This window comes from [Mycoplasma] gypis (assembly GCF_016924775.1).
GTDB classification, from domain to species: domain Bacteria; phylum Bacillota_I; class Bacilli_A; order Mycoplasmatales; family Metamycoplasmataceae; genus Metamycoplasma; species Metamycoplasma gypis.
In genome coordinates this window covers 57,672-115,342 of the sequence record NZ_JAFFTD010000003.1, presented here as the reverse complement: position 1 = coordinate 115,342, position 57,671 = coordinate 57,672, and the positions used below count along the sequence as shown (strand labels likewise).

Sequence of the window (57,671 nt, the reverse complement as noted above, 5' to 3'; positions counted from 1 at the left end):
ACTTCCTGTTATAGGACATGGAAAACAATCAGTTCATTTTTGTTTTTCTTTTACTTCAGGAATTGGTTGATAACGAATTAAAAATTCTCGTTGTCCTGATACGTTTTTTCTAAAACAAAGTACAGCAACGGAATCAACCCCTTTTCTTTGTGCATATACAAAACCTTTTGACGTTTCATATAAACTAATTCATTTATTATAGTAAAGTAATTTCTTTTCTTTTTTCATATTATTCTTCTTTATTCATTAATTTATATTTTATTATTTTTAGAAAAAAGTTATAAAAAAAGCAACGTCCTATCTTCCCATACGGTATTGTCGGCGATGAAGGGCTTAACTGCTGAGTTCGGAATGGGTTCAGGTGGACACCTTCTCTGTGGTTGCTACATTGAATATTGTACTATATATTTTTTAAAAGTCAAATAATTTTTTTAATTTATTTACAAATTATTTTTTATAGATATATTTACAAAAAAATTATTAAAAAAATATTGATTTTTTTTGGATTTTTATTATAATAATAAAGCTATTTAGTAAATGGGGGGGTAGCGAAGCGGCCAAACGCGGGTGGCTGTAACCCACTTCCTAACGGTTCGGGGGTTCGAATCCCTCCCCCCCCACCATTTATATTGCCCTTTAGCCAAGCGGTAAGGCAGCGGTTTTTGGTACCGCCATGCGTTAGTTCGAATCTAACAAGGGCAGCCATATCAAGAAATTGACTAAAAAAACACTGAGTAATCAGTGTTTTTTATTATATTTATTGCAAATAGGAATTTTGTTTTATATATTCTCAAAGTTCTTTATAAATTTGTTGTAAAAAGCTAAAATCGATATTGTTAAAAAAATCAATGGGTTTTTGTGATAAAAAATAAATACTAGTTAAATAAGAATCTGGTTTTTTCTTTGTGGAATGGTTAGCACAATAAAAACCACCTTTTCAAAATTCAAAATCAACAATATTGTTTTTTGTACCACATTCTACACATCCATCATATTTAGGGTTTATCCCTAAAGAATCCAGAAGCTTAGCTAACAGAAACACAAAATAAATATAGTCATTACCGTATCCAAAATTAGCAATTAACTTCATATAAGTATTAACAAAATTATAGGAATTATCTGGCAATTGTTCAAATATTTGGATTAGATTGTTTATCACATTAATATCTGTTTTTGGATTAAATTCTTGAATAATTTCAGCACGTTTTAGTTTTGAAATTTTGTTTGCTAAACGTGCTTCAAAAATTTCGCATTCTACAGTATTTAAAATTTGTAATCTAGAGCGGTTTTTGCTGGTTAGTTTTCGTGTTCCTTTAGCTATAAAAGTCACCTTTTTAGTAAGAGTTTGAATAGTTACAATTTCATCGTATTCTTCATATTCAATTTTTTTAACAACAACTCCTTGATAGATTGTTTCCATATTTAATTAAATAGAAAAAACTCCAAAATGGAGTTTTTATTATAATAACCCTTCTGCTGAAAGAACCTTTTTAACAACTGTGTCACTATTAGAGATTTTAAGTCCTAACTTTTGTAAGTATTTGGCAGCTGTTTTATATAATTCTTGATAATCTAAGAAGATAATGTTTTTAGCTAATAATTCTTTTTGTTCATTACTGTTTCATGGAGTGTTTTCTAATGAAAATACTTTTTTAGTTTTTCCGTTTTCAGTAACATCTTTAGCTAAAGGTACTATTTTGGTTAAGTATGCGCCTTTTAATGTTTTTGAAGTTTCATCAAAAATGTTTACGTATGTTGGTAAAAGTGAAGAATCAATTGGTTTTGCAACCGAAGCCTGTTTAGATATTACTTCAGTAACAAAATCATAACTTAGTCTAGATTTTAAATTTGGTATTGATATTGTTACAAATAGACGACTTAAATTATCGTTTTTAACTGGTGATAATTTTAATTTATACTCAACTGTGTATTGTTTTGAATTAAATTCAACATTTTGGTCATATGTGTCTTGTGTTCCAACTTTTAATGAAGCACCTTGAATTTCAAAATCGCTTACTTCATATGCTGTCTTAGATTTAGAAGCTTCTTTTAAAGCTACAACAGGTGTGTTTTGAATCTTATTTAATAAAATTTTACTGAATTCAAAATCATCTTGTGAATACACTTTTCCTGTTTTTGGATCTACAAAACCACTAACAACTTGTGTAGCATTTTTTAAAGCATCTACTGAATAATTCATGTCATTTTGTTTTACTGAGTTATATTTTACAACTCCACGATAACCTAGTAATTTTGTTACATCAATTGAATCGTTAGAATCTAAAATTAATTTAGAATCTTGAGATGTTTGTATATCTTCTGCGCGTTTGTTAGCTAGTGAATTAAATGTGTCAACACTGTCTACAAAAGCGTGTGATTGTAATAATTGAACATCCTCTTTGCGTTCATAATTTCAGCTTTGAGCTAAATTATTGTCTAATAAATATTTAATTAAATATAAATCATTAGATGAAGAATCTAACATTTCATACATTTGTTTTTGTTGACTTTTTAAAGAATCTTTTGACATTTTTTCAAAGTCTTTGTCTTTGTTGTTGTCTTTTGAAAGAACTTGTAATTCTGAACGGTTTTTTAATAAATAGTTAAGAACAACAACCATTTTTTCAATTTCTAAACGAATATTTTCAGACAAGAAAGCTGAATTTTTGAATAAAAATTGCATATCTGAATCTGAAGGAATCTCTCATTCATTTGGATTAAATCCTGTAACGTCAACTTCTTTTTTAACTAAATCAGCCTTTAAATTAACAAAAAACATTCCATCTTTTTGTAATTTATTTTGAGCATAAATTTTAAATAATGAAGAAAAATCTTTATAAAAAGCTGACGATTCGTTTGCGAATAAGGCATCAACAAATGATCCTGAGTTTGCTCTTACATCATTTTTATATAAGGTTTCAATTAAAGCATTAGCATATGTTGTCAGAATAATGTTTTTTGAACTTTCAGAATTTAAAACATCGTTTTGAGTTCCTCTTTTATTTGAATCCACATCATTTTTACATGATACAAAAGCCAGTGGAGTAGCAGCAGCTAATGTGATCGCTAAACCGCTAAAAAATAATTTTTGTTTTTTAGTCATTATTTATCTCCTTTGGGACTTAATTGGTTTTTAATTTCATGAAAGATAAAGCGCACATATTCTTCTGTGTCATGTCCTTTAACATATCATTTATTTTCGCTTGCATTATATACATAATCAGAATTTAATTCTTTTGAAATTAATGGCGCAACATATTCTTTAATTTGTGCTTGTTTACCAACAAGGAATTGGCTATTTGATTCATTTAATATATTTTTTGAATAATCTTTTGCTCTATTAATATCTTGGTCTGTGTATTTTTGAGTTGTTGTACTTAAATATGGTTTGTAGTCCAATGTTTTTAAATATTCAACAAATCCTGCATCTGAAAGCATTTTTGACATTTTAAAATCGTCAGTAAACATTGTGTTAAACATGTCTTTAACTTTGAATAAAGGTTGTAGACTTGAGTCTTGAACATTATTAGCATAACGATTTAAATCGGACATAATCAATTTAAATGCGTTTTCTCTTGAGTTAATGAATTTAGTACTTAAAATATGTAATCCTGTTGTGTTCAAGAAAGCTTTATTGTCACCAAATTGATATACTGTTGCAGCTTGATAACTGTCATTAACTTTTAATAAATCTCTTAAAATATTTCCCATTAATTCATCATAGTTTGTTAAATCATCAATATAAGTTGCAATTTTTTTATTATTTTCAATTGCTTTTTTAACTTCTTCTTGACTTCAAGCTTTTTTATCTTGAGTAAGAATTTGTGCATATGAAGGTGAATTTTTGAAAATAACTTCGATGATTTTTTGTTTTAATTGTGCATAAAAATCATTAACTACTTGCGGTTTGAATAATGAGTCATTATTAATAATTGAAATATAAGGAGTTCAATATTCTGCTTTTTTATCTTTTAAAATATTCTGAATTGATTGAAAACCATTTGAACCATATGTGCTTGCATTTTCATTACCTAATACACTTAAAAGCAAGCTATCATTTAAAGCTTGTAATTTTTGTGAACTTGATAGTGTTTCTCCTGAAGCAAATGGTTTAATACCACTAAAGTCATTTAATCTATTGATTGGTAAATCGATTTCTGAAGCACTTTCAGTTTTAAAGTCTGTAAACGCTAGTAATTTCTTTAGATCATTTTTTGCAAATTTAAAAGGTAGGTCAGCTGAGGTTTGATTTTGAGTCATTGGTAAAGTTATTTCTGATGAAATAACAGGTTTAGTTGCCAATCATTGATCAACATAAACTGTTGCATCCTTTTGATCATTAACGAATGATTTAGTTGTAAAAGCATACACTTTAGCTGTGTCTTGTGTGTTTGAAACTAATGATTGTTGTGGAATTACAACGTTAGCATTGTCCCCTGAAGCTTTTAAAAAATGTAAATCATTTGCAGCACTACCAAAATGAATTACATCACCTTTGTTTGCGACTTTAACTTCAACATTTTTAGCTTGTTTAGAATCTCAGTATGTATATTTAACATCTTTGTTTGCAACAATTCCATTAATTAACTCAGAAACAGTAAAATCACTATTGATTTCAATTTGATATCTTCTAAAAGCATCTTTTTTAATTTCTTGTGCAACTAAATAGTTAATTGCGTCTTCTTTAGTGTTTGATTTACCATATTGTTCTTTAGCCAATTCTTCTTTAAATGGTGTTTGTCATTTTTCATAACCAAATTGTTTTTGGAAACGATTTTCTAAATTATTTAACTCATCTGTTTTTGATTTTTTAATGTCATCTAAAGATCTTAGTTTAAAGTGTTTTGCTTGTGCATCGGTTTTATTAGCATTATAAACAGCTTCGTATCATGCTGAAGCTTTATATTCTTGTTCATATAGATAGAATGCCATTTGATCACTTATATTTGTGTATATGTGTTTTGATGAATTTAATTTTTCGTTGTTTTTTAGCAGATCTTCATATGTTACATTTATTTCTTTTCCGTCAGGAAGAGCAATAGTAAAAACTTTATCAGTGTTTCTTAATGTTGGAAAATCTTCACGAGTTTTTTTAGCCGCTACTGATAAAGGAATTGCAATACCTGCAGTCAGCACACCAACAATAGCAAGTCCTAAAACAACTTTTGGTCATTTTTTCTTAACAACAATTTCTTCTTTTTGTTGTTGCTGTGGTTTTTTATTTTGAGCAGCTTTTGTTGTATTAAAACGTGCAATTTTTTTAGCTCAATTATTATTAGCCATCAATACTCCTTAAAATGTTTTATATGTAATATAAAATAATTAAATTATAACCGATATACAGTTATTTTCGCAGTACAAAATGGTTTTTTGGTTTGGGTTTGTGCATAAAAAATTAAGGTATAATTTTATTTATGAATAACATTTACGATAAAAAATGAACATTATTAAAAGAATTTATTGATATTTGCAAAGAAAACAATTTGTGATATTCAGCTGACGGATACACACTTCTTTCAGCTGCAACTAACTTTGATTTCACTCAAAATCTCGAGTATTTTGAAGTAATGATGAAATACGACTCATACGAAAAATTAAAATTTTTATTTCCCACTCGTGTTGTAGATAATACTACTATTTCGCTTTACAAAGATTTACAAATAAAATTTGTTTTTAACGAAACCAATATTTTTGAAGACACAAACTTCATAAAAATTAATTTAATAATGCCTACAACACTAAAAAAAGTTAAAAAAATTAATTCATTTTCAAACATATTTAGATACAAATTGCAATATTTTAAAACATTTAAAAACACAACTTTATTTTCAATTAAAGCTAAAAAGTTTTTTGCTAAAATGTTAAGCGTGTTTTTTAAAACAATTACTTATAAAGAAGTTGTAAATAAAACTTATGAAGGGCATTACGAAGGATTTTTTGTTGCTAAAAACCTTTCAAAGAAATTATCGAATCGTTGAATTTCTAACCTGTCTAATCACGTTGTTATTTTTAAATGAAATGATTTAGAAATAAACGCTTTAAATGAATATAGTGATTATTTAAAAATAAATTTTGGCAACGATTTAAATAAAGTTAAAATACCTAATTCTAAATATTTTTATCTAAATGTAATAGATATTGACAAAAAAGAAAAAGATGAAAAATAAATAATTTATATAAAAAAACAGAAAGGCTTGTTTCTTAAAACCTTTTCTGTTTTTTATTTTTCGTTTTTGAAGTTAATGTTTGAAAGTTTTTTATATAAAAACGCGATTCCTGGAGCCAATAAAAAAGCTATTAAAACCATTACTAAATTTAAGATAATGACTAAAATTGTTTTATCCCCATAATAAAATAATGGGTGTTTAAAGTTTAAAAAACTGTATATTACAAGATCGTAATTAATAAAGTTTTGCGAAGTTTCTTCCACACCTTCCATTGCTTTAAGGCCAATAAAATACATGCTTAAGGCGAAAAGATAATATGCTACAATTGGTAAAAATGTTAATCAAGCAGTCTTTTTATCAATAAAAATATCTTTTTTATTAAAAAACAATAAAAATATTGCAATAACAGGATTTACTAAATGTAATAATGTTGAATTAATTAATTTAGGAACGTTGCTATGTCTTTTAATTGAATCGGGGAAAATTAAAGCTCAGTAGACTAAAAAAGTTATAGTAATTAAAGTTGTAGCAACAAACGCTAACTTTTGAGCTGTTTTATTTTCTTTTTTAAAAAAGAAAATAAAATAAGCAATAACAGCCACAAGATTCGATATTCAAGTAAATGAGAATAAAAACCTTGTAAAAGATGAAATAACAACAGCGTGAGGCATTTTATTTTCGGCAACCAATTGTAATTGTCTATTGATGATAACATCAAATGTTCAAAGAGTAGCTACTATCAAAATTATTGCCATTAAAGTTATAAAAATACTATTTGTTATCTGTTTTCAATTATAAAAATATTTTTGTTTTATTTTTGTTCTCATGAAATTAGTATACTAAATAAACAAAAAAAAGAAAATTTATTTTTTGTTTATACTTTGATTGTTCAAAATAAATGTAACAAAAAATATAAAAACCCCTAAAAAGTTTAAACTTTTTAGGGGTTAAATTTTTTAAATAGCTTATTATCTTATTTTAAATTTAAAGAAATTAGTTCCTGAATTGTAAACTGCAGGTTTATCTGAAATATTTGATGTAACGTGTGTTTCTTGCGAATTATCATTATCAAATGAAATTAATTTTCCTTTACCATTTACTGGGTAATTAAAATATTTTTCACTTAAATCTTCATGTTTTATAAATGATGTAGAACTTCCATTAAATGTCGCTCCATCTGAGTATATTTTTGAAATATAACCACTAAACTCATTGTTGTTTGCGGCTTTATCAAAGTATGTTGACATATATTTTGCAAAATCTTCTGGACTTCAATTATATCTTGTTTGCCCATTTGGTATTTGGAAATTTGTAGAAGCTATTGAATCATCGTGCAAGTAAGCATTTTTTACATACGAATTTGATTCAAATCAAGTTGTGTATAAAAATAATTTATGTTCTGTGTCACTATAATCAAATTTAAATCTGTAAACATTAACTGTAACGCCAGGCATTGTTGTAGCAACATTCATTAATGATGTTTCTGGTATTAATGGGTAATAAGGTTTATCGTCGCCTGTTAAGTTATTATATTCAGATTCATTTGCTGCTCCATTTATTGCAGGAGCTGAAACTAAAGAACCTGGAACATATTCAAAGAACACTAACTCTCTTGTATTGTCATCAGCTGTAACTTTTAAAATTTGTTTTTTAAATAATTGGTATAAAGCTGAGTATCCACTATTTTCATAGTTTAGAACAGGCGAGTTAATAAATTCAAATTTGTATGAATCTGAATTTTCATTTGGGTTAATAGTAATGAATTTTTGATTTTTTAAAACTTGATCTTTAAAGGCGTTGAAAGCTTTTTGCTCGATTTGTGATTTATCTGTTTCACTTCATCCGGCTTCAACTGGATCTAAAACTTCTACTTTTGAATTAAATCCAACTTTTTCACCTTGATAAATTAATGAACTTGATCCATCTAAAACCTTAATTTCGTTTACGGTTTGGAATGGAATTATTAAGTCAACTAATTCACCTGACTCAGAAGTCTGCTCTGAAATTCCTGTTAATGATGAAAATTCTGTTAAATTTCCTGGTGTATATTCATATTTAATTCTGATTTTTGCGTATTTGACTGCTTCAGTGTCGTGAGCTGTATCAGGTTGTCATCATTGGTTTTGATTTTTAACAATTTTTACTCTGAAAAAGTTTGGATTATAAACTGATTTTACACCTTTTTTAACATCAAGTTTTGTAAAGGCAAAATCATTAAATAAATCCAAGAAAACATCTGAGTTTGTAATATCAATTTCATCACTATCAGAACTTTGCATTCCCGATATAACTTCACCTAATTTAGTTCTTGTTGTTGACGATTTAGGAACGACAATTTTGTAACGTTTATCAAATTGTGTTTTGTATGAATCATCAATATTTGTTGATAGTAATTGATTAAATAACATTATTTTATTTTCAACAGGTCATTTAATAAAAGTATCCAGTTGTGTTAATACTGAAGAAATGAATGTTGCCTGTTCTTCATTTACTGCTTCATATGTTTTTAAATTTGAGATTTGGTTTAATTCTGTTTTTACTTCTTGTAATTTAGCAGTGTAATTAGCTTTAATATCATTTGTAAATTCTGAACTTGTGTTTCATCTTATTTTTAAGAAAATTTCTGAAAATAGTTCTTCGAGATTTTTTCTTTTTTCGGTAACTTTATTCACTTCTTCTTTGAATTTAGAAATGAAATCATAGTATAAACTATATGTTTTCTCGATATTTGCATTGTAAGAAGCCAATAAGTTAGCATCATCTGTATCTTTAATCGAAGAACTGTATGTGTTTACCATTTGTTCAATCAATGTTTTTAATGAAGTGGTTCAAATGTTTTTGGATTCCACTAATTTAGCTGGATCAAATAAATTGTTTTGATCACTTGTAAGTGGATTAATTGTTTCGTACATTTTTTGGAATAAACCTTTTTGTGAATCTTCATTTTCAAATAATTGTTTAGCTCTTTCTTTGACAGCATTAATTAAAGAAGTGGTTTTTTCTTTGTTTGTATTTAACAAGTCTAATGCTGGGGATAAATAACCTTCATTTGCACTATCTTCAAGTCCAACTTGTAAATAGCTATCCAAGTCAAACGGTCTGTTTAAAAATCCATTTGACTCATTTAATTGTGTTGTTGTTAATTCAATATATTTACTATTAACTTCTTCAGTTTTTCTTGTTTTAATATCGGCAAATTCATCTTTAAATACACGAATTTTTTGATTAGATTGGTTTATGGTGTTTTGCATATGTTGATAAATACTAATAATTAAAGCTTTTCTTGCTTCCACAGATTGTTCGATTCTGTTAGTTAAAACAGCTACTTTATTTTCGTTTTCATCAATCGATTTATCAAAGACTTCAATTGCTTTTTCTTCAAAATCTTCAGGAATTAACTCAACTAATGAAGGAATATTAGATGTTCTTATTGCGTTTAATAATGAGCTTGCTTTTTCTTTTACATTACTTGCATCTTCTTGTTTTTGATTAACTAAATTTCTAATAGCATTGTCGATACTTTCATTAGCAGTAATTTTTGCATTTTCGTCGTTATCTTGTACAGTGTTAATTGAGTTTAATCCATTCAATACTTCTTGAAGTTTTTCATATTCTTCATTTGATTTTGAGGATTCTAAATATGCTTTTGAACCTTTTTGTTGGTATGAGAAATATTCAGAAGCTTTATCTATACTTTGTCTTAAATTTTTTGAGTTTGCAAAAACATATGGAATAGAATCGTTTGTATGTGTTTCAGGATTTAAATATGTGTTATACAAGTTGTCAAAGAATGCAGCTTTATCACTAGCTTGTTCTTGACCATCATTAACCATTCTGCTTACATTTTCCAACTTATCAAAGATTACTTGTTTTTCTGCTTGAGAAAGAGTTCCGTTTGAATCAACTTCATATTTTAATAGTGCATATTGATTTCAGAATTTTAATTCAAGCACTGAATCTTCTAGTTTGTCTTTTAAGTTGTCAATGTTTTGGGCATTACTTTCGGTTTGATAACTATTAATTGTCTCTTCAATTAACTTTAGAACTTTATTTTTTGCTTCAGTAATAACTTCATAACCAAAATCTCTTGTTGTTGATAATACTTCATCAGCAAGTTTTTTTTGTTCTGCCAAAGCTTTAAAGTTTGGAGTTATATTTTTAAGAATTTCAATTTGTTGATTTATTGCATTGGTATCGGTTTCTGACTTTAATTCTTGAAGTTCTTTAGAACTAATATTTTGACTGTTAATATCTTTTAAACGACGTGCAATATATTTATGCAATAAAGGATAGATTTGTTTAATTGAACCTTGTTCATCTGATTCTAAAACGTTATCTGAATATTCTTTGATATTTTGAGCATTTTCAATTCTTATTTCGTTAATACTCTTAATTTGATCAATATCATTACTTAATTTTTGAATTTGTGAATCTAAAATATTATTATTTTTATCTTTTTGATATCTTTGCGAAGGTATTGGTGCGTTATCTCACAATGTTGATAACATTAAATCAATATCTGTTTGATATCCTGCGTAAAATGGATCAGTTGATACCGATTCATATGCAAGTTTTCATTCACTGATAATATCTGAAGCCACTTTTTCCTTTTGAATTAACAGCAATGCTTTTTGTGCTCTTGCTTTCATCACTTTTAAAAGTTCTTTTTGAGCAGCTACGGTATCTAATGTATTTGTGTCTTCTGAAGTTTTAAAAATTGAATCTTCTTGAATGTTGTCAAGTCATTTATTTACTTGCGATTTTTTAATTTCTCCTGATGTTCCTTGATATGCAAAGAAATCAACATAGTTTTCTATTTTTTGACTTTCAGGGTTTGGAGTTCCATTTAATTGTTGTTTTGCTTGACTAATGATATCTTCAATTTCTTTTGCTGATTTCAGATAAGCAGTTAAATTAATAATATCATCTTTCATTTTTGCTAGTTTATTAACGTTTTCCAGTGTTGGAATGTAATTGTTTTGAGCCAGCGAAATCGATTCTTGTAATTGCTTTTTAAATTTAGAAACTGCATCAGAAGTTGTATCCCCGAGATCAGTTAAAGCGTCTTTACCTATTTTAACTGCTTGAACTAAGCTAGTAACTTCTTGTTTTTTATCTTTTAATTGTGTTACAAGCGAGTTAATTTTCTTTAAGTCTTCAATGTTTTGGGTTGTTGCATTTTGTTTTAAAAGTTTATCTAATGAACTGTCAATAATTCCCGCGGCTTCATCATCAACTCCTGGATCAGCTTCAATAAAGGCTTGTTTAAGACCGTTACGCAATCCAGTAGTAATATCTTCAATGTCAAAGTAATTGTCTGTTCTTCATTTATCAATTTCTTTAACTTTTTCATATTCTAATCTTAATTCTTTAGTTTTATCGTCTGCATCCATATAATCACTAGCTGAGTTTGGAATTAATCTTTCTAAAGCTTTAGAAAGAGTCTCATTTACTTCGCTCTTTGATTCTTTTTGTTTAGGATCAGTAATTTTGTTTCATTGTTGTAATTGCTCTGAAACAAGTAATTGAGTTGCGGCTAATTTTTCAAAGTCTTCAAGTTCTTTTTCGGCTTTAGTTAATTCTTGTTGGGTTGCAGCAACATTGTTGATTTTTTTGTTTAAATTATCAATGAATTCTTGAATTTTGTCTTTAGCTAAATGAACAGCCTCTTTTGCTGGTGATTCAAGGTTTGTTGAATCAAAATTATCATTATTTTTTAGTACTTCAAGTGCAGCTAATCTATTGTTTAATTTATCTTTTTGGTAAGAATTTAATAAGTTTTCCTTAAATTTATCCAAGTCTTCAATTGTTGTAGAATCTTTATTTTTAGCTTCATTAAATTCTTGTTTTGCTTTCTCATAAAGCGGGAATTGATCATTATTATGCCCTGGTAATTTATGTGTATCATCAATTTTGGTGTCGGTAACTTTAATAACATCATCTTCAATTTCTTGAACTTTTCCATTATAATCACTATCAATTTTTACTTTTTTCTGTTTTAAATTAGCAATTTTTTCTTGTAATTCTTTGTTTTTAGCTCGTAATTGATCAGCGTCTAGGAAATCAGAAGTAACTGCATCTTCGTACTCAGAATTTAAAGAATCAATTTCATCCGCAATATCTTGATAAATATCTTTACCTTTTTCACTACCTAAAATTCTATTTAAATCAACAAGCGAAGATTTTAAGTCTTTTTGCGCCTTTGCTTTTTGTAATGCTTTTTCTATTTTTTCATATTTTTCTTGCGAAGTTTGTGGATCATCATTTGCAGATATTAAATTTTCTGAAATTATTTTATTAAGTTCAGTAACAATCTGTGGATCATCATTTTTGTTGTTATTAGCAAATCCTAAAGCTTTATTTGTCACATCAGCAAGAGGAACAAATGCCTTAAATTTATCTGCTGTACTTTTTAATGTATTTAATCCATTTTCTTTTTCAGATTCTTTAGCTAATGAGTTAATTTCAGAAATTTTTTGGTTGAATTTTTGAGCTTCAGGTTCTCTTGAATTTGTTTGTTGAGATTGGATTTTTGAATTTTTATTGTTAATAATGTCACGTTGCAATGAAATATTTAGCTCAGAAGCTGTGTTTTCTAATGCTTTCTTTTCAGCTTGTAAATCTTTTAAATCAGGAATTTGGCTGCTGTTAATCATTTCAATAAGCTGAGTTGCTTTATGAATTTCATTTTTTGATTCTTCAGTTGCTTTTTCAACGTTTTTAGAAGCAAATTCATCAGTATTCACTACTTTACTTGTTTCTTGGTTTTCTTTAATATTTTTGTCTAATTCAAAAACTAAAGATACTGAATCAGATAATTTTTGAATATCTTGTCCAATTTTAAGCTTGTCGTCATCTGATAAATGTTTTAACTTAAGTTTATTTTTAAGTGCTTCGATTTTGGCGTTTAAAACATTATTTCCTTGTGAACCCTTAAAATCGTTATTATAAGTTTCATTTACTTTTTGTTGTAATTTATTTAATGAATCGTTTAAATCATTTAAGCCATTTGCATTATTTAAATTTTCATATGCATCTAAAAGTTCTTTATTTAATTTGTTAATGTCTTCTATAGATAAACTTTCGTCTTTAAAAGCGTTTACAACCTTGTCTTGTATCTTTTTAAGTAAGTCAATTTTATCTTTTAATAATTCTGCTTTTTCTGGATTTTGTGAAATGCTATCAATAAGTTCATCAGCATCTTTTGATATTGTATTTAAATCATTTAATCCTTTGGTTTTGCCCTTTAAATTATTAATTCGATTGCCAAGATTAATAAATTCAGGTTCTAAATTATTATTTGTATCTGCTTGTTTTTTTAGATTATCTAATTGCTCTTGATATTTCTTTAAAATGTCTAATTGACTTTTTTCGTTTTTCGATGGTTTTCAGTTAGGATCACTTGTTTTATTGTATGTTAAATTTAAAATCTTTTGGGACTCATCTAAAGACTTTTGAAGTTGCTCAATGTAGATGTTGTATTCTGATTTTAATAATAAAGATGAATATTTCTTTATTTGTTTTTCTAATTCAGGACTTGAGTATACTGAAAATTCCAAAATCATTGGTTCTGATTTTGCATTTAAATCATTTAATGCAACAATAATATTTTCGTTTTGTTTAGCATCTACAGTTGAAAGTTTTTCAATGTTTTCTTTTGATAATTTTACTAATAATTTCAATTCTGATTTAAGATCTTGACGATGCAATTCATTATAAGATTTCGTAATGATACTTAATTCACTTGGTTTTAGTGAAGTCTTTTTAAGTGTTTGGGCCAAGTTTTGTAATAAATTGTTTTCTGCACTTAAAATAGAGCTAAATAAATCAGGTGTTTTTGTTAATTTTTCAGAATTTGTTTGAAGTCTTATTTTTGTTGAATCAATTGAATCTTGTAAGTTATATAACTGTTGTTTAATTTGAATAAGATTTGATAATTCTTGTGTTATACCTTTAATAGATTTCTCAAGCGAGAAAGAATCTTGCGAATCATTTACTGCTTTAACAATTTGGTCATTAAAGTATTTAACCTCAGTGGTTAGCAATGTATTATTACCTTGACTTTGTTTCAAGAAATCATTAACTTGGTTAATTGTTTGAAGTGAATTATAGAGATTAGATAACTCTAAAACTAATTTAGCTTTTTGGTTAATAAAAGCATTTTTATCATTTGTACTGTCAATAAAATTAGGATAATCATTATTATTTTTAATTCTGTTTGCCAACAATTGTAATGGTTGTAATTTATCATCCATTGAAACAACAAAAGTTCTTAAGTTATTTTTTAACTCATTAAGATTTCTTTGAGTATCATTAACTGTTTCTAACGCTAATTCTGTTTCTTTTTGAAGTTTTTTAAAGTCATCCAATGTTTCAGCGATATTTTGTTTTGCTTTTAAATTATTTAAATATTTAGAAATAATATCTTTAATATTTTGTTGTAAATAATTATTGTTAAGACTAGAACTTAATTGATTCATTTTGTCTGACAGACTATTTTTTAATGTTTCAAATTGTTCTTTGTTTTCTAAATAATTGTTGTAATTATTTTTAATACTTTTCAACGCTAAATCAATTTCATTTTTTCTAAATTCTTTTGAAAAAACTTCTTTTTTAATTTGATCAAAAATTGTTTTTGCTTTATTTGAAACACCCTCGTTAAAAAATTCTTCAATTCCTATTTTCATATTATCAAGTGATAAAGGATTTTCAGGATTTAATAAAGGTGAAATAATACTTTTTCGTGAATCTAAAACGGTTTTTAAAGATTTGGTGAATGAGTTAACAAAAAAGTTTTTTTGTTCTTTACTTATATCATTAAAGTTTTTAATAAAAGAATCAATATCAGTATTATTTAAATTATCGAATTCTTTTAATAGTTCTGCTTCACTAATTCTGTTTCTTTGAGTATACAAAACAATTTTAGCTTCCATTAATTCATTATCGTTTAGTTTTTTGTCATCAGAAATTTTTGATATTAAGCTCTGTGTAAATTGATCAAAAAATTCGTTTTCAAATTTATTTGTAGATTCAAAAATATCATTTATATTTTTGTTTTCTTTTCAGTTGTTTTTAGCTTCTTTAAATAATTGGTTTAATTCTTCTGTTTTATTTTTGTCTGAATTTAAGAAGTTTGAATATGTTGAAAATTGTTGACTTGTTTTTTCAAAAGTTTTTCTAAAATCAGTTTTTGAACTGTCGAATTTTTCATTTATTAATGATAAAGCTACAATTCCTGATACTGTTGCGACGGTTAAAACGCCGACTAATGATAATAATTTTTTATTCATATTTTCTCCTTAAATTAGTGTAGTTTTAGTTTAATATCAAACTTCTTAATTTTTGTTGCAAAATCGACTGTTCCTGGATACATGCCACTGTCAGTTTGTCCACTAACAGCTCCATTGAATCATCTTTTCGAAGTTTCTGTTAAGAATCTAGTATCTCAAACATATCCTAAACGGTCTGCACGACCAGTTAGAGAACTTGCTAATTTTCTTGCAAATGCTTCTGGCAAGTTATTTTCAAGACCTCATTGTTGTGCTTGTTTATAAGAATTATTTAAAAATTCTTGAGTCAATGAAGTATTTACACTTATAGAAGTTCCTTCGACTGTTTTTGCTGATGGACTACTGTCGAAATCAGGATAAACAACTCTAAATTCACTTCCTTCTTGACCTTGATCACTTGTATTAACTCCATAACCCATTGTTATTTTGAAGTTTTCGTCTGAAGCTGTGTCAACCTCACCTTTAAATAATTGGTGAAGGTTAATGATTATAAATTTTGTATTATCTGTTGTTGAAACCATAGGAACCGCTAAGTCGATATAGTAAGAATATTTATATTTTGTTCCTTCAATTTCTAATTTTGTTTCCATTGGTGCTCAGTAAACAAACTTAGAACCATCAGATCTTGCATATTGTTTATAATTTGTACCATTAAATGTGTACACAAAATTATCGTTATATTCAAACTTAACTCTAAATGATGGTGATGAAGCATTATTATTTGGATTCTTTTGATCCGCATCATCTACACTAACTGTTGCATTATCTGAGAATGAACCTATTCCCCGTGTTTTTAATTCATAGAATGAATTTTTCATAAATGCAGCTAAATAGTTAGGCACTATTGTGTATTTATTTCAACCCGCCTCATTCATTGAGAAAAGTCCGCTTGTAGTCATATTATTTTGAATAGCTTGATCAGAAGCACCTTCAAAGTTAGCTTTTCTTACACGCATTCAATCATATGTTTTGAATGTAACAAGTATATTTTCAAAGTCATATTCAAAAGAAGGAACATCATTAAATTCTGTATCATGTTGCTGTGCTGTTGGTTCATATACAAATCTTAAATTTAAAGCAACTTTTTTAATTGATGTATCTGATTGTAAATAAACTTTTGCAAATTCTGCATTACCTGAAGATGGTTTTTCAGCATAAACGTAAACTTTAACATTATCTAAGTTGTAAGGTAATGGTAGACCTGAAGAAGTTTTTAAAATGTTAAACTCTTTAAATAAATCTAATAAACCATTTTGCCCATTTAGTACTTTATATTGATATGTTTTATCGTTTTTGGTGAATGTATTTTCGGATACTGGAATTTCGTTTAATTTTTGTAAAAATGTTTCAGTTAAAGAAGAATCTAAAGTAACAATATTGTCATAATTTTGATATTTTTGACCATTAACATTTTGTCTTAAGAAATTAAAGAAATATTGTAAGTTCGCTTTTTGCAACAGTCATGCTCTTAAGTTTTTAATTACTTTGAATGCTTTTGTTGATAGATCTAATTCAGCTGGAACGCTTTGAGTATTTAAATTAAGTTGTGTATTTATATCGTTTTGTATTGCCTTGGCTGTTGAAGTTTGAACGAAATACGCCTTATTTATTGCAGCAAAATAAGGATTAGAGTCTAAATTATCTGTATCAAATTTATTAAATGGTTCTTGATTATTAGCGACAAAGCCTAACATTTGTTCAAAATTTGTTCGTTTATCAATGTAATCATTAAATATATGTTTTAACGAACTATTTTCATCTAAGCTATCGCCAAATAAAATCTTATTTAAGATATTATCAATATTAACAAGTGTTTTTGCATAGTCACGGTATGAATTGAATGTATTTTTTCTTTGCTCTTCAATATCTTGGTGTGTTTCAACATTATAGTCAATATTAGATTCTTCATTATCGGTTAAATTATTCTCCAAGCTTTCCAATTGGGGATAGTCTCTTAAAAAGTTTTCAATATTACTTTGTAATGTTCCATTAAACTTATTGATTAACTTTAGTACATTTCTTATTTGATTTGCAGACGAATCATCTTGAGATGATGATAAGTCTTCAAATTGAGCTTTAAATCCAGTATATTGTTCTTTTCCTTGAATCATTTTCGCTGTTGAGTTTGATTTAAGTGTTTGATAAATATCACTAATTATGTCAATTTTTGATTTAAATATTGATAAAAATTCAACACGATAATTATCTAAGTATCTAAAATCACTAGGATCAATATTTGCTGCTTCCAGAGCTTGAGCAACTGTATTGTTTCAAGAATCTAATTCTTCATTAGTTGTGCCAGTAATTTTTTGATATAAAGCAATCATTTCAGGAGCTAAATTATCGCTATTTCCTGTTACTCCATCTTTTAATAAATCAATGTATTTTTTCAATTTATTTGCAACTGAAGTTAAGTGATTTTTTTGTCATGTAAATAATTTAATTATTTGCTGTTTATATAAATCTTTTGAAGTTGCTAGTTTTGAATTGTAATCATCTAGAACTTGCCCGCTACTTATATTAATGTTGTTTAACGGGGTTACAGCATCCGATTCAAAATTAGGCATTAATGGGCTAACATTATTAGTTCCAGAAACAAGATTAAATTGAGTTTTAATGAAATTTAATAATGAATTAGCTCTTGTATATTGTTCATTTAACTCTACAGTTTTTTCTTTCTTAATTAGAGCGATAATTCCTGTAAATGAATCACTAATTTTACTGATAATTTCTTCTTTGTTTGAATTTATTGATTGAATTGCAATATCTTTAGTTTGTAATTGGTTATCTCTTTGATATTGTGAAGGAATTGTTGAGTTGTCCACTATAGCTTTGTCGATATATTGATTTAATTTTTTGTAGTATTCCTTCATTTTTGCATTTTCACGCGATGAATCAGATGCTTGTCATGTTCTAGCTTCTTCAATTATATTGTGTAACTTCAATGAGTTTTCCATTGCTCTTGATACTGAAAAACTTCCAGAACCATCAATATACTTAACTCTTAATGCATTAAAGCCATCCGCACTATTAAGAGATGAATTTCTTTGAATTTCTTGAAATGCAGTAACAAGAATATCATTTAATGGTCTTTTTTCTGCCGCTTCCAATACATTATTAGATTCAATTTCTTTTGCTTTTAAGTAATAAGCCTTTACTAAATATAGTTTTGCAACTTGTGTTTCAATCTTTGTAACTTGTTGATTTAAAACTACTCTTGAATCATTTAAATTAGCATACATTTTTTCAGATTTATCAATTAAACCTGTTTCTTGTTCATTTAAACGAGCAATTTCCTTTTGCATCACTCTATTTGAATTTAAGTCACTTTCAGATTCTATTTTAGCAATTTCATCTTTTGCATGTTTTACTGAATCGGCAATATTTTTATAAATATTTAAATTTGAAAAAATAGTGTTTGCATCTTTTCTGTGATTGCTAATAATTTCTAAAATATTTTCGTATTCAGAAATTGTGTGGTTTTGTTGTCTTAAATCTGCAAAATTCAAATCATTAACTTCTTGTGATTGTTTGTTAAAGAATGTTTCTAATTTTGTTTTTAAAAGTTGGTATTTTTCGTCTGTTTGTGATGTTGCAGTATCTTTTAAAGATTCAGTTACTTTATCAACTAAACCTGTTGTTTCACCATTAATAAAGTCCATCACTTCTTTTCTGTTAACAAATACTTCGTTAATCTGTGATGTGGATGTTTCTAATGTTTCTTTAAGAGCTTTTAAATTAGACTCTTTTAGCTTATCGTTTGTAACTTCAAATTTAGGAATTGATTTTAAAATAGCATCAGCAAAGTTTTTAGCATCAATTTCATAATTTCACGAATGAGAACTGTATCCTTGTGTATTCAACATTGTTGTTTGTTCAGCTATTTTTGTTTTTTGAGCATCAAGTAATTTATCAATTTTGTCAAATTCAATGGTAATTCTTGTTGTTTCTTCTATTTTAATGTTAGGATCTTGTGATTGATTATATAACTGTGTAATATATTTTTTGAAACCTTCTTTTCTATCCGAAGGTTCACCAAAATTTCCTGTACCAGCAGGATAAGTTAGTAAATCTAATTTTTCAAGCAACATATCTTTTGAACCTTTGATATTTGATGCTCTTCTTAATTGTTCAATCAGTAAGTTAAGTGTATCTTTTTTATCTGAAATTTCAGAATCTTGAATAGTTAAATCACCATACATTTGTTGAGATTCAGTAATTTGTGTATTAATCAATTCTTTTATTCTTGCTTCAGCAGGTGATAGTTGTTCTGAATCTGTAGGTAAATTACTTACTGCTGTACTTGCATCTTTTACAGTTTTTGCAAGTTGGCGACTCTCTTCGTATTTTTTATTTAATTCATCTAATTTTTTATCAATCTCTTTAACTTCAGTTACTGAAGATGCTGCTTTATTTTCTTCTGAAAGATTGTTAAATAAAGAATCAATAGTTGATTTAAATTCAGGGTCTAAAGAATCTGAAACAGAATTATCAAATATTTCTTTTGACTGTGAAATTCTTTCTTTTTCACGATTTTTTGAATCTTCTAGGCTAAATGAGTCAATTATTTTTGAACCTAAATTTTGAATTTTTGTTTCAAGTTCTTTTGCTGTGTCACTGTCAGATGGATAATTGTCTTTAATAGCTTTTTCTAAAGCTTCCGGACTTACAAGAGCATCATTAGCTGGTTTAGCCTTTAACTCATTGATTCTATCTAAGGCTTCATTTTGTTTTGTTAATAAACTATTTAAATCCGCAAGTTTTTTAACTTTATCAGCAACATTTTGAACACCTTTAGAAGAAGAGTCACTTTCATTTTCAACTGATTTAGAAAGTGCAATAACAGCATCAGACATTTTTTGTTTTATTTCGTCTGCTAAAGGATCTTGTCTGTCAGCTAATTTTGAAATTTCTTTTTCTAGTTTTGCTTTTTTAAAGTTAAAAGTGTCTTTTTTGGCAGCTAAATCCATTTTTTGTAAAATTTCGTCTAACTGTTGCTGGGTTGTTGCATTATTAGATTTTATTTCATTGTATTTTTCTCATAAATCTTTCAGTTTTGGGAGAGCCGCTTCGTTGTTTTCATCAACAATGTTGTCTGATTTTGCATCATTAACAAGATTTTGATATTTTTCTTCAATAGATGATTTAGTTTTATCAAATTGTGTTTGAATTTCTTCTTTTGCTTCTTTTTGTTTTCTTGTTTCTTGTTCAGCTTTAGTTTTCATTACTTTAAGTGCTGAAAGCGAAGATTCTGGATTTTTAAGAATTTCTTTAAATTGTTCTAATTTTTCATCGGTTGCTGCAATGTTATCCGCAAAAATAGCTTTTTTACGATCTTCATCTGTATAAACTTTTGATAATTCATCCACTGATTTTTCTGAGTCAATTATTACTTGTGAACGTTCGATAGCAAGATTTAATTTAGAGATTTTACTTTGGATGTCAGAGGTTGCGTCAGCTTCATTAATTATAGAATTTTCAATAACTGTTTTTAAACTGTTGTATGCGATTGAATTTTCAGCAGGATCAATTGTTTTCAATTTAAGTAATGCTTCATTTAATTTTTTGGCTAGTTTTTGTTGTTTTTCAATTTTTTCAGTTAAAGAATCCACTTGTTCTTGTGTTAAATTTTGTTTTGGTGTGTTTACGATTTGAGTTCTTTGATTTAAAAGATTTTGAATTGCATCATTAACATTTTTATATGGAGAAATATTAGAATCTTCACCTTTGTAAAGACTCTTAGAAAGCTCATCAGCTTCAGTGTGCAATTTAGAAAGACTAATTGCGATATCTAAATCTTTTTTGCTTTGCTTTAATGTTTCAGTCAATTTATTATAGTCTTCAGGGCTTGTAATACCATCTTCATTTGCTTTTGCAATTAAATCTTTTGCTTTTTGTAAATTTTCACGTGAATTTTCAATTTCTTTAGTTGGTTTATTATTTTTTATCAATTCTGCTTTTTCAATAACTGACGCTAGTTTGTTAGCTTGATCTTCTAATAAAGCTGCTGATTCAGCGCTTTCACTTATTTTTTGAATTTTTTCTTCAATTTTTTTGCGTCTTTGATCAGTTGTTTCTGAATTTAGATATTCATCACGCAATTCCTTTAATTGAGATAAAATTTTTTGTTCTAATGGTGTATCAGCATTATTAACACGATATGGTCCAAAACTATCATTTGTTTTATCAACAGCTGGTTTATATACTCTATTTAGATTGTATTGAATTTTTGCTTCTTTTAAATCATTGATTGCCTTTTGTAATTTTTCTTTTGTTCCTTGAGGATCAGAAGTATTTGGATTTTTAAAATCAATATTTGCTTGCTCTACTAAAGCATTAATTAGTTTAACTTCTCTTGAAAGTGCTTGTTTAGTATCTTCATCTAAACCCGCAACCAAATCATTTGCTTCAGGAATTAAAGTATCTAAATCATGATAGTCTTCAACTCTATCTTTAATAGCATTAATAGTTGTATTAATTTCATTTAATTGTTCTTGTTTTTCAGCAAAAGATAAACTTGAATCTTCTTTTACTAATCGTGCTTTAGTTTCTAATTCTTCTAAGTTTTTTATTAATGATTCTTTGGTTTCGTTTCTTTGTTCCCCGAAAACATTTTTGACAGTTTTAATAACTTGACTTGCTAAATTTTCATTTGCGTTATTTGAATTTTCAATAACAATTTTTTCTTCTTGTTGCTTAAATTCTTTGATTTTAAATTGTAGCTGTTCTCTTGTTGCGCCAGAAAAAGCATCTACTAGAGGTTTGGAATTTTCAATTAATTTTGTAAAATTGTTTCTTGTTTCATCTAAAACAGTTTTGCTTAAAAAGTTATCTGAATTGTTAATTAAATTAGATAGTTCTTGTTTATTTATTAATCTTTCTTTTTCGCTTAATTCTTTAAATTTAGAAATAACACCTTCGACTGGCATGGCTGTTGCCAATGCTAAATCAATGTCAGATTTTAAAGATTCCAAATCTTTTTTAATTTGATTATTTAGTCCGTTAAATTCATGATTATCAATTGAATATTCAACTTGTTGTTTTAATTCTTTTAAAGCGCTCTTTAAATTATTAACAAGATTTGAATTAGACTCAACATTTAAATATAATGCTGAGTATTTTTGCAATGCATCTTCAATATCGTTGCTATTTTGAGCTTCTAGTAAAGAATTATTTAAAGTGTTTTGTCTATCATTGTCAAAAGTTTTTAGTGAATTATTTAGTGAAAAAATGTCATTAGTCTTTTTAACTAATGATTTTAAAAGAAATAAATCAATACTATCCTTTTGAATTCCACTTACTTTTGATAGCAAGTCCTCTTTTGTGTCATCCTCATTAATATTATATTTTTCAAGTAATTTACTGGTGAATTTAATAATTTCAGGATTTGAGTTTTCTTGTAAGTTTTGAATTTTTAAAATTTGTTCTTTATATTTATTTTTGAGTTGTTCTTTATTTAAAAAGTTATTTTCAATTTCTGAATATAAGTTATTAACATATTCATCAAGAGATTCTTCTATTCCTATTGATGAAAGTGTTTCTAAAGCCTTAAAATTAAAGATGTTTTGTTTTAGTTCATTAACTTGGTTTGTTAATTCTTTTTTATTATCATCGTCAATCGCTGAAGATTCAATTAAGTCAATAACATTATTTAATTTGTTTTGGTATTGAACCATTAATGATGAAATTTGTGCATAGTTTTTGTTTTGAACTTGAGAAGATGAATTAAAAGTGTTTTCAAAAATTAATGCTAATTCTTGCATTGTATCATTTGACAGTGTTTCAGAATTTAAGGTATTTCTTAATTTCTGATTTGTGTTTAATACTCTATTTTCTAAATCTTTTGATTTTAATAAACTTGCAAAACGAATATCGTTTTCAAGTATTGTAAAAATTCCAGATTCTAATTCATTGATTGAATCTTTTTGTTGATTTCTTAAATCATTTACTTGTTTTGTAAAAACTTCTTTTGCATCTTCTTGTTGACTGGTTTTGTAATCTTCGAAAACAGTATCTAATTTATTTTTAAAGTCTGTGTCTTTAATGAAAGTCTTCAATTCATTAAATGAGTTATTGATTTCGTCATCATCTTTATTGTGGTTTAATACATTATCAAGTGCTTCTGTAAATTGCATATCATTTTTTAAAGCAACCATTGATTTGATTGATGCGTTTTTATTTTTTAATAATTGGTTTGCATAATTAATCATATTATCATAATTAGCTTTTTGCTGTGGTGTTAGCGATTCACTTTGAGCTTTTGTTTGTAATCTATCACTTTGAGCTTTTAAAACTTCATAAATATTGTTTGATTTTACAAAGTTGTAAACAACTTCTTTTTGTTCATGAACTAGTGACAATGCAACAGCTAGACCAGCAATAGCACTAAAACCAGCTGTTAAAGAAACGGTTGTTAAAACTTTTTTGGTGTTTGATTTCATAAATCTCCTTAATTAGTTTTCTTTAAAAATTCCGAATAAACCGTGAACTCTTTGAGCTTTTGTTAAAAGAAGTCCATTAGAATCGGTTCCTTTATATCTAATGAAATCAGCTATATATGCTATTTCAATAGCTAAGAATACTAATAAAACAATGGCAATAAAAATTATTATTCCCATTCAAATTTTTTTTCTTTTTATTGATTTCAATTCCTCTCCGGATTTTTGTGTTTCAATTAAGTTTGTTTCATTTGTATCAGTAACTTCAGTTTGTTCAACTTCTAGTTTGTTATTTTTTTCAACATTGTCCATAGGACCTCCAATTTTTGTTTTTCCATATATAGAAAGTATTGTTATAATAATAACATTATTCGAGTTTTTTCAATTTTATTAATGAAAAAAGACCAAAATATATTTTTTATTCTACTTAAATTAAAAAAAGCGCATTCTTTTTGCGTTTTTTTTAATAAGTTATCAGATTTTTACTCTTTTTTCAGGTGCTATATACATTGCATCGTTTTCTGTAACATCAAACTCTGTATAAAAATCATCCATGTTTGCAATTTGAATATTTGCTCTCAATTTTGTTGGTGCGTGAACATCGTGCAATAGAAGGTTTTTTGATGTTTCTGGTAAGTAAATAGATTTTCAAATTGTTGCAAAATTAATCATGAAATCTTTTGCATTGAAATCTTTTTCTAATTTAGCTGCTTCATAAGCACAAGCAACTCCTCCATTATCAGCAATATTTTCACTAACAACTAGTTTACCGTTACATGGACCAACTTCAGTCATTACTCCATCAAATTGTTCAATCATTTTTTGTGCTTTTAATTCAAAGTTTTTGAAATCTTCTTCTGTTCATCAATTTTTCATGTTTCCTTTTTCATCGAATTTTGCACCATTATTATCAAAACCGTGTGATATTTCGTGAGCGATAACTGCTCCGATTCCACCATAGTTTTTAGAACTTGATTGGTCTAATGAGTAAAATGGTTTTTGTAAAATTGCAGCAGGAAAGACAATTTTATTTTCAACAGGAGAAAAGTAAGCATTTACTTCACTTGGAGACATTGATCATAATTTGTTATTAACTGGTTCACCAAATTTTGAAAGTGAATATTCAATTCTTAATTTGTCAAATTCTAAAATATTTTCTAAAACGTTTGAACCTTCTTCATAAGTTTTAGTAATCATTGAGTCATAATATGATTCAATTTCGTCTGGATACCCAACTGAAACAGTCATATAATCTAGTTTTTTAATAGCCATGTCAATTGTTGCTCTTGAAAGTCAATCGTTTTTGTTTAGTCTTTGTTTGTAAATTTCAATCATATTTTTAACTAAACGTTCAACATCAGCTTTTGCTTTTGGCCCAAAATATGTTTTTGCGTAATATAAACCGAAAATCATTTGGAAAGGACTTAATGAAGTTAGTAATGCAAATCTTTCTGGTGATTCAGGTTCTTTAATTCCACTAATTGCTCTACCTAGTTCTCCACCAATTTTTCTTGTTTCATCATCTAAATATCTTGAATATTTTCTTAAAGCTAAAATCAGCATCATTGCTTTATAAGAAGCAAAGTTTTCATCACTTATTAATGTATCAATTTTTTCAAAGAATTCAGGATAAGTTACAACTAAATTTTTCACTGGTTTTTCAACTAATTGGTGTGCTAAGTCTTGGAAATTCACTTGTTTTGAATATGAATTTAACTTTTCAACATCAGTAGGGTTATATAGATTTGTATATTCAGCTGAGTATTCAGGTGACATTGTTAGTGGTAATAATTTTTGATCTCAATCTAATGCTAAATCTACTAATTTGTTTGCTTGTTCTTCAGTTTTTCCGATTTTTGTCAATAATTTTACTGACATTGAACGGAAAACGTCATAAAGTTTTTGTTTTCTTTCTTTATCGTCATAAAGAGTTTTAATGTTTAATAACAATTCAGGGTGAGACACAAAAAGAACTTGTTTAGTTGAGTCCTCAAAGTCTCTATCAACACCATATTCAATTGGTGTATATAAACCTAATAAATTATATTTTTTATAATCAGCGAATAATGAACCAAATGAATTTACTTGTTCAATTTCATTAATTAATTTGTAAATAGGTTCTACTCCCAACTCATTTCTTTTGTTTCAGTCCATTGACATACGATAAAACTTAATGAATTGTTGAATTTTTTCATCATTAGGAATCTTAGAATCATCTGTTGCTCATTCATTGAATAACTGTTTTGATAGTTCTTCGATTTTATCATGTATTTCATAAAAAGAACCATTAGAAGTTCTATCTGCTGGAATAGTAGCTGTTGCTAATCATTCCCTGTTTACTTCATCATAAAAATCTTGTTTTAATTTATTTTTATCCATTATTTTTCTCCTTGGTTTTCATCAATTAATTCTTTTGCTTTTGCTAATTCAACAGCAAAGAATGTTGTAACTCCACGGTTTTGCATTGTTGCCCCGTAAAGTGTATCAACTCTTTCCATTGTTCCTTGACGGTGTGTAATAACAATGAATTGAGTATCTTGTTTTAGTTTATGTAAGAATTCAGCAAATCTGATGACGTTTGCTTCATCTAGCGCCGCTTCAACCTCATCTAATATACATAGGGGAAGTGGTTTTGCCTTTAATATTGAAAACAATAAAGAAATAGCAATTAAAGCTTTTTCTCCACCTGAAAATAATTTTAAATTTTTAATTGATTTTCCGGGTGGCTGTGCAATAATATCTAACCCAGATTCAAGAAGGTTTTCGGGGTCGGTATAACGAATTTCTGCCATTCCACCACCAAACATTTTGTTAAATACATATTTAAATTCAGCGTTTACTAAATTAACTGTATTTTTGATTCTTGAAATAATGATTTTATCCATTTCATCAATGGCTTTTTCAATTGTTGCTTTTGCTTCGCTTAATTCTGTTTCTGTCGCTTTTACTGTGTCATAACGTTCTTGAATTTCTTTTAAATCTTCAATAGCTTGAACATTAACATTACCTAATTCACGAATTTCTTGTTGCAATTCTTGAACAACTTTCTTTGAAGTGCTGTAGTCAATTTCAGGATTATAAAATTCTTCTTTGGCTGTTTCATACAACAATGAATATTGTTCGCTTAAACGTTTTGTAGCCTGTTCAATAATTGATTCATTTTTTGTTTTTTCAACTGAATAACTATTGAATTGTTGTGAGTAATATTTATAATCTCGATCTAACGAACTCTTATGTTCCATGACACTGCTTAGATTGTGATTAATTTCTCTCAGTGTATCTTGTTTTGTATTGATTATTGCTTGTTTTTGACTTCTTTGTGCTGATAATGACTCAATAGAGTTAATAAAATCAACATTTTCTTCAAGTTTAATTTTTTCGTTTGTTAATGATTCATATTGAATTTTAAGTTCATCAAATTCTTGATTTGATTGAGTTCTTTTATCTCTTAACTTAGAAATTTCAACCATTAATTCACGCGCTGTTGACGAGTGATTGTCTTTTTTATACATTAAGTTTTGTAGCTGATTATCAAAATTAGTTATTTTTTCTTGAAGCACTGGGATAATTGATTCAAGATCACGAATTTTTTCATCAAGTCCAAAAGTATTATTTGACTGAGGTGCTTGTCCCCCTGTAATAACTCCACCACTTCTTATAATATCCCCTTCAAGGGTTACAATCATGTATCTTTTTTCAAGAAGTTGCGATAATTGGTTAGCTTGATCAATGTTATTAGCAAGAATAATGTGTCCTAGTAAAAATTTTCTTAACACATCAAATTCTTTTTTAGTTGTGATTAAATCCCCTAAAATTCCAATAAATCCAGGATGTGTTTTAGCGACACGAATATGATCTTCACGAATATAACGTTCTTGAATAGATGACAAGGGAATAAAACTTGTTCTACCACCTTTGTTTTTCTTTAAAAATTCAATTGCATTAACCGCAACTTGTGGCTCACTAACAACAATATTTTGTAATGTGTTAGCAAGAACAATTTCAGTTGCTAATGAGTATTCAGAAGGTACTTGAAGCAGTTGCGCAACTGTTCCTTTATATCCTTTAAATAAATGCGAATTTTCAACAATAATCTTTGTAGCTTTTTGCATGTGAATTTTGTTATCACGCATATCTTTAAAACTTTCAAGACGGGCACTCACTTTTGAAAGTTCATCTTTTGTTTGATTTCTTTGCACTGAAAGATTATAAATTTCTGAATTTAAATTAGCAGTCATTTGACTTTCTTCATCAGCTTGTTTTTCAAATGAAATTTCTAATTGTTTAAATCCTGAGATTTGATTGTTTAATTCATCTAATCTTTGTTTAATTGTTGAAATTTTTTGTTCGTGTGAAACTTGAATTTTACCTTCTAAAATTCATTGTTGTTGTTGTTTGGTTTGAGCTTCACGAACTTTTAAATCAGTAATTTCTTCATTTATTTTTTCAACTTCATTTTTTAATTTTAAAATTTCTGTTTCCAAGGCAATTCTTTGGTCAGTAAAGATTTTTTGTTTTTCACTCAATTCTTTAATATCTGAATCTAGTTTTATAAGGTTTTCTTCACTGCTTCCAACATTTAATTGCATCTTAGAAATTTTTTCTTTAGCTTCTGTTAGTTCGTGAACTAATAAAGACACTTCTACTTCTTTTAGTTGTGCTGTTTTTTCTAAGTAAGTTTTTGCTTTTGCTGCTTGACGTTGTAATGGACCCAATTGTTTTTCAACCTCAGCAACAACTGTTGAAATTCCAGCAAGTGATTCTTCAGCTTTTTGAAGTTTTTTAACAGCCTCTGCTTTTCTTGATTTATACATGCTTGTTCCAGCTGCTTCTTCAAAGAATTCACGACGTCTTTCAGGGGTTGCTTCAGCAACATCTGAAATTGTTCCTTGTGAAATAATCGCGAGTGAAGATTTAGAAATTCCACTTTGCATTGCAATTTCTTTAATATCACGCATTCTTGCTAATTCACCATTGATGTAATATTCATTAGAACCTTTTCCACGATGTAGAACACGACTAATTGTAAAAACATCATAAGGAATAGATACCGCTCTATCAGTATTATCAAAAGTTAAAATAACTTCTGCTTTATCCATTTCGTCTTGGCTTTCAGAACCAGCAAAGATAACATCTTCCATATTATCTCCCCGTAAAGCTTTTGATGAGCTTTCACCAAGCACTCAACGAATCGCATCGTTAATATTACTTTTTCCTGAACCGTTTGGTCCAACGATAGCAACAATACCACCATCAAATTTTAATGAAACCTTGTCGGCAAATGATTTAAATCCATGTGCTTGAACTTCAATTAATTTCATAGCTACACTCCTAAATTTTCTAATGCATTTTTGGCTGCATCTTCTTCAGCTTCTTTTTTATTTTTACCAATACCTTTACCAAAAACTTTGTTATTGCAGTAAACTTTTGCGCTGAATCCACCGTTTTCTTGCATTACAGTTTCATAATGAATTGTTCTCTCTGCTGACTGCATGTACTCTTGAAATAACGACTTAGAATCTTTATTTTCAGTTGATACATTTTCATCAACTTTGGGATAAACTGTTGTTTTTAAAATCTGTTCAACAGATTCTAAACCAAATTCTAAATAAATCGCAGCAATAAAAGATTCAAATAAATCAGCTTGCACTTTGGCAGATTCGCTTAAAGTTGTTGCCCCCTTTGAAACTCTCAAAAGGCTAAACAAAGCTAAATCTTGTGATATCTTTGCCAAATTTTCAGTTCTTACTGCTTGCGAACGCAATGTTGTCGCTTTACCTTCAGATAATCTTGAATATTTTTTAAACATATACTCAGTCACTTTGAATTGTAAAATTGCATCGCCCAAAAATTCTAAATACTCGTATGATACTTGTCCTTTATTTTCATTAGCATATGTTGAATGTGTTAATGAATTAACAAATGTTTTAATATCTTTAACTTCCTTTAAGTCAAGATTAAATTTGTTTAGTAATTTTTCTAAATTAGCAACGTTAAAATCTTTTAAATTAGTCATTTTCAGTCCCTAGAGCTCTTTGCATTTTATTGATAACATCAGCTTCAATACCCATTTTAATTTGATTTAAAGCACCTAAGAAAGCTTTTTTATCACTAGCTCCGTGCGCTTTAATAACAATCTTGTCCAATCCAATTACATATGCTGAACCAACATTTCGATAATCAAATTTTTCCTTGATTTTCGACATTGGTTTTTTAATAAGCAATCCACCAATTTTAGAAATTGTCGATTTCATTATTGACTGTTTTATTAATTTTCCGAATGTTATAAAAGATGTTTCCATAGTTTTTAACATAATGTTTCCAGCATAGCCATCAACAACAACAACGTCAATATCCTTATTAAAAACATCTTTAGGTTCAACAAAACCAATATACTCGAAATTGTTGTTTTGCTCTTTTATGATGATATGTGCATTTTTAGTAATTTGTGGTCCTTTATAATCTTCTGAACCAATATTTAAAAGTCCTACTTTGGCTTGTTTTTTGTTAAACATCGTTTTATAAAACTCAGAACCAATTTTTGATCATTGAACTAAGTAGTCTTCTTTTACTTCTAAATTAGCTCCCACATCTAATAAAACTCAGTAACCATCAGTAGTTTTGGGTATCATTGGCATAAACGCTGGTCGTGAAACGCCTTCTAAACGTTTAACTAACAATGTCGCCATAGCTAAATAAGAACCAGAATCTCCACTGCTTAAACAAGCATTAGCATTATTTTCAATTAAATAATTAATGCTGTCTAGCATTGAAGAAGGAATTCTTAATACTTCTCTTAAACTGGCAGTCTTTTGCAATAATACTGGTGAGTGATTAAAGACAATATTCTTGGGCAAAGTAATTTTATTTTCTTCAACAACTTGTTTATCGCCGAATAAAACAAGTTGATAATCTGAATTTTTATTCGCAAACTCAATTGAAGCATGTAAAGCTTCTAGTGAACCATTATCGTTATTTAAAATATCAAAAACAATTGTTTTCATTATTCAACGCTAATGTAGTAAGGATAAAGTGATTGTCCACCAGAAAATACTTCTACTTCAATGTCGTAGTTTGTTTGTAAATAATTTTTTAATTCCATTGCATCTGTTTCGCTTGCATCTTGTCCATAAAAGATGTTTACAATTTCTGAATCTTCATCAATCATGCTATCAAAAAGATCGATTGCAGCTTCATTGTATGTTTTATGAGTAGAAATTACTTTACCACCTGTGATTGCAAGGAATGAACCTTTTTTAATTTTAATTCCGTTAATTTTTGTATCTTTAACAGCAAATGTGACTTCAGCACTTTTTATTGAACGTACTGCATCTTTCATGTTTTCTTCGTTATCTTGTGGTGAAGATTCTTCATTAAAGTTCAATGCTGCGGCTAGTCCTTCCATTTGGTTTTTGGTTGGAATAATAACAACATTTTTCTTACCACTAACTTGTGATGCTTGTTGTGCTGATAAGATAACGTTTGAATTATTTGGAAGAATAAAGATTGTTTTTGCATTGATTTTGTTAATTAAGTTAACAATATCTTGAATTGAAGGATTATTTGTTTGTCCACCTTCAACAACAAAGTGTGCTCCATATTCTTTGATTAATTTAACAATACCATCTCCTGTATTGCAAGTAATTAATCCACATTTTGCTTCGATAATTTGATTTTGCTCATCATTTTCTTTTGAATGTGACTTAATATTTTCAACATTTTCTTTTGATTTATTTGCTTGTTGAGTCATATTTTCAATTTTGATCTTAATAAATTGACCTAAATTGTGTACTGCATTTAGTACATTACCTGGTTTTTGTGCGTGGATGTGAACTTTTAAATATGAATCATCTTGAACGACAACCATTGATGAACCGATTTTTTCTAATTTACGAACTAAATATTCTTTGTCGAAACGATTAGGTTTTTCTAACTCTAAAATAAATTCTGTACAATACCCAAATTCACCATCAAAAACTTCTGAATCGTTGATAAATTTATTGATATCTTCTTGTTCTGTTTTTAATTCAACTGGTTGACCATGTAAATATGCTGACATTCCTTCGAAAATTTTTACAAGTCCTTCTCCCCCAGAGTCAACTACTCCAACTTCCTTTAAAACTGGTAGTAATTCGGGAGTTTTATCACAACTTTTTCTTGCCGCTTGGTAAACATTATCAAATACTTCTTTAATTTCCGAACTAGCTAAAACATTTTTTGATATTGTTTCACTTGTTTCACGAATAACTGTTAAAATTGTTCCTTCGATTGGTTTTAACACAGCTTTGTAAGCTGTTGCAGCAGCTTCTTTAAAGGCTTGAATTAATTCTGAAGTTGTAACATTTGATTTATTTTTAAATTCTTTTGCAAAACCTCTAAAAACTTGTGAAAGAATAACACCTGAATTTCCCCTTGCACCCATTAACATACTTTGTGCAACTAAATTTGATGTATAAGAAATATCCTCACATTTACTGTCATCAATTTGTTCTAGAGCTTGTTTTGCTGCTTGAATTGTTGCGTTCATATTTGTTCCTGTATCTCCATCTGGTACAGGAAAAACGTTTAAGGCATCAACAACATTTTTGTTATTTGCCAAATTATTAGCACCTGAAATTACCGCGTGCTTTCACTGTATTCCGTTAATAAATTTCATTATTCAATACCCCTAATAAAAATGTTTAAGTTTGTTAAAGTCATTTTTTCTTTCGAAAGAACATAAGAAATATTTTGTGAAATTTCTTCAATAATTCCTTTTGCACTAACGCTTGAAAGAATAACAACTGCGATAGTTAAATTAATTTGATTATTATCAATACTGATTTCGATACCTTTTTCATAATTGCTATCAAGAATTTCAACTTCTTCGTTTAAATTCAAAGAAGCGAAACCAACAATCCCTACAACACTTGAGATAATTGTAATGAGTTGTTCTTTTATGCTTTCTTTTTTCATATCAAGAATTATAACATATATGTTATATGCTAGACTTTCTCATAAAAAATCAAAATAATCAATTTTGTAATTTTACCAAGTAAATAAAATCAAAAATTATAAATTTTAACGATTTTTATCATTTTTACTCATCAAAAACACTTAAAATTTACACTTTTGCGTTAATCAGATAAAAACATAAAAACTTCTGTGAAGTCAAAAAAATAATGACAAAATAATAAACATTTACTTCAAAACAACAAAATCAGATATTAAAAAACACAAAAAAATAAAATATATTTTGAATATATTTTTAGTCTTTAAAAGTTGGTAATAATCATGTACATAATGTAAACATATCAGTCTTTAATTTCAATTTAGACTGCAAAAACTTCATAAAATAAAGGCTAATAACAATATAATTTCAATCATTTAGTTATCCAAAATTTTATAAGTGACGGTAAAAAACAACTCGAAAAATATAAAAAACATAAAATTCAATAATTTATTTATGTAAATACGTAAAATAATGTTATCTTATTTAAAAAATAAAAAGAATACTAATTCAATTGACAACCCTCCCACTAAAAACGAATAAAGTAAAACAAATTTGGAAAAAGCAAAAAATAATGTACAATAATAGATATATTATTCGAATAATTTTATAAAGGAGTGAAAAATGCCAGGTAAAGATCAACTAACTGGAAAAAAAGCTCTAAGCGGTAACAAAAGATCACACGCATTAAATGCAACAAAAAGAAGATATGATCTTAACTTACAAAAAGTTACAGTTTTATTGGGCAATGGACAAAAGAAAAAATTCCGTGTTACTGCTAAAACAGCAAGAACATTAAAAAAACACGGTTTAACTGCTTAATAGTCCAAAAAATAATTAAAAACTTGTCAACATTTGACAAGTTTTTTTATAATTTAGCTAGGAATTTATGAAAATATTAGAATTTAAAAATGTTGTTGCAAAATATAAAAACGCAGCAAATAATCAACTTAATAATATTAGTTTTGATGTAAACAAAGGTGAAATGGTGGCTCTTGTGGGTTCTTCAGGAGCGGGAAAAAGTACAATTTTTGCAGCAATTTATCGTGATTTAAAAATTTTAAAAGGACAAATTTTAATTCAAGGTACACCAATTTATAAAGCAAACAAAAAACAAACTAAGAAAATTTTTAAAAATATTGGTTACTTGTCACAATCTTTCGAAACCACTGAAAATGATGATGTTTTAACTTACATTTCAAGAATTTTTTGATTTAGTTTTTTAACAAAACACAAAACTGAGCAAATTTTTAATGTCTTAAAAAAACTAAATATTGAAGATATTGCGTTTAACAAGATTAAAGACATTAGTGGTGGACAACTCCAAAGAGTTGAAATTGCCAAAATGCTTTTAAAAGAAAAAAGCATCATCCTTGCTGACGAACCCACTTCTAATTTAGATCCAAAAACAACTCAAGATTTTTTAAATATTTTAAAGGAAATTAATGAGCAAAAACAAATAACAATTGTTTGTGTAATGCACGATATTCAAGCAGTTAAAAAGAATTTTCAAAAATATATTGCCATTAAAAATGGAGAAATCTTTAAAATGGGTGCTTGTTTAGACCTGAATGATGAAACAATTGACGAAATTTATCGCTAAATTTCGTTTTTTTTATATTACTTTTTTTGTTATATATGATTATTAATTTAAAATTTAATATATAAACAAAATAAGGGGAATATAATGGAAAAAATTTATCGTGATTCAATCATTTTTGGAATGGATAATTCATGAGAATTAGCTGAAGAAATTGGGCAAATTCTTGAAATTGAAGTTCAAAAACCAAAAAAATTGGTATTTAGTGATGGCGAAAGAATGCTTTCAAGCGAAATCACTGTTCGTAACCTAAATACATATATTGTATGTAACACAGGTTCACCCGTTAATGATAACTTAATGGATTTATTGATTTTTATTGACTCTTTAAAAAGAGCAAGCGCTAAAACAATTAATGTTGTTATGACTTATTATGGTTATGCTCGTCAAGACCGTAAAGCAGATGGAAGACAACCGGTTACCGCTAAATTAATTGCCGACCTATTACAAACAGCCGGAATCACTAAGCTAATTACTATCGATTTACACAACTCATCAATCCAAGGTTTCTTTGATGTGCCAGTTGATGATTTACGTGGTCAATTGATTTTTGCTGAAGAATTTAGAAAAAGACATGACACATTTACAGTTACTAGTCCTGACCATGGTGGTGCAGTAAGAGCAAGACAACTTTCAGAATTAATTTCAAACGATGTTCAAATTGCTATTGTAGACAAAAGAAGAACAGCTCCAAATGTTAGTGAAGTAATGGGGGTTCTTGGTGATGTTAAAGATAAAAATGTTGTTATTATTGATGACATTATTGACACAGGTGGAACAATAATTAAAGCAGCTCACGTTTTAAAAGAATGTGGTGCTAAAGAAATTATTGTTGCTGCTAGTCACGGAATCTTTTCAAGAGGTTTTGAAATGTTTGAAAATGATGACGTGATTAGTGAAGTAATTATTACAAACTCAATGAACTTAGACCACTTAAAAGGTTTCAAAAAGATAAAAATTTTATCACTTGGATTTTTACTAGCGCACGTTATTAAGTCAAACATTGAAAGAAAATCAATTACAGGAATTTACAATGCTTTCAAAACAGGAAACTTCGACGATTTTTACTAGTTATTTAGACGACTTAAACGAAAAACAAATTGATCTTTTATATCGCTATTATGAACTTATTGAACAAAAAAATAAAGTCATGAATTTAACAGGTTTTACTGATGAAAAACTTGTTATTGAAGGGATAATTGAATCAATTTTAGTTCTAAACGAAGCTTTCAAGCTTGAAGAAAATAAAAAATATAAACTTGTTGATATAGGTGCTGGAGCGGGTTTTCCCAGTGTCCCTTTTTTCTTAGTGCATCACGAACAAATTGAACTAACAATAATTGAACCCTTAAAAAAACGTTGTGCTTTCCTTCAAGAAGTTGCACAAGATTTAAAATTAACTATTAACATTACTAATCAGCGTGCTGAAGATGTTAAATTTCATGAATATTTTGACTTAGTGACTGCACGAGCTGTCATGGATTTGAAAAAATTAATCGAAGTTAGCTGTCAACTAGGTAAACTAAATTCACAGCAAGTTTTTGTCAAGGGCCAAAACGTTGAAAAAGAAATACTTGAATCTAAAAACATTGTTGATAAACTTGGATTAAAAATTGAAAACAAGGTTTTTAATACAAAAAATATTCGCAAAAACAACCTTGTTTCGGTTATAAAGACTCACAGTATTGATAAAAAATTCCCGAGAAAATGACAAGAAATAATTAAGGATAAAAACTAAAAATATAATGCAACATGGTTGCATTTTTATTTTTTTTCATTTTTTCTTAAAAAAGTGGTTTTCAACTAAAAAAATAATAATTAATTTTTAAAAAATTGTTTTTAGATACGTTTGATACACTAATATTAAATAAAAAAAATCCGAAAAATTGTTGTTTTGTCTTGGTTTAGTCTCATAAATTTAACTAATGAGACAAAATGTTATAAAATATATTTATTTTATAAGCATATTATTGAATTAGGAGTATACATGATTAATTTATTAAAAGAGGTTTTCAAATCACTTTCCAAAAATAAAGTTACTGTTATTGGATTAACAATTTTGGTTTTCATTACTTGTGGACTTTTCACATTGCTTTTTGATGTTAAAAAGTCATATACATCAACTCTAAATGAGTTTCAAAAGGTTTCAAAAATCCAAGATTTAACAGTTGACCTTGATGTTAACCCAACAGGAGAAGCTCCAAATGGGGGTTATGACCAAGTTAACGAAGAAGGCCAAAAAACCAATAAACAATCAGTTTATATTCCAACTAATACTAAAAAATTTCACACCGTGGATAAATATTTAAGTACACCTGTTAAATACTTAAATTACATTCCCCTAAATGAAATTACTAATGATTCTAGTCTGACAAATTCATACATTGATAGTGAATTATTCCAAACATGATTCCTAAATTCACAAAAAAATTTAGGTAATGTTATTTTTGATTTAAACGATGCTTCAATTCAATTTCTTGAAGATGAAACAATTAACATTTGGACAAAGCAAAATGATTCATTTATTAAAAAAACAAATAATTTCCAAATTGTTCCGACAACACATTTTCGTTTTGTTAAAGATTATGCGTTAAAAGATTTTGCAAAAGTATACAACACACCAAATCCACAAGATAGTAAGGCAAATGATTTTATTATTTCTCCAAGTGATTTATTTATAAATCCTTCAACTAAAGAAGCGACATTTGAAGTCGGAATTTACAATGCTTGAAAAAAAGAAGGAGATGTTTTAACAATTTCTGGTGAAGAAGTTGCAAAAATGCTTGGTTTTGAACTTGTAAACGATCGTTATGAATTTAAAAATTCACCAAAAGATTTTTCATACCAAAACCCTGAACTTGTCTCAAATAAAAATATAGATCCTAATTCAAGAATAAATTTACAATTCAGTTTAGAAAATTATTTCCGTGAAAATAACATTACTGAAATTAATGCAAGACAAAACGAAAAATTTGTTTTCAGTAAAAACACAAAATATCATTTTCCAATTAATTGAGTTCAATTTACAGAAAGAGAAATTAATTTTTTCAGATATTCGTTCATCCTTAACTGAGATAAAAATGTTAATGAAAATTATTCAAACTGAAGAGGTACTTATCACGAATTTATTAAGAGTGTTTATCAAAATAATGGGAACCAAATTCCTGGTGATTTAGAAAATGCTAACTACTGAATAAAATCAACAAAAGAAAGAAAGTGAACTGGTGGTAATAAACCTGGTGATTTTAATCAATATAACGATAAAATCAGTGAAGATGATTTAGATGTTACTTTTGCAACAAAAAACGATGAACCAACTTCTCTTTCAAAAAATACAATTCGAAAAATTGATCATTACAGCGATTCATGAAATACACAAGAAAAAATAAAATGATTCAATAATATTTCTAATACAAATCTTTTACAAGAAAAAAGAAACTATATATCAAATAAAGCAAATAACATAACTCAAAACAAAATTATTCAATTAATTAAAGATTCTGTTGGTGAAGAAAATGTTGGTTTAAGACAAACATTAACTGTTGAAACAATCAACAATAAAGATAACAATAAAAACACTTTCCACTTCATTAATACTGGTGATAAAGAAAACATCTTACAAGGTGTAAAACAAAATGTTGGTGCTTTATATAATGAACACTACAACCCTACAATTTTAAATTCTGCAATTGAGCCACAAAATATTGACGATTATCTACTTGTCTATGATGAAAATTATCCTGATAGAATTTATAAACTGCCGCCCGTATATGCTGCAAATATTGTTAAATATATTTATCAAAATTACACACCACACCCTAAATATTTAGATGTTGATATTAGATTCGAAAATTACTACGATTACTATGAAGGTACTCAGATCCCTTTCGAAAAATCGGCAAAAATCGTTACTTTAACAAGCGCAAAAAATAACGATTTCTTTGTTCAATATGGTTTAACAAGCACTCACGATAAAAAAACCAATACTGAAAAATACATCATTTTAAATCGTCAAGAAATTGATGGGGTTACAAAATGAGTAAAATTGATTCTTAAAGATCAAGATTCTAGCTTAACTGAAGAACAATTATCAAAATTCTTAATTGAACACAATCTAACACTAAATGCAAGAATTGGAAAATCCGGTTGAGCTAAAGTAGATAAAATTTATAAAAATAAAATTTCTCTACCTTTATTATTTGGAACAATTGACTCATCAGCAGTTTTAGATATTACTCAAAACAACTCAATTGGACTACTAATCAGTCAAATTAAACAAGCTGCAAACAACTCACAACTTTCTGAAATTCTTACTGAAGATCAGTTGGATAGGATTCTTCTTTCTGGACAATTAGCTGTTGAAAAAAATAATTTTCAAGCTTTTTTAGCTGCTGGTAAAACTAACGATAGAATTGCTAAAAAAGTGCTTTTTGAGTTTCTTTACAATTTAACTCAACCACTTCAAAGTAGCAAAATGAAGATTATCAACTCAAATGGTAATGCTTTTGTTTATTCAATATTAACAAATATCATTAATCACATAAGAAGTGCTTACAATTCACAACCAACTCCAGAAAAAAAACTTGAATATATTAAAAGTGAAATGTACTATCTTGAAAAATTCTTCATGTTTATTACTGGAACTAAACAAGGAATTTTTGAATCAATTATTACTGGATTTGGATTACAAAACATTGTTGATTATATTGTCGACTTTAATAAGTTTTTAGATTCAATCATTCAAATTTTTACTTCGATTGACTTTATTAAATTTAGCTCAATGATTAATAATTGATATGCTAAATATCCTTATAAAGCATATGGTAACCCAAACGATAACTATTATGAACTTTCACGTTCAGAAACACTTTTCTATTTAGTAAAAAGTATTAATGAAAACAAATTAAAAATAGGATTAAAAAATCTTATTTCTAATATTAACTTTGAAAGATTTTTAAACCCTGATTCTCAATATAGCCTTTATAGCTTTGTTTTAAGAGCTCATGAACTTTCAGGAAATGATTTAAGTACAGAAAATAAAAATAGTCTAAAATCACTGTTAAATAAATTCAATGCCTACAAAAATCAACCCGCTGAAAAATATCAAAATATTAAAGAAGGTTTAAAATCAATCATTGACTTGATTTCATTAGATACATTTTCAAGAGCAATGGAACACTTTTTAAATAAAAACATTAAAAAAGAAACACTAAATATAAGTGGTGTATTATTTGAAAACAACTACTCTAAATACCTAAATAATTCTGAAATGGTAACAGCTTTAATTGCTTCTATTGCTCAAGAATATAACAATGAAGATAAGCAAATTCCAAATAAATTAAAACAACTAAAAGAAGCTATTATCACACTTGGAAATCTTTCAAGTGCAACATCTTCAATAGCGGGACTTAATATCCCTGCTTCAGATGAAAATAAATTTTCAATCAATGACATTGCCGCTTTTGACTTAATTAGATTCCCAGAAGTGAAAAAAGATGATCTCTCATTCAAAATTATTAACAAATATGATCTTAATAAAATTGAGGATCTGCAAAATAAAATCCAAAATGCTGTAAACTCTGGTAAAAACTTTATTAAGTTCAGCATTGAAGAAGCAAACTTCTTAAAAGAAATTGCTTTAGTATCTAATGAAGAGTTTAGTAATCTACAAGCCATTTTAGACAAAATTAATAGGTATCTAGCAATTGTTAAAAAACTGGATTTATCAAGTTACGGAAAAGAAGCTAATGCTTACAAAATTGATTTTAAAGATAATCCTTTAAAACCAGTAAAAACAATTGGAGATATTGCTTATCGTTCTGCTTTACTAAACACTCAAAGCGATACTCAATATAAAGAAGTATACAAATTCTTATATAACCAAATAAGTCCAATCTTGCTTCAAATGATGCAACATAATTTAAATGGAATTGTTAGCCAAGATATGCAAATGTTTGCGCTTTGAATACAAATTGCTTATGAATTAAAAAATAATAATAAAGATATAAAATTAGAACAAATTCAAACAATTTTAACTAAACTTTTTGATTTTATTAATCAAAAACAAGTTAAGGATTTAGTAACAAACTATTCAAAAGTTTTAAATCCTATTCCTTCTTTTAATTCATTGCTTGGTTCAGATGAACAAAACTACTCAACTATCTTAAAAATTGCTTACGGTTTAACTGATAATGTTGCAATGGCTAAAATGTTAAAAGAATTTGATTTTATTAATAAATTTTTATCAACATTAAACACTGAATATAATGAATCAATTAAATCTATCCTAAATAAAAATATTTTCTTGTTAGCTAAATTTGTGGCTTTAATAAATTCAAGCGACATTTTCCCAACGTTTTTCCTTGAATCACAAAGCATGTTTTTAAATAATTTCATCAAATCTGATTTAAATCAAATTACACCTTTGATTTCTGACGAATATGATCTTGATATTGTTTATAAAAACTACTTAGAAGAAACCAAGCTATCCAAAATTCTTTCGCTAGTTGGTTTAAATAGTTCAATAATGAGTCCTTTTACTATTTTAAGCTTCCCACAAATTCTTATTTGAGCTGGTATTTCCGATAAAGAAAATAACGGAAATCTTGCTTACATAATTTCAAACATTCCTAACTCTTTGGAAACAATTTCATTTGATGACTTAAATCAAAAAATAATTCCATTATTTGATAAATTAGAAAACAAAAAGATTATTAAAGAAACAGTTGCTGATAAAAACATTAACCTTGATGTTTCGTACCTAAACTGAATTAAAAATCATATTATTGCTTTCAACGGTGAAGACTCAATTTTATTCGGAATCAATATTAAAAAAACATACGAAAAAATCTTTTACGCTGTTACAAATGAAAAAGAAGTTACTGACTTAATTTCATATACTGACTCAGCTTCTTACCTTGCTAAGGTAAACTACGCTTACTTACAAAAAAATAAAAAAGAAATCTACACTGGAGATATTTCTAAATATTTAAGTAATCCTTTCTTAATGGCTTCATTTGTTGCCAACCTTGATTCAAAATATAAAGTCACAATTAACTCAATCGAATATGTTATTATTGGTCAAGAAACAACAGCTGATTACTTATATCCAGTTATCAATGAAGAAAACCTGCAAGTAGACACAAAACGTCAAGCTCTTGTTTATGTTAATACAAACGGTTTTGACAGAATGAGAAGTGCTTATCCAACCTTTGCAATCAAAAATTACTTGCTGGTTAAATCTAATCCTAATAAATCAATGCAAGTTATGCAAAATGGCAAACTTGTCTCAAAAAAACAAACACCAGAACTTTTAAAAGAAGACTTATCAAATAAAATTGCAACTTATGCAAATAACTACATTCCAAAAGTTTATCTTGCTGCTGAATTAGATCCAATCAACCCTGAAAGAAGCATTAGAATTACATTAGTTCAATCAATTATTAAAGCAATTAGTAACGTTCAGACTTTCTCAGTTATTATTCTTATTTCTTTAGTTTTACTGAGTGTTTACTTCATTATTAGAAGATACATTAATATCAGAAACAAAGTTATTGGAATTTTACGTTCACAAGGTTATCGTTCAGTTGAAATTGCTTTTGCGTTCTCAAGCTTCTGTTGAATGTCAACATTTATTGGTGGGTTATCAGGTTATATTATTGGTCACTTTGCTCAAGGATTTACATTTGAAATATTTTCAAGTTACTGAACCTTGCCAACCAATATTATTAGTTTCAACTGAATGACCTTGTTTATTACAATACTAGTTCCTATTATTGCTACATCAATGTTAATATTTGTTATTACTTTAATGTCAATGCGGCTAAAACCAGTTGAAATGATGTCTGGTTTAAGTGATTTACAAATTGGTGGATTTGCTCAAAAAATTGCTGTATTGTTCAGAAGATTGCCTATTAAATCACGTTTCGTTGCAACACTAACTTTAAATAATTTCTGAAAATTATTCTCGCTATTCATTTCATTTGCAATCACATCACTAATTACAATGTTCAGTCTTTCAAGTCTTAATGTATTTAGTAAGTCAATTCAAAGAACTTATCAAAATCGTGACTATAAATATAAAATGGATTTAGAAACACCAACTACTGAAGGTGGACCATACGTTCTATTTGATAAGAATAATATTGATAATTTACTATATATGCCAGATGATTTAAGTGCTTCATCTTCAGCAACTACAAAAAATCAAACTGACTATAATTCTCCTTTCTACTTTAAACCAGGCTATGTATACAATACTGACGTAATTAACAAACCTTATGCACCAGCAGTATTAACTAAATCAAGCTTAGATGTTACACTGGATACTTCAGTAAAACTATCTCCTTGAGATGTTGTGTTTGCTTCATTGCCAGAAACACAAAAAGCCCGTGTTATTGAGATATTTAAAAATGTGTCAACAGATATGATGTTAAGCCAAAATCTTTGATATGAACCTACTCAAAAACGAGCAACAGCTGAACAAAGCAAACAAGAACTTGATAACTTTTTTGCAACCAAAGACAATGATATAAATTCAGAAAAAACATCATTCTTCTGATTTACATCAAATGCACCAAGCGGAACTGGAATCCAAACATCATCATCAAGTGGACAATTCTACTACGTGGAATGAGACAAAGAAAATAATTATTATAAAAAACCGGCAATCATTAAAACAAACACAGTAAGACAAAAATACCGTGAATTCTTAATAGATGCATACAAACAAATTAAAACTAATGACTTCTTTATGTCATTTGGTGGTGTTGTATGAAATGATTCAACAAATGAAAAATATTCATATGCAAAAAGCTTCTTTAAAAATGAATCAATTAATGTGTATGGATACAAAAATAATTCAAAATTTGTTTCATTAAGAAACGCTAAAAATAAAGATTTAAATCAATTATTGATCGACAAATCAAAAGATATTAATATTGAATCTGATGATTTAAATAAAACAAAATTACCGATCTTAATTAATGAATTAAGTGCTAAAAAATTTAATCTTCAAATTGGCTCAGTAATTTCGTTGCCGGTGTTAAATCATATTGACAGATTTGTCAATAAAGTTCTAAATAAAGAAGCTCCAAATAACACATATACTTTTGAGGTTGTTGGAATTAACAATACTTTCATTAATACTGAATTTATTACAACTAAAGAAATTGTGGATAAAATCACAGGACTTGACAAACTAACTTACGCTTTAAAAGAAGCGCGTATGCCCGAATTAAAAGTATTGCTTGATAATAATCATGCAAATGAAAAAGAAGTTGTTGAATGATTCAATAATAACTATGAAGCATTTAACGGAATCTTTTCAAATGATAGTGCTCCTGTTCAAACTATTTCAACTTTAACAACATATTCTTCAAGCGGTTACTGAGGAGCAATTCAAAGTTTTGACGCTAATAATAGTGATGAAAAATCATTAACCGATTTTTACCAAAAAATCTTTGTTGGACAATTATCAACCAAACCGATGTTCTACGAAACAGTAAAATCTTACAATGACATCCACAATATAACTCCAAAAGATCCTACACAAAAACAACAATTCTACGAAGACTTATACGCCAGAGTAAGAAATAAAATTGTTCCTGAATTCCTAGGACTCCAAGAAAATGATCTTTCTTATATTGATTGGGGGAAAGAAGCAATTCAATCAAAACCTATTGCTGACTCAGAAATTAAGAAAAAAATGGTTCAAGCAATTAATAAAATGTATGGAGTAAACGGTGATTCAATTTATGGTAAAGATATTCTTTATGCAGCAAGCAATAATGTTGACTCAAAAGATATTGAAGCTGGTTTCATAAATGAAATTGCTAAAACAATTACTTCAATAACTCTTGCTTTTATTGTAATAAGCTTCATTGTATCAATTATCATTTTAATTATGATCACTAAATCAATGGTTGCATCAAATGAAGAAAGTATTGCAACATTCTCAATTCTTGGTTATACAAATAAAGAAAAATTATTCCTATTCTTCTTTAACTATATTCCAATTATTCTTCTTGCATCATTGCTAATGATTCCGGTTACACTGGGTCTAATTGCTTCATTTAATGCATTCTTAATTGCAACAAGTCAAATGGTTCTACCATTAACACTATATCAATCAACAATAATGTTAAGTATGATTGTATCGTTACTGGTTTTCAGTATCACAAGTATCTTTGCTTGAATAAGCTTGAATAAAATCAAACCAATTTATCTATTGAAAGGAAAATAATGTTTCTAAAGAAAAAAACTAATGTTGTTTCTGAAGAAGGACAAATTTCAAAAGAACAACTTAAAAAAATTATTAAAGCCAATAACACGCCTCGTTCTAAAGATGAATTTAAAGATGAAGTAAATACTGCTGATAACATTGTTGAAGTAAGAAATGTTAAAAAATACTACGTTTCAGGAACAAATGCAACTGAAGTATTAAAAGATGTTTCTTTTTCAATTAAAAGAGGTGAAATTACAGTTCTTTTTGGAAAATCTGGGTCAGGAAAAAGTACTTTGCTAAATTTAATCAGTGCTTTAGACAGACCAACTGAAGGTCAAATAATTGTTAACAATGTTGCTTTACCATATCTAAATAACACAAAACAAACCTTATTTAGAAGAAAAAATATATCGTTTATTTTCCAAGACTATAATCTTTTACAAAACTTAAATTCATATGATAATGTTGAAACTGGTGCACACCTTCAATCAGATAAAAGTAAACAAATGGATATCAAGCAATTATTCAAAGACTTTGAGTTAGAAGAATGCATGTACAAATATCCTTCACAAATGTCAGGGGGGCAGCAACAACGGGTTTCAATTTTGAGAGCTCTTGCTAAAAACTCAGAAATAATCGTTGCCGATGAACCAACTGGTGCTCTTGATGAAAAAACATCATTAAAGGTTCAAAAAATCCTTACTGACATTAACGAAAAATATAATTCAACAATCATTATTGTTAGTCACGATCCCGATATAGCTCAAATGGCACATAAAGTCATTTATCTAGAAAGCGGTAAGATTAAACAAATTGAACACAGAAAAAAATAAAAATTAGTTTTATTTAAAGCTACAAAAACATTTTTAAAACATCTATGCACCGTGCATAGGTGTTTTTTTAAGTTCTTTTTTTTATTATTTAAAACTATAACAAACATGGTTATATTGAGCTTGATTGAGTTAAGAATTTTGCTGTTTTATTAAATAACAAAAATCAGTTTAATATTTAATATCCTTTGTTTATTGTGAATATATATTTATTTTTATATTTTAAATATTATTAAATTAAACACTTTATTCATTTTTAAAGGTAAATATGTAACTATTATTTACTTTAAACTCTTTTTATTCTACATTTGATCTATGTAATTCTATAAAAAAGTTATAATATTAAATATTAAATAAGGAGAAAAAATGAATAATAATGCTTTTTTGTTAGTTGAAAATGCTCATAAACGCTTAAAGAAAATTTTCTTGCGTTACAATCTTTTACCAATTCTATTTTTCATTCTTTGAATGATTGGATCAATAGTTGCGTACACAATTAATGTTAAAAGTCTTGAAAGAGAAGGTAAAAGTTTTGATTCACAACTTCTATCTAGTGCTTGCTTATTTCCTTTTGCACCTATACTTCCCGCAGGTCCTTATCTTGTACAAATTTTTAATGTAATTACAGGAGGCGATACAAGCTCAGACATAATTATTGTTGGAGTTATGTTGGTTATTTCTACATTTTCAGTAATAAGCTTTTTCTTAGGAAGTATGATATTATGAATTCTATTAATTGTTGCATTGTCTGCTGCTAAAAGAGATTCTGAACAAGTAAAAATGTTAATTATGGGAGAATCTAATGCATCATCATTACTAGTTTCGCAATATGCTGATGCTGCTGCTTCGAAAGCAAATACTACTAGAATATTGTATATATTATTCCTATTACCATTTTGTTTAATAGTTGCATGATTTTTAACATTTTCTACATTATCAAAATTAAAATCTTTAAAAAATTCGCTATTGGTTTTTAGAGCTTCTTAATTAAAAAAACTATAAAAATAAAAATAAAAAATCACTGGTTATCAGTGATTTTTTTATTATTTTACTTATCTTCGTTTTCTTTGTCTTGAGCTTTTTTACGTCTTTCTAAAATTGCTCTTTCACGAGGTGTTAAGTTTTTTTGTTCTTCAGAAATTTCTCGTTTATTTCTTTTTGTTGTTTTTGTTGCTAATGAGCTAAAATCTAAAGACTCATTTGAAACCGATAGCTGTCCAACTACTGCTGGCGCTTCATCATCTTGTTTTTCTTCAGTTTTTTCTTTAACTTCTGTTTCTTCTTCTTTTGCTTTAGTTAATAGTTCATCAAATGAAAGTTCTGTATCAGATTCTTCACTATAGTGTTTTTTATCTTCAACAACTTCTTCTGGAAGTTTCATGTGTTTTTCAATATATTCAATTTCTTCTGCTACAATTGTTTCTTTGATTATTAAGGCTTCTTTAATTAATTCTAATAATTCACGGTTGTCTTCGATAATTTTTTGAGCTCTTTGTTCTGCATCAATAATTATTTTTCTAATTGATGAGTCAATATCTTGAGCTACTTTAGCTCCGAATGCTGGCGCTTTAGTGTAATCTCTTCCTAAGAAAGGATTTGAGCTATCTTCTTCATACTTAATTGGCCCTAAATCAGACATTCCTCATTCAGTTACCATTCTACGTGCTATTTGTGTAGCTTTTGAAATATCATCACTTGCTCCTGTTGAAACATTTTCATCTCCATAGACAATTCTTTCAGCTGCTCTTCCACCCATAAATGAAGTAATCATTGCGATTAAATCATTTTTAGACATGTTATATTTTTCTTCTTCTGGCATCATTAAGTTATAACCACCAGCATTCCCACGTGGGATAATGGTAATTTTTTGAACTTTATTTCCACCTTTAATTTTTAGTCCAACAACAGCGTGTCCTGCTTCATGGTAAGCAACTGCTGTATTTTCAGCTTTTGAAATTGTTCTTGATTTTTTAGCTGGACCTGACATTACTCTGTCAATGGCTTCATCAATTTGATCTAAAGTAATAACTTTTGTATTTTCACGAACACTTAATAAAGAAGCTTCGTTAATAACGTTTTCTAATTGAGCACCACTGAAACCAGGTGTTCTTTTTGCAACTTTTGCAAAGCTTACTGCTTTATCAACTCTTTTTCCACGTGCATGTAATTTAAGAATAGCTTCACGTTCCTTAACATCAGGTAATCCTACTGTTACGGTTCTGTCAAAACGTCCTGGTCTTAATAAAGCAGGGTCTAGAACATCAGTTCTGTTTGTTGCTGCCATAATCAAGATTCCACTATTTTCAGTAATACCATCCATTTCAACTAGTAACTGGTTAAGAGTTTGTTCACGTTCGTCGTTACCCCCACCAATTCCAGCACCACGAGAACGTCCTACTGCATCTAACTCATCAATAAAAATGATTGCTGGTGCATATTTTCTTGCTTCTCTAAACATTTCTCTTACACGTTTAGCCCCCATACCAACAAATAACTCAACAAAGCTTGATGCCGATATGAAGAAGAAAGGAACATTAGCTTCACCTGCTGTTGCTTTAGCTAATAAAGTTTTCCCTGTTCCTGGAGGACCTCCAAGCAAGATACCTTTAGGAATTCTTGCTCCTGCTGCTGTATATTTTTTAGGGTTTTTCAAGAAGTCAACTAATTCCATAACTTCTTCTTTTGCTTCTTCGTTTCCAGCTATATCACTGAATTTAGTTTTTGAGTTAATTCTAATTGCTTGTGATTTGCCTTGACCACCAGGTAACCCAGCACCTTGTGATTGTCTAAACATTATTCAAATAAATACTGCAAAGAATAAAATGTATAGAAGCATTGGTAAGAACCGTAATATATTACTGAAGAATGAAGGATCAGTAATTTTAACTGCTTCGATATTTCCGTATTGAATTGCACCATCTTTTGTAAATGCCATAGCTTGAACAAGCAAGCTATCTTGTGATGCATTAGCATAATTTGCTGCATATCATAATTCTTTTTGTTGTGGTGTTAAATATACATACGCTTGTCTTAGTAGCTCTTTACCGTTTTGGTCAATTGAATAAGCTACTTTAAATCTATTATGTAGATTATCATCTAAAAATGACGAAATATATGCGTTATCATTTACGCTCACTGCACTGCTTTTAATGATTTTGTTAAATTCGTTAACATCAATGCTTTTTGTTGTATCTCTATTTAAGAAGTAAACTATTAAAAGAACTACAACTATTAATAAAATTATTAATAATGCAATTCCTCATTTTGTTGCTTTTGATTTTCAAAATGAGTTATTGGGTTTTTTATTTTGATTTTCTTGTGACATTTTTCTCCTTTCCAAGAATATCATTAATTATATAATCGTTTTGCCAAACTAGCTAAAAAACGAGACAATTATGAGACTTTATCAAGAAAATTTCATCTTTTAACTTGTAGTTTTTAGCTCCGTTTTTAGAATAAATAAAATCTCAGATTGATTTTATTTTTCCTTGTGTTAAATTAATGCCCTGATATTTTTCATTTATTAATTCATACAAAAGCTCGTTTTTGTATTTAAATGTATTCAACAATTTTGCATTGCAAGAATAAAAATTGTCTTTTCAAATCTTTAATTCTTTTTGAATTTTGTGGTTTTTTCTTTTTAATAAAAGGTTTTTAAAAACAAATTTATTGATCATTGTTTGCTTTTGTATTCGCGATTTATTTTTGAGTTCTATACGAATTTTATTACGCTCATACACAGGTTGATCATTAGTATAATCTTTGGCAAACTCAATACCTTTTTTTATACATTTTTTTTGTATTTCGTCCTTTCAATATTTGTCAATAAATGGGCGAAAGACATTCATACCAAAGATTTTTGTTTGTTTTTTTATTCCCCAGTAATTAATTTTTCGATTAGATCTTTGTTGCATTAAAGCTGTTTCCAAAAAGTCATCTTTATGGTGTGCGACAATTAACTTTGAACAATTATACTGAGTATAAATTTTTTTAAAAAATTCATACCGAACAATTCTTGCATCAGTTTGAAAATTATTTGATTTTTTTTCATGCTCTTTTAAGTCTAATAACTCAAAATGAATTTTGTATTTGTTACAAAATTTTTCTACGACTGAAACATCATAATTTGAGTCAATACGTTTATTGTAATTTACTGTCGCAACAACAATATTTTGATTTTTATATTTATCCAGCAAAAACATTGAATCAGGCCCGCCACTAACAGCAAGTAAATATTTAATTTGTTTCATTATTTATTCTCAGTATTAAATTTTGTTATTGCGTATCTTATATCATTAAAAATACATGTTTCTAAAACATCAACGCAACGATTTTCAACCTCATTGATTACTTTTTGATGTTCAGCATTAAATTTAGATAGAACATAATTTTTTACGTTTCCAATTGGTCTACCTATTCCTACTTTCAAACGTTTAATTTCACTTGTTCCAAGTTTATCAATAATATCTTTCATTCCATTGTGCCCGCCAGCCGAACCATTTGTTTTAATTACTGCTTTACCAACTGGGTGATCCATATCATCGTAGACAACAATTAAATCATCAATGTTTAATTTATAAAATTGCATTAAAGCATATACAAAATCACCACTATTATTCATATATGTTAAAGGTTTTGCTAATATAAAATCATCAGTTTTTACATATTCGCCTTTAAATTTTTCACGGAATGAATCAGCGTTTAATTTGACTGCTAGTTTATCAATTACATCAAAACCTACGTTATGGCGTGTGTTTTTATATTCTTCACCAGGATTTCCTAGTCCAACAATTATTTTCATATTCTTCCTTTAATTATTAATCTTTGTTCATAGTGTTTTAATTGAGGTTGCTCTTTTTGAGTCTCTGTCATTTGAAATTCCGTATTCTAGTGCTTCTCGTTCGCCGTAAATAATTGATAGGTTTTTTGCACGAGTTATAGCAGTATAAATTAATTTTTTAGATAATAAAAATTTAGCTTCTGAAAATAGTACTGTTAAAACTATTTCTGATTCAGAACCCTGATATTTATGAACACTAGTACAATAAGCAAGCATTGTTTTGTTATTAAATTCACTTGGTGTATAGGCAATTGTTTTGCCATCATCAAAAGTAACAAAAACATAAAGTATCTTACCTTTTTCACCGGATTGTGAATAACTTATCTTCTCAACATAACCAATTTCACCGTTAAATATATTTTTGTTTGTGTCGTTTTCTAAATTTATAACTTTGTCATTTAAGAAAACTCTACGCCCATTGACGTTATGTTCTTTTGCTTTTTCCAGTGCTCCCCAGTATGTTTGCAATGTCTCATTAATATTATCAATACCTGTTTGGTAATTATAAATTGGCGAAAGAATTGCAATTTGTTTTTTTGTATAACCTTGTTCAACTAATTGACTAACTTTTTCAACGATCGATAAAGCCAAAACTTCTTTATTTGTTTCTATGAATTGAGAACTTTCTCCTTTAAACTCAGGAACAACATTTTTATTAATTTCTTGAGCATCAGATACAATTGCATAATTCGAACCTTGACGATAATTTTTATGTAGGTACACTACATCAAAAATTTCATTTGCAATAAAATCGTGAATTAAATACCCTGGACCTATTGCGGGTAACTGGTCTTTGTCACCGACTAAAATTATCTTTTGTAGATCATATTTATTAAGCGCTTTTAACAAGTGATAGAAAAGGCTTGTTGGAACCATTGAAAACTCATCAACAATTAAGACTTTGGCATCCAACATGTTGTGTTCATTTACCTTAAATCTTTTTGTATCTGTATCTCATTTCAATAATGAGTGAATTGTTGTTGCTTTGACTAAATTTAAACGATTAATATTGATTGTTGCACGCCCTGTTGGTGTAGCTACCACAATATCTTTTTCATCATATTTTTTCATTAGTTGACGAATTATTTCATTGGTTACCAGTGTTTTACCTGTTCCTGGTGCTCCAGTAATCATTGTCAAGGGGTTATTTACTGCTTGAATAACAGCATTCACTTGAACTTCATCTAACTTAATTGATTCATATTTCAAACGATTTCTATTTGCGTTTTCTTTTAAAAATTTTAATCTTTGCACGATAAATTTTTCTTGATCAAAAATTGAACGAGGACTAACAATTAAAATAACTCCATGTTTAATAGGAACAATTAAATCTTCATCAATTAATTTTTTAATTGCTTGATCAAATATTTCGCGTTGATAATCCTTGTATTTACTTTTTACAAGTAAAAATAAATTATTGGCTAGTATTCTTGTGTTCCCTGATGAATATAGATAATCTAACAGTAAATCATAAATTAAAACAATATTGTAATCAAAATCATCCAATCTTCCTAATTTCTTGGCGATTTTTTCAATGTCACTGAATCTAGCATTTTCAATATTAAAATACAATTGTCATGGCTTCTTTGCATAAATTTCAAAAAAATCAATTGGTTTGCAATGAAATAACAATCTTGAATAAAAATTATCACTTAATCCACACTCATAAATAAAAATTCTAAGTTTAGAGCTCAATTCATTATTAATTAAATCATTTTGAAGTGATTTAAAAGTACTTTCACCAATATTTAAATCTTCGTGAGTTACTTCTTTAGCTTTAATTTTATCAAGAATACTATTTCCATATTTTTCGATAATCTTTTTAGCTTTTGCTTGTCCTATCCCTTTGTATGCTGGGCTTGAAAGAAATTTTAAAATGAAGCTTGTATCTACTTCGTTTGTTTTTTCCATTCTTGCTATTGCATATGTATGTTTATACTTTGGATTATTTAAGTGAATTAACTCCAACTTATAAACTTCATTAAATTCAATTTGTTTAAATTCTGTCCTTACACTAATTGTTTTAAATTTTGATAATTCAAAATCAGCTTCAGTTTCAATCTGTTCGCTAACACTGAAGCTTGTAAGTCTAAATTTACCATCTGTGGATGTATAAATATCTTTATTGAATTTACCTTTTAATATTGTTGCCATAATATTATTTAATTTTATATTAAATAATGCTTTTTCCTTATAAAAACAAAAAACTTAGCTTTTTAGTTTTTTTGTCCAACTGATAAATTTAGTACAAAAACACACATTAATATAAATGGAAATTTTATTTTGGTTGGTGTTTTTTAAATTACAAATTGTAAGATTAAACCTATTATTGTTATAGAGATGTTATTTTCCCTAAAAAAGTGTCAATTTTTCCCATATTTATTTGAAAAATAAAAAACAATTTATAATTTTTATTATTAAAAACAATAATGTTTTTTAAAGGAGTAATATGTTAGATTTAAAATGACTGATGGCAAACGAAAAAGAAGCTAAACAAGGTTTAAAAAACCGTGGTTTTGATACTGCTGTCGTTGATAAATTAATTGAAAAAGTACAAAAAAGAAATGAACTAAATCATTTTGTTGAAAATTTACAAGCAAAAAGAAATGAACTAAGTCAACAAGTTGGAATTCTAAAAAGAAATAAACAAGACGCATCAAAAGAAATGGAAGAAGTTGCTAGAGTAAAAGAACAAATTGAACACTCTTCTGAAGATTTAGAAAAATTAAATCTTGAAGTAAATGAATTAGCAAGTGGTGTTCCAAACGTTCCTTATCTAGACGTTCCTGTCGGTGCAGATGAAGATGAAAATGTTGTTATTAGAGAATATCCAAATCTAGGAAGAGGGCTTGTTAAGGGTGTAAAGCCTCACTATGAAATTGCAAAAGATCTTGATATCGTTGATTTCGAAAGATCAGTTAAACTTGCAGAATCAAGATTTGTTACATATAAAAAAGATGGAGCTAAGTTAGTTAGAGCTCTTGCTTCTTTCATGTTAGACACACACATTAACAATGGTTATGAAGAAATAATGCCAGCTCATCTTGTAAACTCAAAAATGCTTTTTGGAACTGGACAATTGCCAAAATTTAAAGAAGATTTATATAAATTAGAAAATGAAGATTTATGATTAATCCCAACTGCTGAAGTGCCAGTTACAAACTATCATAATTCTGAAATATTAGACTTATCAAAAACAAAGAAATTTGTTGCTTATACAAAATGTTTCCGTTCTGAAGCTGGAAGTGGTGGTAAAGACACAAGAGGTTTAATTCGTCAACATGAATTCCACAAAGTTGAACTTGTTAAACTATCAAACGATGAAAATGTTTTAAACGATTTTTACGAAACTGTTGAAGACGCTAAAAGCATTTTAAAATTATTAGAAATTCCATTCCGTGAACTATCTCTATGTACTGGTGATATAGGATTTAGCAGTGCCAAAACAATTGACCTTGAACTATGAGTACCTAGTGAACAAAAATACCGCGAAACATCGTCTATTTCCGTATTTTTTGAATTCCAAGCGCGTCGTGCAATGATTAGATACCGTGATGAAAGTGGAAAAACAAAATATGCAAACACAATTAACGGAAGTGGTTTAGCTATTGACCGTGTTGTTGCTGCAATTTTAGAAAACTACCAAAACCCTGATGGTTCAATTACAGTTCCTAAAGTGTTAGTTCCATATATGCAAAAAGAGGTTATTAAATAGTGATTGCTATCACAATAATTACTTTAGTTTTAGTAGTGATTTTAATTGCAATTTGCATTTTTATAATTTGAAAATTATTTAAATCTAAAAAAGACAATTCATTACAAACAGAAATCACAAATCTTGTGGATTCATTTAATAAAATGCAAATTTTAAGTGAATCAGAATCAAAAAGATTTGATGAATGAAAAAATAATATCGAAACAAAGTTCAATAACTTTGAATTTAGAATCAATGAAGTATTAAATAACAAAAATAAAGAAAATTCTGAATTAATTAATAATAAAATTTCAGAAATGAACACAAAGCAAAATGAATATTCAACTGCTTTCTTACATAATCAAAATAATTTTAAAACTGAACTTAAAAACAGTATTGATATTTTCAAAACAGATATCAAGAAACAACTTGTTGAAGATTTAAATTTAAACAAAAATGAACTAACAAATTATTTAAATCTTTTAAACAGAAGTATTTCTGAATTTAAACAAGATACACTCCAAAAACAAGCTAAACTAAAAGAAGAAATACTTGGTTCCTTGTCGAAAATTTTAGAAAATATCAATCAAAAATTACTCGTTTCTACTGAAAAAGTTGAAAACGTTACTAAAGAAAAACTGGATCACATTAAAGAAGCTGTTAGTGAACAACTAACTATAATTAATGGTGAATTTAAAAAACGTTTTGATGATGAATTATCAAAAAAATTAACTCAACATTTTGAGTCAGTAACAAAGTCAATGAATGACCTTTCTTCTGGTTTAACTAAATTTGAAACCATTCAAAATTCAGTACAAGAACTAAATCATATTTTTAGTAATAACAAGAAGATTGGAAACGTGGGTGAAGTTCTTTTACAAAGTATTTTAGATGAAGTCGTAACTAATAAACTATATGTTTCTCAACATGCTTATTCAGATAGAAAAGCACCTGTTGATTTTGCAGTTAAGGTGTTTGATAAAGATGGTAAGGAATTATTCTTATCAATTGATTCAAAATTTAATTCTATAGCATATAACGATTACACAAAAGAAGAAGACTCAATTAAAAAGGAAGCTCTTCGTCGTGGACTCGTTAAAGCAGTAAAAGACCAAGGAAAAAGTATTGCATCAAAATATATAATTTCAGGAAAAACTTTAGACTTTGCTGTAATGTGAATTCCTAGCGAATCTATTTATGCTTTCATCGCAAATGAAGAAGGATTAATAGAAACCCTTTGAAGAGAAAGTAGAGTTATTCCTGCGGGACCTTCAGTCATTGTTCCTTTACTAAACAGCATTAAAGTTGTTAACGGGCACTTATTACTTGTTCACCACACAGAAAAAATTATTAACGCTTTCTTTGAAATAAACAAAACTTACGAAAAATTATTTAATGAAAGTAATAAAGCAAGAACATCAATTAAAACAACCGCAGATAAAATTGATAAAGTTGTTAAATCAGTTCAAGCTGTAAGTGATAAACTTAAAGAAATTAAAAACATTCCAGCAATTAGTGAAAAACTGGAATTCAAAAATGAACCTTCGGAAGATGAAGAAGAACAAGAAGAATAATTAAATTACATTGGCTTTGCCAATGTTTTTTTTACAACATTTGTAATAAAAAACACTGGATATATCCAGGGTTTATATTATGCTAATTCCATTTTACTTTTTTTAATTTTGATTTCGTAACGAATTGTAAAAAAGAATAAAATTCCATAAATTATTGAAGAAGTAATTTGTCAAATTGTAGCAATAATTAAGGGTATTATTGTTTGTCCTTCAACAATGTTCATGTGAATTCTCGATGCTCAATAAATGATTCAGAATGCATTATTCAATAAGAATAATAAAATCATATAAGCACTTACACCACCAAAATTTTTTGTTTTAAAACTTAAAATAATTTGTGGCATGAAAGCAAAAGTTGTAAGCATTGGTACAATAGCACCTAAAACGGTTGCTGCTGCACTATTATGTATTTTATAAATATTATCTTTGTCTGCAATTCCTAAAGCTGTACAAGCTAAAGAAAGTAAACAGAATATTATTAAAATAATTGAAACTGTTATAAGTGTGTTTTTTCTCGACATTTTTCATTTTCTTTTTTGTTCATAAAAGTAAATAAAAAACATTGTAAATGAATAAATAATGATTGAAATTAAGTTTGCAACTGAAACTTGAGCTAGTGAACCTGGTAAAAATGATCCAAATAAAACTCAAGCGAATAATCCTAAATAGAATATTCAAAATGAAACGTAACTTATTTCGCCTGTTTTTTTATCTTTTAAAAGCTTTACTAATTGTGGTATTCCTAAACAAATTGTAACCACAACTGCAAATCATCCAAAGACTGTTCCGGCAGTAATAAAATTTTGATTTGGCATAGTTATGATTATATAACAAAAATATATTAAATTTATATCAATAGTTACACACTTTTTTAAAAGCATAAAACAGTTATTTTTCAGTACTTTTTTATTTCGTTGTGCATTTTTTTAATTTACCGTTGCTTTTTATTTTAAAAAACATAATATTATCTTCTAATTTTATTTAAAATTTCATTAACATATACGAGCAATATTTTATTAAATATAAATACTGAAATAACTCAAATTAAATAAAAATAAGATTTTAAAAAATGTTTTTATCATATTGAAACAAAATACATAATTTAATTATTCCTGCTACAACACTTAACTATCGACTTAAACTTAAAATTTAATCAATATAAATTTTATAGTTCTTTGTGTGTAAATTGAATATAGTTTTCTTATGCATTAAGTGTACAATTATAAATATGATTTGAGAACAATTAAATAATGATAAACAAGAAACATCAGCTGGTGTTATAGGATTCTATGAATATAGTTTTTTAGGTATTAAAAAATATAAAGTTTTACTTACTCAAAATTCTAAATCTTTAAAATGAGGTTTTCCCAAAGGACACATTGAATACAGGGAGTTATGTTATCAAACTGCTAAAAGGGAAGTTTTTGAAGAAACTGGACAAATGGTTGAAAAAATTTTACCATTCACTTTTGAAAGCAATTACGTTTTAGATGGGGGAGTAAATAAAAAAGTAATTTATTTCCTTGCAACATTTTCAAAAAAACAAAAAGTTAATATTTCGGACCCTCTCATTTCACAAGCAAAATTCGTAAGCATGGATAAAGTCATGAATTATCTTTCTTTTAAACAAGACAAAAATAATTTTAAAAATACTTTAGACTTGCTGCAAAAAGACAAAGATTTATTTAAAAAAGAATATAAAATGAAAGACTTATTACAACCTTGAGAATTAAATATTGAATAAAAAAAATCAGAACTATTTTGTTCTGGTGAAATGTAAATATATTTTAAATCAGTGTTTTATGTTTGAGATTTTCAATTAATAATGATGAATTAAACTATAATTGCCAAAATACTTTTTATAATAGTTATTACTGTGTAATATCGTGGAGTTATTCTAACAGAAACGTGAATTACATAAAAACGGAATTATAAAAAAGGAATTAAATTTATAAATTTTTATAAAGGATTAAGCAACAATAACAACCAGCAAGAATGTTATTGATATTAAATAAATATATTTA

Annotated in this window: 30 protein-coding genes, 2 tRNA genes and 1 rRNA gene (1 of these 33 only partly in view); 13 read left to right on the top strand and 20 right to left on the bottom strand. The window is 27.7% G+C overall.

The features are described from left to right. A protein-coding gene (locus tag JV175_RS02885) for an NUDIX hydrolase (RefSeq protein ID WP_205499435.1) crosses the window boundary here: on the bottom strand, positions 1 to 228 show its beginning. 312 nt of this gene lie to the left of the window's left edge; only the first 228 of its 540 coding nucleotides appear in the window; its start codon is at positions 226 to 228; its stop codon lies off the left edge, out of view. Positions 229 to 284: 56 nt separating this feature from the next. Continuing rightward, positions 285 to 388: ribosomal RNA gene (rrf, locus tag JV175_RS02880) — 5S ribosomal RNA — on the bottom strand. A gap of 151 nt (positions 389 to 539) precedes the next feature. Between rrf and JV175_RS02875 the strand changes: the two genes are divergently transcribed. Together JV175_RS02875 and JV175_RS02870 are read left to right on the top strand one after the other, a co-directional pair. Further along, positions 540 to 623 (top strand) — tRNA-Tyr (locus tag JV175_RS02875). Between the two features lie 7 nt (positions 624 to 630). Continuing rightward, positions 631 to 705: transfer RNA gene (locus JV175_RS02870), tRNA-Gln, on the top strand. A 52-nt stretch (positions 706 to 757) separates the two neighbouring features. Here the strand turns inward: JV175_RS02870 and recO are convergent. From recO to JV175_RS02855, 3 genes are read right to left on the bottom strand one after another with little or no spacing between them, the layout of a single operon-like run. Then, positions 758 to 1,420, bottom strand: a complete 663-nt coding sequence (gene recO / locus JV175_RS02865) for a DNA repair protein RecO (RefSeq protein ID WP_205499434.1) — start codon at positions 1,418 to 1,420, stop codon at positions 758 to 760. A gap of 39 nt (positions 1,421 to 1,459) precedes the next feature. Next, the gene (locus JV175_RS02860; protein WP_205499433.1) at positions 1,460 to 3,103 is read right to left on the bottom strand and encodes a HinT-interacting membrane complex lipoprotein P60; all 1,644 of its coding nucleotides are present in this window, start codon (positions 3,101 to 3,103) and stop codon (positions 1,460 to 1,462) included. After that, on the bottom strand, positions 3,103 to 5,283 hold the full coding sequence (locus tag JV175_RS02855; RefSeq protein ID WP_205499432.1) for a HinT-interacting membrane complex protein P80: 2,181 nt from the start codon (positions 5,281 to 5,283) through the stop codon (positions 3,103 to 3,105). Before JV175_RS02855 ends, JV175_RS02860 begins: the two co-directional genes overlap by 1 nt. A gap of 131 nt (positions 5,284 to 5,414) precedes the next feature. Here JV175_RS02855 and JV175_RS02850 point away from each other — a divergent pair, with 131 nt between their 5' ends. Further along, complete coding sequence (locus JV175_RS02850) at positions 5,415 to 6,167, top strand: hypothetical protein (protein ID WP_205499431.1); 753 nt, start codon at positions 5,415 to 5,417, stop codon at positions 6,165 to 6,167. A 53-nt stretch (positions 6,168 to 6,220) separates the two neighbouring features. On the opposite strand, the gene JV175_RS02845 is transcribed toward JV175_RS02850, so the two are convergent. From JV175_RS02845 to JV175_RS02800, 10 genes are all read right to left on the bottom strand, one after another. Further along, positions 6,221 to 6,922, bottom strand: coding sequence for an MAGa3780 family membrane protein (locus JV175_RS02845; RefSeq protein ID WP_205499429.1), 702 nt, complete (start codon positions 6,920 to 6,922; stop codon positions 6,221 to 6,223). A 213-nt stretch (positions 6,923 to 7,135) separates the two neighbouring features. Further along, on the bottom strand, positions 7,136 to 15,457 hold the full coding sequence (locus JV175_RS02840; protein WP_205499427.1) for a hypothetical protein: 8,322 nt from the start codon (positions 15,455 to 15,457) through the stop codon (positions 7,136 to 7,138). Positions 15,458 to 15,471: 14 nt separating this feature from the next. After that, the gene (locus JV175_RS02835) at positions 15,472 to 23,898 is read right to left on the bottom strand and encodes a hypothetical protein (RefSeq protein ID WP_205499425.1); all 8,427 of its coding nucleotides are present in this window, start codon (positions 23,896 to 23,898) and stop codon (positions 15,472 to 15,474) included. 12 nt (positions 23,899 to 23,910) lie between these two features. After that, complete coding sequence (locus tag JV175_RS02830; RefSeq protein ID WP_205499465.1) at positions 23,911 to 24,207, bottom strand: hypothetical protein; 297 nt, start codon at positions 24,205 to 24,207, stop codon at positions 23,911 to 23,913. Positions 24,208 to 24,366: 159 nt separating this feature from the next. Then, positions 24,367 to 26,274, bottom strand: a complete 1,908-nt coding sequence (locus tag JV175_RS04420) for a M13 family metallopeptidase (RefSeq protein ID WP_205499423.1) — start codon at positions 26,272 to 26,274, stop codon at positions 24,367 to 24,369. Further along, on the bottom strand, positions 26,274 to 29,216 hold the full coding sequence (locus tag JV175_RS02820; protein WP_205499421.1) for an SMC hinge domain-related protein: 2,943 nt from the start codon (positions 29,214 to 29,216) through the stop codon (positions 26,274 to 26,276). The genes JV175_RS04420 and JV175_RS02820 overlap by 1 nt, the downstream gene beginning before the upstream one ends. Positions 29,217 to 29,218: 2 nt before the next feature. Further along, a complete protein-coding gene (gene rnc / locus JV175_RS02815) occupies positions 29,219 to 29,911 on the bottom strand; it encodes a ribonuclease III (protein WP_205499419.1) in 693 nt (230 codons plus the stop codon). Beyond that, the gene (gene plsX / locus JV175_RS02810; RefSeq protein ID WP_205499417.1) at positions 29,904 to 30,899 is read right to left on the bottom strand and encodes a phosphate acyltransferase PlsX; all 996 of its coding nucleotides are present in this window, start codon (positions 30,897 to 30,899) and stop codon (positions 29,904 to 29,906) included. Before plsX ends, rnc begins: the two co-directional genes overlap by 8 nt. Next, positions 30,899 to 32,551, bottom strand: a complete 1,653-nt coding sequence (gene fakA, locus JV175_RS02805) for a DAK2 domain-containing protein (protein WP_205499415.1) — start codon at positions 32,549 to 32,551, stop codon at positions 30,899 to 30,901. The genes plsX and fakA overlap by 1 nt, the downstream gene beginning before the upstream one ends. Next, positions 32,551 to 32,850: an Asp23/Gls24 family envelope stress response protein gene (locus JV175_RS02800; RefSeq protein ID WP_205499413.1), complete on the bottom strand. Its 300-nt coding sequence runs from the start codon at positions 32,848 to 32,850 to the stop codon at positions 32,551 to 32,553. Before JV175_RS02800 ends, fakA begins: the two co-directional genes overlap by 1 nt. A gap of 658 nt (positions 32,851 to 33,508) precedes the next feature. Between JV175_RS02800 and rpmB the strand changes: the two genes are divergently transcribed. The 7 genes from rpmB (at position 33,509) to JV175_RS02765 (ending at position 46,526) form a co-directional block, all read left to right on the top strand. Further along, positions 33,509 to 33,706, top strand: a complete 198-nt coding sequence (gene rpmB, locus JV175_RS02795; RefSeq protein ID WP_205499411.1) for a 50S ribosomal protein L28 — start codon at positions 33,509 to 33,511, stop codon at positions 33,704 to 33,706. Positions 33,707 to 33,773: 67 nt separating this feature from the next. Further along, on the top strand, positions 33,774 to 34,487 hold the full coding sequence (locus JV175_RS02790) for an ATP-binding cassette domain-containing protein (RefSeq protein ID WP_205499409.1): 714 nt from the start codon (positions 33,774 to 33,776) through the stop codon (positions 34,485 to 34,487). Between the two features lie 84 nt (positions 34,488 to 34,571). Next, positions 34,572 to 35,555: a ribose-phosphate pyrophosphokinase gene (locus JV175_RS02785; RefSeq protein ID WP_205499401.1), complete on the top strand. Its 984-nt coding sequence runs from the start codon at positions 34,572 to 34,574 to the stop codon at positions 35,553 to 35,555. After that, positions 35,518 to 36,222: a 16S rRNA (guanine(527)-N(7))-methyltransferase RsmG gene (rsmG, locus tag JV175_RS02780; protein ID WP_205499398.1), complete on the top strand. Its 705-nt coding sequence runs from the start codon at positions 35,518 to 35,520 to the stop codon at positions 36,220 to 36,222. The genes JV175_RS02785 and rsmG overlap by 38 nt, the downstream gene beginning before the upstream one ends. 249 nt (positions 36,223 to 36,471) lie before the next feature. Next, complete coding sequence (locus tag JV175_RS02775) at positions 36,472 to 44,727, top strand: ABC transporter permease (RefSeq protein WP_205499396.1); 8,256 nt, start codon at positions 36,472 to 36,474, stop codon at positions 44,725 to 44,727. After that, positions 44,727 to 45,542, top strand: coding sequence for an ABC transporter ATP-binding protein (locus tag JV175_RS02770; protein ID WP_205499394.1), 816 nt, complete (start codon positions 44,727 to 44,729; stop codon positions 45,540 to 45,542). Before JV175_RS02775 ends, JV175_RS02770 begins: the two co-directional genes overlap by 1 nt. A 363-nt stretch (positions 45,543 to 45,905) precedes the next feature. Continuing rightward, a complete protein-coding gene (locus tag JV175_RS02765) occupies positions 45,906 to 46,526 on the top strand; it encodes a hypothetical protein (RefSeq protein WP_205499393.1) in 621 nt (206 codons plus the stop codon). A 61-nt stretch (positions 46,527 to 46,587) separates the two neighbouring features. Here the strand turns inward: JV175_RS02765 and ftsH are convergent, their stop codons facing one another. The 4 genes from ftsH to JV175_RS04415 are packed head-to-tail and all read right to left on the bottom strand — an operon-like array spanning position 46,588 to position 52,533. After that, positions 46,588 to 48,864, bottom strand: coding sequence for an ATP-dependent zinc metalloprotease FtsH (ftsH, locus tag JV175_RS02760; protein WP_205499391.1), 2,277 nt, complete (start codon positions 48,862 to 48,864; stop codon positions 46,588 to 46,590). 52 nt (positions 48,865 to 48,916) lie between these two features. After that, positions 48,917 to 49,789, bottom strand: coding sequence for a tRNA lysidine(34) synthetase TilS (gene tilS / locus JV175_RS02755; protein ID WP_205499383.1), 873 nt, complete (start codon positions 49,787 to 49,789; stop codon positions 48,917 to 48,919). Further along, positions 49,789 to 50,340 carry an aminoacyl-tRNA hydrolase gene (pth, locus tag JV175_RS02750; protein ID WP_205499374.1) on the bottom strand — a complete coding sequence of 184 codons (552 nt, stop codon included), beginning with the start codon at positions 50,338 to 50,340 and terminating at the stop codon, positions 49,789 to 49,791. Before pth ends, tilS begins: the two co-directional genes overlap by 1 nt. A gap of 9 nt (positions 50,341 to 50,349) precedes the next feature. Continuing rightward, positions 50,350 to 52,533 carry an AAA family ATPase gene (locus tag JV175_RS04415; RefSeq protein ID WP_205499372.1) on the bottom strand — a complete coding sequence of 728 codons (2,184 nt, stop codon included), beginning with the start codon at positions 52,531 to 52,533 and terminating at the stop codon, positions 50,350 to 50,352. Between the two features lie 295 nt (positions 52,534 to 52,828). Between JV175_RS04415 and serS the strand changes: the two genes are divergently transcribed. Together serS and JV175_RS02735 are read left to right on the top strand one after the other, a co-directional pair. Further along, positions 52,829 to 54,094, top strand: coding sequence for a serine--tRNA ligase (serS, locus tag JV175_RS02740; protein ID WP_205499370.1), 1,266 nt, complete (start codon positions 52,829 to 52,831; stop codon positions 54,092 to 54,094). Next, positions 54,094 to 55,647 carry a DNA recombination protein RmuC gene (locus tag JV175_RS02735; RefSeq protein ID WP_205499368.1) on the top strand — a complete coding sequence of 518 codons (1,554 nt, stop codon included), beginning with the start codon at positions 54,094 to 54,096 and terminating at the stop codon, positions 55,645 to 55,647. Before serS ends, JV175_RS02735 begins: the two co-directional genes overlap by 1 nt. A 77-nt stretch (positions 55,648 to 55,724) precedes the next feature. Here JV175_RS02735 and JV175_RS02730 read toward each other — a convergent pair whose 3' ends face one another. Further along, complete coding sequence (locus JV175_RS02730; RefSeq protein ID WP_205499358.1) at positions 55,725 to 56,462, bottom strand: PQ-loop domain-containing transporter; 738 nt, start codon at positions 56,460 to 56,462, stop codon at positions 55,725 to 55,727. Positions 56,463 to 56,875: 413 nt separating this feature from the next. On the opposite strand from JV175_RS02730, the gene JV175_RS02725 reads away from it, so the two are divergent. Continuing rightward, complete coding sequence (locus tag JV175_RS02725; RefSeq protein ID WP_205499357.1) at positions 56,876 to 57,391, top strand: NUDIX domain-containing protein; 516 nt, start codon at positions 56,876 to 56,878, stop codon at positions 57,389 to 57,391. Positions 57,392 to 57,671 lie beyond the last annotated feature (280 nt).